Genomic DNA, 57,326 nt, shown 5'->3' with positions numbered 1-57,326 from the left:
TGCTCATGCGCTAAGGCCAACACGACTGCTGGCCTTAGCGTTTTATCTATATTAGTTATAGATTATATGCCTTTTCACCGTGGCTCGTCACATCCAAGCCTTCGCGCTCTTCTTCTTCCGGTACACGCAGGCCAATCAACAAATCAACCAGCTTAAAGGCAATAATTGAAACCACAGCCGACCATAGCAAAGTTGTGCCTACGCCGATAGCTTGAATTTTTACCTGTGCAAGAATCGAATAATCTGCGGCCACTTTATTGCCCACATAATCCCAGATGCCTGTGCCGCCCAAATCTGGTGAAGCAAAAATACCGGTTAAGATTGCCCCCAGAATACCGCCCACGCCATGCACACCAAACACATCCAGCGCATCATCCGCGCCTAGTAGGCGCTTCAGACCATGCACGCCCCACAGGCAAATCATCCCAGCCAGTAAACCAATCACCAAAGCGCCGCCTACACCCACAAAGCCGCAAGCAGGCGTAATGGCCACCAAGCCTGCTACCGCACCCGATGCCGCGCCTAGCAATGAAGGCTTACCTTTAAGCATCCACTCGGCTAGCAGCCAAGACATGGTTGCTGCTGCAGTAGCCAGCCAGGTATTAATAAAGGCCAACGCCGCCACACCATTTGCTTCTAGTGCAGATCCAGCATTAAAACCAAACCAGCCAAACCACAATAAGGATGCGCCAATCATGGTCATAGGCAAGCTATGTGGCGTCATTGCTTCACGGCCAAAGCCAATCCGCTTGCCCACCATAAATGCACCCACCAAGCCCGCTACCGCCGCATTGATATGCACCACCGTACCGCCTGCAAAATCAAGTGCACCTTTTTGGAATAAGAAACCGGCAGTGGCGGTAGCGGCATCAGCAGCAGCCTGTGTGAGGTAAGCATCCGGGCCTGTCCAGTACCAAACCATATGCGCCATTGGCAGGTAGGAGAAAGTAAACCAAAGCACGCAGAAAGCCATCACCGCAGCAAACTTAACTCGCTCGGCAAATGCCCCCACAATCAAGCCGCAGGTAATCGCCGCAAATGCACCTTGAAAGACGACATAAATCAGCTCAGAGATACCCACGCCTTTGGTAAAGGTTGCAGCAATCGAATCCGGAGTCACACCTTGAAGCATCACTTTACTAAAAGAGCCAAAGAAAGCATTGCCTTCAGTAAACGCCAGCGAATAACCGTACACCACCCACAGCACTGAAATCATCGCAAACACAGAAAACACCTGCATCAGCACCGATAACATATTTTTAGAGCGAACCAAGCCGCCGTAAAACAATGCAAGGCCGGGGATAGACATTAAAATCACCAAGGCGGTAGAGATAAACATCCACGCGTTATCACCCTTATTAATGGTATCCACGATGGCGACGGGGGCAGATGCAGCCACTTCAACCGCCAACCCCTGTGCCGCTAATCCGCCGAGGGCGAGTGCTGCAAACAATTTGTTCATCGTCTCTCTCCTGCGATTTTTTAATTAGATGGCATCTTGGCCAGTTTCACCGGTACGGATCCGCACCACATGTTGCAGATCAAATACAAAAATTTTACCATCGCCAATTTTGCCGGTATTGGCCGCTTTTTCGATGACTTCCAGTGTTTGTTCCAACTGATCATCCCCAATGGCGACTTCAACTTTTACCTTAGGCAGAAAATCCACCACATATTCAGCACCACGGTAAAGCTCGGTATGCCCTTTTTGGCGACCAAAGCCTTTCACTTCAGTCACGGTTAAGCCCTGAACGCCAATTTCCGACAAGGCTTCGCGAACTTCATCGAGCTTGAACGGCTTAATAATCGCAGACACGAATTTCATGGGGTGCTCCTTTTAAAAGGTGGGGTACGATCAAAGATCAGCACAAAACATGCCAAGCAAGAAAAAGCTCTGTTTTCATGGGCTTAAAAATCAATAGGCCAAGTGATGCACCAACAATAGACGTTCCATGGTGCACTGCAACTTAAATTTGCACCAGAGTGGTGCAATCTACAAATGGCAAGCTTCTGCTAAACTTAAATGCCAAACCAACACCGTTGCGGTACCGGCACAAAAAGCACAACATTAAGAGCTGTTGCTTTAGCCCTGAAACGCGATAAAAACAAACCACCCCACAAACAGTGCCGCAACAATACATAGGATATTCAAGATGCTTAAAGATAAATTTTTTGATGAAATCGCCAGCAAAATCACCGAAGCGATTGCAGCCAGCCCAGCTAAAGATATGGAAAAAAACGCCCGCGCCATGATGGCATCGGCTTTTACCAAAATGGATTTAGTCACCCGCGAAGAATTCGAAATCCAGCAAGAAGTGCTCGCGCGCACCCGTGAAAAACTACATGAGCTGGAAGCCCGGATCAACGAGCTAGAAACCAAACTACACGCCAACAACCCCCAAGACGCACTATGATTTTTGGCCGAAAAACGCCAGAAGCATTACAAATCAATACAGAGCGCTTAAAGCTTGTGCTGGCCGAGCCTGCACAGGCCGTGGTTTGGGCAAAATTCCAGCAAGAAAACCGCCACCACCTTGCTCCTTGGGACCCACAAAGGGAGGAAGACTTTTTCACTCCTTTTGCATGGCAGCTCAGGCTAGAAAATGCTCGGCTACAATATCAGCAAGGCACAGCCATTCACTGGGCTTTGCTCGATCAGCACAGTGCTGAAATGCTGGGGCAATGTAGTTTCAGTAATATCGTGCAAGGGCCATTTATGGCTTGTCATCTTGGGTATTCTTTAGCAGCAGCGGCAGAAGGCCGGGGGCTGATGAAAGAAGCACTTGATGCAGCGATTCATCATCTGTTCAGCACCCGGGATTTACACCGGATTATGGCAAACCATCTGCCGCAGAATCTACGCAGTGCCAGACTCTTACAAAGCCTGGGGTTTGAAAAAGAAGGTTATGCTCGTTCTTACTTAAAAATTGCAGGGCAATGGCAAGATCATGTTTTAAATTCGCTGATTAATCCGACACATTAAGGAGAAAAGCGGCTTGCACCTGCGAAGCAACCAGAGTGACCTTACACACTGTACCAAGCCATATTGCAGCCTGTACCATTCGCCACTTTTAAAAATGAAAGTTTATCGAAAGGAAGCATAATAATGAATAAATATGCAGCGGAGTTTATAGGCACTTTCTGGCTGGTACTTGGTGGCTGCGGCAGCGCCGTATTAGCAGCCGCCTTCCCCGCCCTAGGGATTGGCTTTGTAGGTGTTTCTTTAGCTTTTGGTCTTACCGTACTGACAATGGCCTACGCGATAGGCCATATTTCTGGCTGCCATCTTAACCCCGCCGTTTCTATCGGCCTTTGGGCAGCCAAGCGCTTCCCGGCCAATCAGCTTATCCCTTATATCGTTGCCCAAGTTTTAGGCGGGATTGTGGCCGCAACCGTGCTGTATTTTATTGTGACCGGTAAAGCAGACTTTACGACCTTAGGTGGCTTTGCTTCAAATGGCTACGGTGACTACTCACCGGGTAAGTTTTCTATGGCCTCAGCACTGATTACCGAAGTGGTGATGACCATGATGTTTCTGATCATCATTTTGGGTGCAACAGACAAACGCGCCCCACAAGGCTTTGCACCGATCGCCATTGGCTTGGGCCTCACACTGATTCACCTGATCAGTATTCCTGTGACCAACACCTCGGTGAATCCTGCACGTAGTACCGCAGTTGCGCTATTTGCGGGTGACTTTGCTATCGGCCAACTCTGGCTATTTTGGCTGGCCCCAATTGCCGGAGCCATCTTAGGCGCCGTGATTTACCGCTTTATTGGTAGTGAAGATCAGCCTGCTTAATTAAAGCGGGTCGTGCAGCCTGTCGGACTTAAGCGATGTCCGCGAGGAAAAATCAGGCAGGCGGCTAGAGGCGCGACTTAATCCTGAGCGCGCTATGTTGAGTTACTTTTGAACAAGGATGCAGCAATGAATGCCATACCTCATGGATACCATACCGCAACGCCTTACTTAATAGTCAACGATGCAGTGAGCGCAATTAAGTTTTATAAAAGCGCCTTTAATGCCACAGAAGTGATGCGCTTAGCCGACCCAAGCGGCAAAATCGCTCACGCCGAAGTTAAAATTGGCGATTCATCCATTATGCTGGCCGACGAGCATCCTGAGATGGGCTATGTAAGCCCAGCCGCTTTAGGGAATTCGCCAGTGAGCATCATGCTGTATGTCGCAAATGTTGATGCTGCTTTTGAGCAGGCGATTAAGCACGGTGCTGTTGAGCTACGTGCAGTCAGCGATCAGTTTTATGGCGACCGGATCGGCACATTAAAAGATCCGTTTGGCCATATCTGGAGCCTTGCTACGCATATTGAGGACGTTTCCCCGGAAGAAATCGACAAGCGCTTTGCAGCGTTTTTCACTCAGTAAAACGAACCCCATAAGCGCAAAAAAGCCGATCTAGATGATAGATCGGCTTTTTTACTTTTTAGAGGTTGCGGAGCCGGCCCAGACAAACTCCGGCGTTTTGTCTGCGTCTTACACTCGCCAATCCTTCCGCCACAATGAATGATTCAAACGTAAAAAAGCCGATCTACGTATAGATCGGCTTTTTTACTTATTGGGGTTGCGGAGCCGGCCCAGACAAGTTCCGGCGTTTTGTCTGCGTCTTACACCCGCCAATCCTTCCGCCACAATGAATGATTCAGACGCAAAAAAGCCGATCTACGTATAGATCGGCTTTTTTACTTATTGGGGTTGCGGAGCCGGCCGATAAGCCGGGTTTTGTAGCCTTGAGTTACCCCAAGGTGACAGTCATTCCTCTAGGCCCAGCATTGCTACTGGGCTCGTGCAACCTACCCGTAGACTCGGCGGGCCACCTCAACGTCTACTGCTTGGTCTTGCTCCGGATGGGGTTTACCCTGCCGTCCGTGTTACCACGTCCGCGGTGCGCTCTTACCGACAAACCTTGCGGCCTGCATCCCTGACGGGAACACCTTTTCACCCTTACCTGATCCCAATCCGGCCTTGTATCAATAAAGGCTTTTAACTTGGGCCATCGGCGGTTCAGCTCTCTGTTGCACTTTCCGTCGCCTTGCAACGCCCGGTCGTTAACCGGCATCCTGCCCTATGGAGCCCGGACTTTCCTCCCCCATACCCTAAAAGTATGGCAGCGACTGTCTAGCCTGCTCCGCAGCGGCGGATTATCACACCTCTGGGGCTGCTTGTGCAAATGGCAAACCGCTTATTTGTGATAAATCACCGGCCATTTGCTGTGCTTTAGCAATTCCCCGTTGGCTGGCTGGGAAATAAGCGAACACAAAGCGACGAGTGGTTTCGCCATCTTCGCGATTAATCAGGCTAAGCCACACGCTATCCTTGCCAAAAACATTAGGCTCTTGCGTGAGCTCTACCCGCTCAAAACCACTCATGGGCTCGCTTTTTCTCCATACCGGAACAAGCCCCAACAACATGGTGCGGCGCTCCAGAATAGTGCCGTCGGTATATTGCTCGCCCGGCAGCGCCCAGAACATCAAGCCCAAGACAACCATGGAATACCAGAACACGCCAAAGAAATGATTTTCAAAGTGCACCGAATCGATCAAGGGCTGGCCCCACCAAGCGGCGGCAATCATCGCCACACCAAACATCCACCAGCCGGGTTTTGACACGGCACGGCTAACTAAAATCGTTTTCAAACCAGTTTCCAATGGATTTCTTCCCCAGCGCGTAAAGGCACAACATTGTGCTCACCCAAAGGATAGCTATGCGGCACCTGCCAGCTTTCTTTGACCAAGGTAACGGTACCAGTGTTTTCTGGCAGACCATAAAAAGCCGGGCCGTTTTTAGAGGCAAAGGCTTCAAGTAAATCAAGCGCACCGACCGATTCAAATGCTTCGGCATATAAAGCCAAGGCCGCATGGGCGGAGTAAATACCCGCGCAACCACAGGCCGCTTCCTTGGTGTGCTTGGCATGAGGTGCACTATCCGTGCCTAGGAAGAACTTTTTGCTACCGGATGTCACCGCCGCCAGAAGCGCACGGCGATGTTCTTCACGTTTTAACACCGGCAGGCAGTAATGATGCGGACGAATTCCGCCAGCAAATAAAGCATTACGATTCATCAATAAATGCTGTGGTGTAACCGTTGCCGCAATATTCTTCCCCGCCTTTAAGACATATTCAGCGGCCTGTCTGGTGGTGATATGTTCAAACACAATTTTTAATGTAGGCAGTCTTTGTTGCAGCACCATCAACACGCTATCAATAAACGCCGCTTCCCGATCAAACACATCCACCTGCGGATCGGTCACTTCACCGTGCACCAAGAATGGCAGGCCTAGCTCGGCCATTTTTTCTAAAGCAGGCATGACTTTATCGAAGTTGGTCACGCCCGAATCTGAGTTGGTCGTGGCCCCAGCAGGATAGAGCTTCACCGCTTTTACAAAGCCACTTTGCTTAGCCTTCACCACTTCTTCAGCAGTTAAATGATCGGTTAAATACAGCACCATCAGAGGATCAAACTGCACACCAGCAGGCAGCGCTTCCAGAATCCGCTGGCGATAGGCAAATGCCGCATCCACCGTCGTGACGGGTGGTTTTAAATTAGGCATCACAATCGCACGGGCGAATTCTTTAGCGGTATGCGGCAAGACAGCGGCCATTAAATCGCCATCGCGTAAATGCAGATGCCAGTCGTCGGGACGGATGATTGTGATTGATTTGCTCATATTTTGATTCTCAGTATTTGTGAAGAAATAAACGTTTTATTATTTTGCCTAACTCTTAGGATTTGGCTCGAAATAACGCCCCCAATTAACCCAACTTGTAGGGCATACTCGAAGCGTCGCTGGGCGACGGTTTTTGTCGCAAAGCGATAGCGCAGTACGCCACAGGTCACAACCTGCTTTGGAATCCGCCCAGTTCATGGCGTACTGCGCTTATCGCTGAGCGACTAACAACTGTCGCACACAGAGCTTCGAGTGCGCCCTACTTTTGCATTCAGGGTAGTTAATAAGACTGAGATCATTAGCGTTTGCGAATCAAAAACAAAAATTTATCGTCTTGCGGCCAGGTCTCGATGAGCTCGTGCCCTGTTTGGCGGCAAAAGGCGGTGAAATCGGTCGGTGTAGCGGGGTCGGTACAAATCACATGCAGCACTTCACCACTTTGCATCGTGGCAAGCGCCTTTTTAGTGCGCAGGATAGGCAATGGGCAATTGAGGCCGCTTAAATCGGCGGCTTGCTGGTGCTCTGGGCGGCTGGACATGGATGTCTCCGAGCGAAAAAGATCTATTGTAGCAAGCTCGTCAAGCCCTGCCGTTATTGCATGACTAAGAACAAAGCAACTTCAACATTTAATAATCATACTTAAATGAAAAAATCACCATCTGAGCTCAATTTAAAGCGCGCTTAAGTTTCACTTCATAGTGCTGTGGTGAAATGGCATCACTTATTCATCTTCCTCAAGGAAAACACTATGAAAATCGCCACTTTACTAGCCATTGCCACGCTTGCTGCTTCTTCTTTCAGTATGGCTGATAACTACTACTGCGCCACTCATCCTAAATCCGAATGGATCGCTGGCAGCGTGGCTCACACCAAAATTGTAGCGATGGGCTACAAGGTGAAAGAGTTTAAAGAATCTGGCAATTGTTACAAAATTGAAGGCTGGAATAAGGAAGGCCAAAAAGTAGACGTTTATTTCGATCCAAAAACCTTAGACTTAGTAAAATCTAAATTAGACGATTAATTCTCTGGCTCAAGCCAGCAAAAGGCCATCAAGGATAAATATGCGCTTACTACTGGTTGAAGACGATGCCCTCTTGGGGGACGGCATTGCCGAGGGCTTAAGCGATGCAGGCTTTGTGGTCGATTGGCTAAAAGACGGCGAATCGGCCAGGCTGGCCTTGATGACCGAGCATAGCTTTGATGGTGTAGTACTTGATATTGGCCTGCCGCGTATGGATGGCTTGCAGATTTTGGCGTGGATACGCCGTGAGCGCGGCCATTTACCGGTACTGCTGCTCACCGCCCGAGACAGCATTGAAGATCGCATCAAGGGGCTGGATGCGGGGGCGGATGATTATCTAATCAAGCCCTTTGCCTTAGGCGAGCTTTGCGCAAGAGTGCGGGCTTTAGTACGCCGTGGCTTGGGCAAGCATGATGGCGAGCTATGCTGGCAAGATCTGGTGCTTGATCCGGCCCGTCAATCGGTGCAACAAGCAGGCCAGATACTCAATCTCACGGCGATGGAATACCGACTATTGCATCTTTTAATGGCGAATCATCCACATTATTTATCGCGCCCTCAATTTGAAGAAAAGCTTTACGGTTGGCAGCAGGATATTGAAAGCAACACCCTCGATGTGCATCTCTCGCATTTACGCAAAAAGCTGAATAAAGTGGTAATACGCAATGCTCGGAATCTGGGCTGGCGATTAGAAGCATGAAGAACTGGCTGAAAAGCGCCTCGCTTGCCACGCGGCTTACCCTACTGGTACTGCTGCTTACCTCGCTCACCTGGGCCGCATTCAGCGCAGTCTTGCTCTATGAAACCCACGATGAAGTCAGTGAGCTGCTGGATAAACAGCTTTATGTTTATACCGAGCTGCTTTGGCAAAGCCTAGACGACAGCGACGATTTAAAAATCTTAATCAGTGGCAAACCCGATCACTTACCCCGCGTGGTTTTTAGCCTCTACAGCAGTGAAGGCAAGCTTTTGCTCTCCAGCAGTGAGCATGTTTTGCCCTTTCAAACCGAATATGAGAAAAAAACCCGCACCATCACGCTGGATGATCACCGCTGGGAAATCGCCGTTCGCCAAAATGATGAGAGGCAACTTATCGTGGGCGAGCCACACCAAAAGCGCGAGCAGTTGATTGATGAAATCATTGAATATTTAGGGATCACCGCCATGATTGCCTTGGCCATTCTATTGCCGCTGCTGCTCTTGGCTATTCGACAAGGATTACTGCCACTGCGTGCCGTCGATGCCGAGCTGGCCCGCCGTGCGCCCGATAATCTGGAAGCGCTCACCCTCGCCGTGCCGCGTGAAATTGCGCCGCTGCGCAACCGCCTCAATACGCTGTTTGCTCAGGTGAGCGCCACCTTAGAAAAAGAGCGTCGCTTTACCGCCGATGCGGCCCACGAGCTACGCACGCCACTGGCCGGATTACGCGTGCAAATCGAGCTAGCCCAAGGCAGCCCGCGCCCCGAAGCGCGTGAAAAAGCGCTAAAACAAGCCCTGTTAGGCGTGGATCGCAGCACCCATCTGGTCGGGCAATTGCTTGAACTCGCCCGCTTAGATTTTGCCGCCATTCAAACAGATCAAAAAGTAGATATCGTGCAGCTAGCCGAGTACGCATTACAAGATGCAGGGCTAGCCCCCGAATGCTTACACACAGAAAATACCAGCACTTGGTATGGGCACGCGGGATTACTGGCGCTGCTACTGCGCAATTTGCTCGATAATGCCAAGCGCTACACCGAAGAAAACGCAGCCATCACGATCAGGATCAATCAAAACTCCATATGCATTAGCGATAATGGCCCCGGCGTTCCTCCCGAGGTATTGGCCCGCTTAGGTGAGCGCTTTTATCGGCCTCCCGGCCAAAGCCAAACCGGTGCAGGGCTAGGATTATCGATTGTGCATCGCATTGCCGAGCTGCACCGTGCCCGCGTTACCCTTGCCAGTGATCATGGCTTTCAAGTCACAATCCGTCAGGAAAGTATTGGTCCGTCCAAATCAGGATAGGACTAGGTTTATCCATCGTGTAGAGCGTTGCCGAATGACATCAAGCATCTGTCACGCTCAGCAGCGATCATGGCTTTCAAGTCGCAGTCTGTCAGGAAAATATTGGCCCGTCCAAATCAGAATAGGACTAGGTTTATCCATCGTGTAGAGCGTTGCCGAATGACATCAAGCATCTGTCACGCTCAGCAGCGATCAAGCCTCTATTTATCAGGAAAAATAAATGCCGCATCAGCACGAACACCCGCACGATCAGCCCGGCGGGCATAACGAGCACCACGATCACACCTTTGATCATGCCCATCATCACCATAATCACGGCAAGCCTAGCTCGCAAAAAAGACTATTGCTGGCACTGATAATCACCGGTGGCTTTGGCATTGTTGAGCTGATTGGCGGCGTGATGACCGGCTCGCTGGCGCTGATTTCAGATGCGGGCCATATGTTTACCGATGCCGCCGCGCTGCTGCTGGCCCTGATTGCCAATCTCATCGGCCAGCGCCCTGCCAACTCTGCCAATTCCTACGGCTATGCGCGGGCCGAAGTCATCGGCGCACTCATCAATAGCCTGGCGATGATTGCCTTAGTGGTATGGATTGTGGTGGAAGCCGTTAGCCGCTTGCTCGATCCTCATCCCGTAAACGGCATGGGTGTGATGATTATTGCCGTGATTGGCCTGCTGGTTAATATCATTTCGGCTTGGCAGCTATCGCACGATCACGACAATCTAAATAGCCGTGCTGCGATGATTCATGTACTGGGCGATTTGCTGGGATCCGTGGCCGCGATTACCGCAGGCGCGGTGATTTACTTTACCGGCTGGCAAGCGATTGATCCGATTTTATCGGTTGTGGTTTCTATGCTGATTTTGCGCTCAACGTGGAACCTGCTGCGCCAAGCCACGCATGTGCTTATGGAAGGCGTGCCGCAACATTTAAATTTGGAAGAAATTGGTGCGGCTTTGGCTTCTGAAAAAGGCGTAGTAGAAGTCAATGATTTGCATATCTGGAATATATCAGGCGGCAAAGTGGCACTATCGGCGCATATTGTGATCGAAAAACCGGAAACCTGGCCCTTGCAGCTGCAACACATCAATCATATGCTGGGCGAGCGTTACTCTATCCAACATATTACCTTGCAGGCCACATGGTTTAGTATTCGTCCCACGCGTAGTATTCCTATTCACAAAATCCGGCATTAATTTGAATTATTTTTAAGGATAAATATGCAACGCTTTTTGCTCTTGGCCCTGCTTGCCATCCCTCTCTTGGCCAACGCCGCTGAATACAATACAAGTCGCCCAGCAGGAGTAGAGAGCGATGGCACGACGATCTCCCGCCTGCTCAAAGACACACCGCCTCCCAGACCAGAAGAAAAAGCGTTTAGCAAACCTGATCCTAAAAAACTCCAGAAATGGCAAGAATTTACTGCCAATTACGATTCCAGAATGAATCAATTTCAAGTAGCGCTGGATAGCATCGAAGTGGGCGAAGACGGAATCATTCGCTACGCAGCCGCTGTAACCAGTAAGGGCAGCCAAGTTAAAAATGTCAGCTTTGAGGGAATTGATTGCAAAACAAAACAATTTCGCAGCTACGCTTATTTAAACGGCGATCAATGGCAAGACCTCAGCCGCGATTGGGAGCTTATTGTTAAAGACAAACGTAATGGCTATCAAGCCAAGCTTGCCAAAGAGTTTTGCTGGGGCGGTGCGCCAACCACGGTAGAAAAAATCGTCGATTCGATGAGCTCGAGCGGGCCACTCAAGATTGTTCGGTAGTACAGATACTTTTCGTAGGGCGGGTGAAACCCGCCAAACTTTGGCATGAAATACTAAAAAATGGCGGGTTTCACCCGCCCTACGACAATTCAATACTTGTAACCGTACAGATTTAGGCCAGAGAGGCAAAGAGCAATCTTTGCCCTCCCCACAAACTACACGCCCATCAACACCATATTATCGCGATGAATCAGCTCTGATTCATCGATATAGCCCAAGGCCGCTTCGATCTGCCCTGTGGGTAAACGCATAATCCGGCGGGTTTCAGCAGCGCTGTAGTTCGCCAGACCGCGAGCAATTTCTACGCCACTCACATCCACGCAGCTCACCACATCACCGCGCAAGAAATCGCCAAGCGCTTCTTTTACACCAATAGGCAGCAGGCTGGAGCCTTGTAAACGTAGCGCCCGTACCGCGCCAGCATCCAAAACAACCGACCCTTTCAGTTGCAAATGATCAGCAATCCATTGCTTTTTAGCGGCGAGTGGCGTTGATTGTGCCGTTAGCTGAGTGCCAATTCGCTCGCCCCGGGCTAGGCGCGCTAATACTTCGGGTTCACGGCCACTGGCAATCACGGTCGATGCGCCGCTTCTGGCTGCGCGTTTGGCGGCAATAATCTTGGTATACATACCGCCCGTGCCCACGCTAGAGCCTGCGCCACCGGCCATATCCTCTAGGCTGGCGTCCCCTGCTTCGGCTTCTTCCACCAACTTAGCATCAGGGTTAGAGCGAGGATCGGCCGTATAAAGACCGGTTTGATCGGTTAGGATAATCAGCGCATCACCTTCGATCAGGTTAGTCACCAAAGCACCCAAGGTATCGTTATCGCCAAATTTAATTTCGGCAGTCACCACAGTATCGTTTTCATTAATGATGGGAATGACCCCGAGATTGAGCAGCGTCATCAAGGTGGAGCGGGCATTTAAATAACGGGTGCGATCGGCCAAGTCTTCATGCGTAAGCAGAATTTGCGCGGTTTTTAAGCCATAAGCGCGAAAAGCACTCTCATAAGCCTGACATAGCCCCATCTGCCCAACGGCAGCGGCGGCCTGTTTTTCATGCACCGAAGTCGGTTTTTGCGACCAGCCTAAGCGCGCCACGCCCTCGGCAATTGCGCCAGATGAGACCAGCACCACCTGTTTGCCCATTTTTGAGACTTCGGCAATTTCCTGCGCCCAGCGCAAAAGAGCGGCGTGATCTAAACCACGGCCTTCATTAGTAACCAAGCTAGAGCCAACTTTCACCACAATACGGTGCGCGGCGTGAATAATGCTCTGCGACATAGCCATTTCCTTATGCGAGGATTGGCATTATACCGATATGACCGGATGTCAGATTAAGCAGTATCAAACGACTAAACCGCTAACCCTTATTCAATGAGCTTGCCGCGATGCGTTTTAGTAAACCTCTACTCTTTATCGCCTGTCTCTTGCCACTGGCCTGGATCTTATTTGCAACAGGGCAAGCCATTAACCCGATTGAGTTTTTAACTCGGCAAACCGGCACATGGACGCTGAATTTTCTGCTGATTACCCTAGCCGTTACACCGCTACGCCGGCTTAGTAGTTATGGAAAGCTACTGCTTTACCGCCGCATGCTGGGGCTGTATGTGTTTTTTTACGCCTTTATCCACGCGCTAACGTTCTTTGTATTCGATCACGGCCTAGACCCCGCAGCCATCTGGCACGACGTGATCAAGCGCCCTTTTGTAACCATTGGATTTTTGGCTTTTGTCTTGTTGATTCCGCTGGCAGCCACGTCGAATCAAGCGGCAATCCGCAAGCTAAAACGCCAGTGGCAACGCCTGCATAAGCTGGTTTATCTAATCGCCAGCTTGGGTGTGCTGCATTATCTGTGGCTGGTAAAACGAGATTTAACAACCCCGCTTATCTATGCGGCCATCTTGGGCGTTTTATTCTTAATGCGCACGCCGATGGCAAGGCGATTGGATGGGAAGTTGAAATTTCTGTAAGCAGAGCATTAAAACCCTAAGTTCTGTAGACACAGAGCACACAGAGATGAAAAGCAGCACACCGAGAAAATCAGAAAATAATGTAGGGTGGGCAAGTTTTTATGTCCACACCCACGTAAGCTCATCGCCGCGAGAGCACGACGCCTCCCGTGCGCGCCCTAATGAGTTTTTCTCTGTGCGCTCTGTGTTCTTCCCGCTCTCTGTGTTTACAGACCTTTTTACCCTGGAGGAATCAAGAATCGGGAGATGTCGATTCCCCATTTATCTGGCGATTCATGGCCCGTGATACGGTCTGCTCCGCCCAGCCCCATGGGTTTTGATAAATCGATTTCTACAGGCGGAATATAAGTATTAGCCTTGGTGCTAAAAATAGCTTTTACCCTTGGCATTAATAAATTGCCCTCATTTTGCTCCAGCACTACGGCTAAACGACCTGATTCTAATTTCACCAGAGAGCCCACCGGATAAATACCCACGGTGCGCATAAAAGCTTGAACCAGTGCTGGATTAAAGTGGAATTTGCTCCATTCCCATAATTTTTTTAATCCTTCTGATGCAGGCATGCCTTTGTGATAGCAGCGATCCGAAGTAATAGCATCATATACATCCACCACCGAAGCCATTTGCGTTAATTGGGTAATATGTTCACCGGGTAATTTATGCGGATAGCCACTGCCATCCATACGCTCGTGATGGTGCAGGGTAATTTCCAGAGGAATATCGCCAATTGAATCAACCTTCGATAATATTTTAAAACCTTCCAAAGGATGCGAGCGCATCACTTCAAACTCTGCCTCTGTTAATCGCCCCGGTTTATTCAGGATTTCATTCGGCACCATGGTTTTGCCCGTATCGTGCAATAAGCCGCCAATACCTGCCTGACGAATTAATTCCGCAGGGAAATTCATACTTTTAGTAAAAGTCACCATCAACGTGCAAACGCTCACTGAATGCAAAAAAGTATATTCGTCTTTATCTTTAATTCCGGATAAGCCCATTAATGCGCTGCCATTGCGCAAAATAGAATCAGTAATCGCCTCAACCACTTCTTCAACATCTTCCATATGAATTGCTTTACCCATGCGGGCATCTTGCATCACCGTGCGCACCAAATTATGAGCCTGCTTATGAATGCGCTTGGCACGGCTCATTTCTTCTGTGCTTGATACCTGAATAACCGGTGCTGGCGCAGCAGCCACTCTCACCATCTCTTCCTCGATAGACGCATTCACTTCGTCTATCGTAGGCGCATGTGCGTAATCAAGGCCACGATCGGTATCGATATACACTTCATGCGCGCCAGAAGCGATGATCTTTTGTAGATCTTCATCCGTTTTAACCACAAACTGCTTACGCAAAAAGGGATGATCCATCCAGTCCACATTCAGATCATGGATGTACATACCAATCTTCAGTACTGCAATGGGGATTTTCTTGATCATGGCCGGTTACAATATAAGTTGTTCCTTCATCTTAGAACTAAGCTTAGCTGGCCGCACATGTACAAATTAACTTTCATCAACATACAAGATTCCACCCGTCTGGAATGCGATGCGAAAGCAGGCGGCATGCTCATTTCTGCCGTCAGATCATTGGTAAGCGATGGAAAATTACAACTCGCATGGCGCTGCGGTCAGGGAACCTGTGGTGCATGTAAAGTACGAATAGAGCACGCAGGCAGCGGCAAAATGGTGATGCTGGGCGGTAAAGAAAAAAACGTCATGATCCGCCATGCAGGGCTAGCTGCCGATTCCCCTCTAACAGTTCCCGACACACCCGAGCTCGTTCGGCTGGCTTGCCATATTCAAATCAACAGCGATTTAACAGTATATGTTGGATGAGAGGTACTTCTTATAAGCCAAAAAGATCTGTAGACACAGAGAACGGGAAGAGCACGGAGAACACAGAGAAAAACTAAATAAAATGGTCACAGCTCTTTGTGCTTGGCCCTCTTTCAACCACCTCAAACCGCCCCCATCCTGCGGCTAATCGTTTGAGTCGCTTCTAATAATTTTTGCACCAGCTCACTCTCTGCCTCAGGTTGCATTGCGGATGAGGCGGAGCCGACTACGGTAGCTACCCCGATAATTTGCTTGCGGGCATTAAATACCGGGGCGGAGATGGCATCAACGCCGCTGATTAGCAGGCCTTGAATGCTATGCCACCCCTGGCTGCGTATCTTGGCTAACAGGGAATTGATTTGCTGAGCTTCTGCCTCAGAAATAGCCGCTTCTTGCAGTAAAAGTTTGAGCTCCTGTTCAGACAAATACGCGCTAAATACTAAGCCGGTGGCCGATTTAAACGGGGGCAATACTGATCCCACTTGGGTAATTAGGCTGATTGATCTGAGCGCCTGCTCAACTTGCACAACGGTTGCGCCCTTATTGCCCCATACCGCAAAAAACACCGTTTCATTCAGTTGATCACGCAAATTTAAAAGATAAGGCGTGGCGACTTTCAATACGTCCATCTTACCCAGTGCAACCAGGCCTACACGTAAGGCCTCATGGCCAAGGGCGTAATGATTGCTGGCTGAATCTTGCTCAGCAAAACCCGTGGCAATCAGCGCCTGTAAATAGCGGTGAACTTTGCTGGCGGGCATACCGGCGTATTCAGCCAAATGGGTTAGAGATGTCGCGGGAGCCAGATCGGCCAGTGCTTTTAAAATATGCGCAGCCACTTCTGCCGAGCCCACACTTTGCCGTCTATCGTTTTCTGCCATACGTTTTTACCACTGTAATACGGGGATAGGCGTTTATAGCTTGACGAGTATTTAAAATCAAATTATGTTTTGCGTAAACCAATTACGCATAACGTAAAAAGGCAACGTCATGTCACACGCTACTTTGTCTTACCTGTCAGGGTTTGGAAATGAATTTGCCAGTGAGGCATTGGCAGGCGCTTTACCGGAAGGTCAGAATTCACCACAAAAAGCCCCTTATGGCTTATACCCGGAGCAGTTTTCTACCAGCGCCTTTACCGTGCCTCGCGCCGAAGCCCGCCGTACCTGGATGTATCGCATTTTGCCTTCTGCCGCACACGGCAAATTTGAGCGCTTAGAAAAACAGCGCCCTAGCAGCCAGCTAGGTGCGATTAACCCTAACCGCCTGCGCTGGGACCCACTACCGATTCCTGATGCAGCAACTGATTTTATTGACGGCCTAATCACGATGGCCGCTAATAGCGACGCACCAGAAGGCATCACTATTCACCTTTACCGTGCTAACTGTTCAATGCAGCGGGTGTTTTTTAATGCCGACGGTGAAATGCTGCTGGTGCCGGAGCTTGGCCGTTTACGCTTAGTCACTGAGCTTGGCGTATTAGAAATAGAACCCGAAGAAATTGCCGTGATTCCACGCGGGATGAAGTTCCGTGTGGAGCTGCTGGATGCCGCCGCTCGCGGCTATATTTGCGAAAACCACGGCTCGCCTTTCCGTATTCCCGATCTGGGGCCCATAGGCAGCAACGGCCTTGCCAATCCGCGTGATTTTCTAGCGCCAGTGGCTGCCTATGAAGATGTGGATCAGAGCACACAGATAGTACAAAAGTTTTTAGGTGAATTCTGGGCCACCACGCTGAGCCATTCGCCCTTTAATGTGGTGGCTTGGCACGGCAATAGCGTGCCGTATAAATATGATCTGCGCCGCTTTAACACCATAGGCACCGTGAGTTACGACCATCCCGATCCTTCAATCTTTACCGTACTGACCTCGCCATCTGCCGTGACTGGGCAGGCCAATTGCGACTTTGTGATTTTCCCACCGCGTTGGATGGTTGCTGAAAACACCTTCCGCCCACCTTGGTTTCATCGTAATCTAATGAATGAATTTATGGGTTTGGTACGCGGTGAGTACGATGCCAAGGCAGGTGGTTTTGTGCCCGGCGGCTGTTCATTACATAACGTAATGAGCGCTCACGGACCAGATGCCAGAACTTTTATCAATGCCAGCAGCGCGACATTAAAACCGCAAAAAATCGAGCGCACTATGGCATTTATGTTTGAAGCCCTCGCCGCCATCCGCCCTACGCAATACGCACTGGAATGCGCACAGTTTCAAGCTAATTACGACGACTGCTGGGCAGACATGCCCAAAACATTTAATAAAAACCAGATTTAAGTCAGAACCCTAAAATCTGTAGACACAGAGAACACGAAGTTAAAAAGCAGAACACAGAGAAAACCTTGAGGATTGGCGCGAAATAACATACCGAAGTGATACCCCGTCATCCCCGAGAGTTTTATCGGGAATCCAGTAATGCCACTGGATTCCCATCGATCCGGAATGGCGAAAGAGGGGAAGTTAACCCGAGCCATGTCCTAAATAGATTTAGTTTTTCTCTGTGTGCTCTGTGTTCTACCTGATCTCTGTGTCTACAGAACTTTATATATTTTTAAAACCCAACGGAGCCCCTCATGACTTTCACTACATATCGCCTCAGCTGGGTTACTTCTGCCAATGATCACCGTGATTTCCCGCTGCAAAACCTGCCTTTCGGGGTTTTCAGCCCGGAAGGCTTGCCGCCGCGCGGTGGGGTGGCGATTGGTGATTTTATTTTTGATTTGCAAACCGCAGTCGAAAACAGCTTATTTACTGGCGAAGCGCTGAGCGCTGCGCAAGCGGCCAGTGGCAAATCGCTGAATGCTTTTTTTTCCCTGCCAAGTAGCGCAAGACTGGCGCTGCGTGAGCGCCTATTAGAGCTGCTCGACGCCGATTACGCCCAGATTAAAAGCCTGCAAGCACAAGGCGAATCGCTACTGCGCCCAGCCAGCGTTTGCAAAATGCATTTACCAGCTAAAGTTGGCGATTACACCGATTTTTATACCGGCATTCATCACGCGGTAAATGTTGGCAAATTATTCCGCCCAGATAATCCACTCCTGCCTAATTACAAATATGTGCCGATTGGCTATCACGGCCGCTCCTCGACGATTTACCCAAGTGGCTTTGCCGTGCGCCGCCCGATGGGCCAAACACTCAAACCCGGCCAGGAAGTGCCAGCGCTCACTCCATCGGCCCGTTTAGATTACGAGCTGGAGTTAGGCATCTGGGTAGCGGGCAGCAATCCGCAAGGCGAGGCCATCAGCATTGCCAACGCCCACGAGCATATTGCAGGATTTTGCTTACTTAACGATTGGTCGGCACGCGATTTCCAAGCTTGGGAATACCAGCCGCTTGGGCCGTTTCTGGCGAAAAACTTTGCCACCACCGTGTCGCCCTGGGTAGTGACAGCCGAAGCGCTTGCGCCTTATCGTACTGCTCAGCCAGCTCGCCCTGAGGGAGACCCGCAGCCGCTGCCTTATCTTTATGATGCAGCCGACCAAGCCAATGGCGCTTTTGATATCGAGCTGGAAGTGCTGCTACACACCGCAGCGCAAAAAACCCAAGGCCTGCCACCGCATCGTCTGGGCCTATCCAACACGCTCAATATGTACTGGACCGTGGCGCAGCTGATTACCCATCACACCGTGAATGGCTGCAGCTTACGCTCTGGCGATTTGCTCGGCACCGGCACCTTGTCCGGGCCAAGCGCCGACTCGTTCGGCAGCCTGCTGGAACTGAGCAGCGGCGGCAAAGAATCGATCAAGCTGGATTCTGGTGAAGAGCGCAGTTTTCTAGCCGACGGCGACGAAGTCATTATGCTGGCCCGTTGCAAAAAAAACGGCCATCCAAGCATCGGCTTCGGCGAATGTCGTGGCGTGATTTTAGCTGCGAAGTGACTGGCAAAAAGGTCTGTAGACACAGAGAACGGTGAGAACACAAAGCACACAGAGAAAACCTTAAATGAACGTCTGAAGGAGATAGGGTGACCTTTGTTAGAGGCAATCTCTTAGGTTTCTCTGTGCTCTGCTTTTTCTCTCTGTGCTCTCTGTGTCTACAGATTTTTGATCAAATAAATAAGGTTTAAGCATGAAACTCTACGGCTACTACCGCTCCACCTCGTCCTACCGTGTGCGCATTGTGCTGGCGCTCAAAGGGCTGGCTTATGAAGCGGTGCCGGTCAACCTGCTCAAGAACGAGCAAAAAGATGCGGCTTATCTCAGCGTCAACCCACAAGCGCGTGTCCCCGCTTTGCTGGATCAGGCTCAGGAAGCGATTATCCAGTCGCCAGCGATTATCGAATATCTGGAAGAGCGCTATCCAGAAACGCCGCTACTGCCCAAAGATCTGTTTGAGCGGGCAAAGATTCGCGGCATGGCGGCACTGATCGCTTGCGATGTGCATCCGCTGCATAACATCAGCGTACTCAACTATTTGCGCCAAAACTATCAATGCAAAGAAGACGATATTACGGCGTGGATTAATGAATGGATTAGCCATGGGCTGGCAGCTGTTGAGCAGCTTATTGGTGAGAGTGGCTATTGCTTTGGCAAAGTCAGCATGGCAGACGCCTACCTGATTCCCCAACTCTACGCCGCCCGCCGCTTTAATGTACCACTTGATGCTTACCCAAAAATCCTAAGGGTAGAAGCCCTAGCCAACGCGCATCCAGCCTTTATAGCGGCCCACCCAAAAAATCAGGCAGATAGCCCGGATTAGATCAAAAACTAGAAAACCCAAGTCTTAAACCACGGAGGGAAGGAGAACACGGAGGATCACGGAGAAAGGCAAATTCAAATAGACCCGCAATGTAGTTGTTTTTCTCCGTGTAACTCTGTGTTCTCTGTGCCCTCCGTGTTTCAATATTTGGGTTTTATGTAAGTTAACATAAAGGAATCGACATGCAAGAAGCGCTTTGGACTCCCTCACCTGAGCAGGTTACTGCTACGCAGATGGATGCGTTTCGCCGCCATATTAATCAGGCGCATAGCCTTGAGCTGGCCGATTATGCACAGCTACACGCCTGGAGCGTGGCGCATCGGGTGGCGTTTTGGCTGGCGATTGTCGATTTCTTTGCGATCAAATTTAGCCAGCCCGCCAGCGAAGTGCTGACCGAGGGCTCGGAAATGCCGAGCGCAAATTGGTACAGCCAAACCAAGCTTAACTTTGCCGAACATCTGCTGCGTCGCCGCGATGTGCATCCGGCGCTGATTTCTATTGCGGAAGATGGCTCGCGCGAAGTGCTTAGCTATCAGGACCTCGCCGCCCATGTGGCTGGCCTGCAAAAAAGCCTGAGTGCAGCAGGCGTAGGCTATGGCGACCGGGTGGCCGCGATGATGCCCAATACCTGGCAAACCATTGTCGGTGCATTGGCCACCGCCAGCCTGGGTGCAATATGGTCTTCTTGCTCGCCCGATTTTGGCACGCAAGGCGTCACCGATCGGTTCGGCCAGATAGAGCCCAGAGTCTTGATTGCCTGTGCAGGCTATCGCTATGCTGGTAAAACAATACTGCTATCAGAGAAGATAAAAGAAATCGTAAGTCGGCTTCCTTCGGTGGAGCAGTTGATTATTGTTCCCTACGCCAATGCCGCAGCGGAAGCAGCCAGCTTTCAGGTAGGCAATGCCAAGGTCACGCTTTGGCAGGATTTCTATCAGGCCGGTGGCGAGCCAGAATTCATTCCCACCGACTTTGCTCACCCGCTCTACATCATGTATTCCAGCGGCACCACCGGCGTTCCCAAGTGCATCGTGCACGGCGCGGGCGGCACGCTGCTACAACATGTCAAAGAGCTGGGCCTGCATACCGATCTCACCCCAGCTGACATGCTTTGCTACTACACCACCTGCGGTTGGATGATGTGGAACTGGATGGTGTCTGGTCTCGCCTTGGGTGCAAGCATTGTGCTTTACGACGGCTCGCCATTTCACCCCAAGGCCGACCGGCTGATTGATTTGATCGATGCCGAGGGCATCAGCGTCTTTGGCACCAGCGCCAAATATTTGGCCGCGCTAGAAAAAGCCGATTCCAAGCCAATCAACACGCACCGCTTAGATAAGCTTAAAGCGATTCTTTCTACCGGATCGCCGCTCTCGCACGAAAGCTTTGAATACGTTTACCGCGATATTAAACAAAACCTCTGCCTGTCTTCTATCTCTGGCGGCACCGATATTATTTCCTGCTTTGCGCTTGGCAACCCAACCCTGCCCGTTTGGAGTGGCGAACTGCAATGTAAGGGCCTTGGCATGGCGGTGGAAGTTTGGAACGACGCGGGCCTGCCTGTGGTCGGCGAAAAAGGCGAGCTGGTTTGCACCCGCCACTTTACCGCCATGCCCATCCACTTCTGGAATGATCCAGAGGGCGAGAAGCTAAAATCGGCTTACTTTAGCCAATACCCTGGTATATGGGCGCAGGGCGATTACGCTGAAGAAACCATCCACGGCGGAATTATTATTCATGGCCGCTCTGACGCGGTGCTCAATCCCGGCGGCGTGCGCATCGGCACGGCAGAGATTTATCGCCAAGTAGAAAAGCTGCCCGAGATTCTTGAATCCATCGCCATCGGCCAAGATTGGGATAACGACGTGCGCGTGGTGCTATTTGTGCGTTTACGTGAAGGAGCGGAGCTTTCTGATGATTTGCAAAACAGCATTCGCCAAGTGATCCGCAGCAACACCACACCGCGCCATGTGCCCGCCAAAATCATTCAGGTCAGGGATATTCCCCGCACCATCAGCGGCAAAATCGTCGAACTGGCCGTGCGCAATGTAGTACACGGCAGGCCGGTAAAAAACACCGATGCACTGGCGAATCCAGAGGCTTTGGAAGAATTCAGAAACCGGGCAGAGCTGACTAGTTAAAATAAGCCACTCCGAACACGGCGGCGCAATGTGCGCCGCCTTTTTTATTTTGAGCACCATTTTATGGATAGCCACACTCAAACGCTTTTTAAAATTACTTACAATGTAAAAAAATAAAAGCAATTATCCTTATCAACGCTGACCAAGCATACGGGGTAAAAATTAAGCAGACCGCTAAGCTATTTTCTTCACGATTACCTCAAGCATAACTAAACTGACTTAAGCCCAAGCATCTGGGTATTTAAGGCGGAATAGACAATGCCTCTTAAAAATATGACCGTCAAACAACAGCTAAGCATTTTGCTGGGCAGCATACTGCTTTGTATTCTGGTATTAGCCAGCCACTCCTACCAATCACTGATTACCGTCATGATTAACGGACATCTTTATAAGCAAATCACTGAAACCAATAACTTAACGGCGGACATTCTGCCACCCCCCCAATATATTATTGAATCATTTTTGATTATCAACCAATTGAACAGCTCCCCGGATCAGGCACAAGCACCGCTACTTAAACGCCTACAAGAAACTAAACAAGCGTTCTATCAAGGGCAAGAGAGCTGGAAAACCAAAACACTCCCCACTCTGCTGTTACAAGGGCTCACGCAAACGGTATTTAAAACCGCCCATGCCTTTTACCAAGAAACCGACAAAAACTTTCTCCCTGCACTGCAAGCAGGCAATCAGGATGAAATCGCTAAGGCAAAGAAAAAACTGGATGAGCTCTATCAAGCTCACCGCCTTGCGATTGATGAATTGGTTCCGCTGGTCAGCGCCCAGCAAAAACAACTTGAATCCGAAGCGAGTGCCATCGTAGATCAGGCACTCGCTTGGCTGATTGGCGTTACCATCACTTTGCTTTGCACCATGACACCTCTCGTCATTTGGATCATTCGCTCTATCTACCGCAACCTTGGCGGAGAGCCCGCTTATGCCGCCGAAATAGTTCAGAATATTGCAAATGGCAATATGCTCGTCTCCATCCAGCTCTCGCCCAACGATCAATCCAGTGTGCTATTTCATGTGCAGCAAATGAATAACAATCTGTCACAAGTTTTAAGCCAAGTGAGCAGTGTGGCCAGCACGCTGGCCTCCACCTCAGTGGAGCTATCCGCATCAGCCCACTCCATGAGTAGAAATGCCATAGAGCAAGCCAGCAGCGTTGAAGAAACCAGCGCCTCAGTAGAAGAAATCACCGCCATCGTTGCACAAAGTGCAGACAACTCCAGGATATGCGATGGAATCGCCAGCAAATCATCCATAGATACAATAGAAGGTGCAAAAGCCGTCAAACTGACCGCTACGGCCATGTGCCAAATTGCTAAGAAAATCAGCATCATCGACGATATTGCCTACCAAACTAATCTATTAGCGCTGAATGCTGCAATTGAGGCAGCTAGGGCTGGCGAATACGGCAAGGGCTTTGCGGTAGTCGCATCCGAGGTACGTAAGCTGGCTGAACGCAGCCAAGTGGCAGCACAAGAAATTAGTGAAATTGCGGACAATAGCGTGCTTTTATCTGAAAGAGCGGGCTGCTTACTTGATCAAATGTTGCCTGCTATCGCCCATACGGCCAATCTGGTACAAGAAATCAGCGTGGCCACATACGAGCAAACGATGGGGCTAGATCAAATCAATCAGGCAATCAGCCAGTTAGCTAAGTCAACTCAACTCAATGCAGAAGCATCAGAAGAGCTCTCTTTTGCCTCTGAAGAGATGAGCATGAAGGCAAATCAGCTCGAAGAAATGATTAGCTTTTTTCAGCTTGATCACAAAAAAACCAGCACCACACTTAAACGTATCTTTGTAAATAAAGACACTCATTCAAACTTTCTTGATCCAGCCTCTTTGGCCTTAAACAGCTATGAGCGCGCGGTAAAGTAAGACACGGCAATCAATAAAATACGAATTACGCAGCCATCCAAGCCGCTTGCTTGCAACCATTGATTAATCTCCCCTCGCCCCCATCTATGGCTTCACGGATCTGCCGCCCAAACTTGATCAAGGAACATCATGTCCATTTCTATGTACACCGCCAGCATTCCCGTTTTTAAGCAATTACTCACCGCTCTTGCTGATGTATTAGCGAAAGCCGAAGCCCATGCTGAAGCTCGTAAAATAGACCCGGCAGTCCTGCTGCAAACTCGCTTATATCCAGATATGTTTCCATTGGTGCGCCAAGTGCAGATCGCTTGTGATTTTGCCAAAAGCGTTCCGGCACGCTTAGCGGGTGTTGATGTACCGGCTTATGAAGACAATGAGCAAACATTTGCTGAGCTGCAAGCCCGCATCGCAAAGACACTAAACCTGATCCGCGAGCTAAGTGCGGAGCAAATTGATGGCAGCGCAGCACTGGAAATCGTGTTGCGCCCCGGTACCCCCAAAGAGAAAAAACTCGATGGCCAAACCTACCTGCTCTCTTACGGCCTGCCGCAGTTTTTCTTCCATGTCACCACCACCTATGCGCTGCTGCGCCACAACGGTGTAGATATTGGTAAACGCGATTTTATGGGCGCTTACTAACTAAAAAATGCCCAGCTTGCTGCAAGTAAGCTGGGCTTCACACCCACTCCAGACGCCCTGCCTTAATACCACCCGCCTTCTGCATAAATACCATATTGCCGATCATCTTTTAGTCATACTTCTCGGCTAATATGCCGCTGATTGATAAAAGCAAATATGTTTTGCTAAATAAGGCACTGGTTTGTTTAGCAAAAAAATTAGCTAGTTTTCAATCATTGCAATAATGCCACGATCAATAAAAAAGCCAATCTGGCAGGAACTTTTATTCTGAAGAACACACTAATGCTGTGTTCAGATAAAAATGAAAGATTACTTACTTTAAGCACATGAAAAACAATATATTCAAGTAGCAGATCAAAAATATAACTTAATTACTATAGCGACAACTCGATTGTTTTAAGGCTTTTTGTAAGAATAAATTTAAACACAGTCAATATTTAATTATCATAATTTAATTTATGAAATTAATTAAACTCAGACAAATAGTGATTCGCTGTAAAATTTTTATAATGGAGAATAAATATGCCTCCTTTAGTTGCAATAAAACATCATGATGGAATTATTAGCGTACCCCAAGGCACGTTAAATGACTGGCCTATGGCGCAATTCGCCAGCACAAAAGACCGGGGCATTGTTGTTAAGGCTTTAGGCTTGGAATTAACCAGCGCATTTCTAGCGGTATTTGATGCGAGCACCCACCAGATTATTGGCGAAGAGGCATTATTACGGGCCAGTATTCGCCGCAAAGCACTGTCTGCTGCCGATGTTTTTAAAAGCGCACAGGGAGGGGGCTGCTTAGTTGAATTTGACCGGCTTTGCCGCAGCCTGCATTTAATGAATCATTTAGCCGGTTCTAATAAGCGGCGCACGCTATTTTTAAATGTCTATCCAGAATTACTGATGTCATCCGGCACACAACATATCGAAGCCTTTGAACGCATCTTGCAAGATCAGGGCTTAAGCCCTGCCGATATTGTGCTGGAAATCTTTGAATCGACTATTCCTGCGGGGCAAACGGCCCACTTAGCTCAGGCGATTAAAAACTACCGTGCCAGAGGCTACCGCATTGCGGTGGATGACTATGGCTTTTTAAATAGCAATTTAAGCCGCCTGCTTACACTCAGCCCAGAAATCGTGAAACTTGATCGTGTCGTAATGAGCACTATTAGCAAGGAGCCAGCAGCCCAAGCACAACAACTACTGTGCCAGTTTGTAGAGCGCTTACACGATATAGGTAGCAAAGTGGTGATTGAAGGTATCAATAGCACCGAACAATTAACCCTCGCACAAGAGAGCGGAGCCGATATGCTACAAGGTTATTTTTTAAGTGAGCCCCGCTATCTAAACAAAGATTCTTTTGTTCACGTCCTCCCGTAAGCAAAAATATGGAATATAAAAACAATTATTAATTCTTTTAAAATATATAAAACCCAAGATTAAACTGAGCCTTATCCACTACAGGGGCTCACATATGAAACTCATCACCAGCTTAATTTTTAGCCTTGCTACCGGCAGCGTTTTCGCGGCCTCGGTTGAAATCCTGAATGTCTCTTACGACCCTACGCGTGAGCTTTATCAGGATTACAACAAGGCCTTTGCCAGCTACTGGAAGAAAAAAACCGGTGATGATGTCACCGTACGGCAATCGCACGGTGGCTCGGGCAAGCAAGCCCGCTCAGTGCTGGATGGCTTGCAAGCAGATGTGGTGACGCTGGCCTTAGCTTACGACATTGACGAGCTGGCCACCCCTGTCAAATTGCTCGATCCTGCCTGGCAAAAAAAGCTACCTGACAACGCCTCGCCTTATACCTCGACCATTGTGTTCTTAGTTAAAAAAGGTAATCCCAAGGCAATTAAAGATTGGGGCGATCTGATCAAAGCCGATGTAAAAGTCATCACCCCTAACCCTAAAACCAGTGGCGGCGCACGCTGGAACTATCTAGCTGCTTGGGGCTGGGCCAAGAAAACCCATGGCTCGGACGATAAAGCCCGCGACTATGTACAAAAACTCTTCAAAAACGTCCCCGTACTCGATACCGGCGCGCGTGGAGCCACCACCACCTTCACCCAGCGCGGCATTGGCGATGTCTTACTGGCTTGGGAAAACGAAGCTGAATTAGTGGTGAAAGAAATTGGTAAAGATAAGTTTGAAATCATCGCCCCAAGCTACTCGATCAAAGCCGAGCCGCCAGTGGCCGTAGTCGATAAAGTGGTCGATAAAAAAGGCACGCGCAAAGTAGCCGAGGAATATCTGAAATATCTGTATTCCAAAGAAGGCCAGGAAATCATCGCGCAAAACTACTACCGCCCGATCGATGCTGCAACGGCAGCCAAATACGCGCATCAATTCCCAAAAGTAACGCAGTTTGATATCGACGACGTATTCGGCGGCTGGGCCAAAGCGCAAAAAACCCACTTTAGCGACGGCGGCACGTTTGATCAGATTTACCAGCCGAGTAAGTAAGTGCAAGCACGCTAAGGTGGTGCATCTTTTGTAGGGCGGGTGAAACCCGCCGCTTACGTAGCTTTTGAGGCATAAATCTGGCGGATTTCACCCGCCCTACAATGATTCAAAACTTGCAAGAGTCACTTTTTAACAAATACCTAGCACGCATCCGCCCCATTAAAAGAGCCCACCATGTCAGCCACGATCCATCATGCCAGCGGCACTTTGCATGTGCCCGAAGATACCCTTGCAGATTGGCCTAGTGCCCAGTTTGCCTATACCAAAGAGCGCGGCATCGTGGTGAAGGCGCTGGGACTGGAGCTCACCAGCGTATTTCAAGCCATTTTTGCGGTAGATGCGCAAACCATCATCGGCGAAGAAGGCCTGCTACGCGCCAGCATTCGCCGTAAAGCCATTTCACCCGAAGAAGTATTTAAAAGCGCCTCCCGTGGCGAATGCCTAGTAGCCTTCGATCGCCTGTGCCGCAGCCTGCATTTAATGAACCACCTTGCGGGGCCACAAAAAGGCCAAACGCTATTTCTCAATGTGCACCCAGAGCTGCTGATTACCGTTGAAAAACAACACGGCGAAACGTTCGAGCGCATTTTGCAAGATCAAGGCTTAAAGCCAGGCAATGTGGTGCTAGAAATCATTGAAGCGGCCATTCCCGATGCACAAGAAGCGGATCTGATCCGCGCGGTGCGTAATTACCGACAACGCGGCTATCGGATTGCGCTTGATGATTACGGCCACGCCAATCTTAGCCGCCTGCTTTCTTTAGCCCCGGAAATTGTAAAACTAGATAAAGCGCTCATCCACGCGGCAGAGGGCAATAGTAAGGCGCAGCGATTACTGAGCCAGCTGGTAGAAATGCTACACGGCATCGAAAGCCAAGTCGTGATCGAAGGTATAGAAAGCGCCAAGCAACTGGCAATCGCTAAAGAAAGTGGTGCAGATTTCTTACAAGGATACTTCCTTGCGGAGCCAAAATACTTAAACAAACACCTTTAGTTATTTAAATAACACTCAAGAGTCTTTGTTAAACACACGCAAGCTGCGTGAAAATAACAGCCATCGCTCTTCGCTAGGAAATCATCATGCGTCTTAAATGCCTGCTCGCTGCCATCGCCCTCAGCACCACCCTGCCCGCTTTTGCCGACAGCACCTTGCTGAATGTATCTTACGATGTCATGCGTGATTTCTATAAAGATTACAACCCAGCCTTCGCCAAATACTGGAAAACCAAATCAGGCGAAGACATCACCCTGCAAATGTCGCACGGCGGCTCTAGCAAGCAGGCGCGCTCGGTAATCGACGGCCTGCAAGCCGATGTAGTCACCATGAATCAACACAATGATATCGACGCCATCGCAGATAAAGCCAAACTATTGCCTGCAGACTGGGCCAAGCGCCTGCCTAATGACGCAGCGCCTTTTACCAGCTTGCAAGTCTTGATCGTTCGTAAGGGCAACCCAAAGGGGATTAAAGACTGGAATGATTTAACAAAACCCGGCGTTGGCGTGATCGTGCCCAACCCAAAAACCTCGGGCAATGGCCGCTACACCTATTTGGCGGCATGGGGCTATGCCGCAAAACTGCCGGGTGGCAACGATGCAAAAGCGCGTGAGTTTGTCGCCAGCGTATTTAAAAATATCCCCGTGCTAGATGCTGGTGGGCGCGCCGCCACCACCACTTTTATGCAGCGCCAGATTGGTGATGTGTTGGTGACCTTTGAAAACGAAGCCGAAATGATCGCCAAAGAATTTGGCCGTGGCAATTTTGAAGTGATTTACCCCAGCGTATCCATCGAAGCCGAGCCACCTGTCGCCATCGTCGATAAAGTGGTCGACAAAAAAGGCACGCGCAAACAGGCCGAGGAATATCTGAAATACCTGTGGAGCCCAGCAGGCCAAGAAATCGCCGCGCAAAACTACCTGCGCCCAAGAGACAAAACCATCGCCGCCAAATACGCCAAGCAATTCCCGGCGATTAAATTATTCGCCATCGAAGAATTCGGCGGCTGGCAAAAAGCCCAAAAAACCCACTTTGAAGACGGCGCAATTTACGACCAGATCTCAGCAAGCATTGCTAAGCGCTGATAGCAAGCAGCCAAAAATAAGATCTGTAGACGCAGATCTATCAAGTACATGCCAGTGGAAGTTGTCGCTCTCACAAAAACCCAAACCTTTAACCACGGAGGAAAGGAGAACACGGAGGGCCACGGAGAAAAACACAAAAGGTTTTCTCCGTGAAACTCCGTGTTCTCTGTGCTCTCCGTGGTTCGAGATTTAGGTTTTAACTGCTGCTCTACTAACAACACCCCATCGGATTCACCATGCGCTTCAAACAGCCAAGCGTGTTGCCCGGTTTTAATTTAAGCCTTGGCTACACGCTGTTTTATTTATCGATCATCGTTCTGCTGCCGCTCTCGGCGCTGCTCATCAAAACCAGTGCGCTCAGTTGGGTGCATTTTTGGCAGATTATTAGCGAGCCGCGCGTGGTGGCTTCTTATAAGCTGACTTTTGGCGCTTCCCTGCTGGCGGCGCTGATCAACCTCTTTACCGGCCTGCTGGTAGCGTGGGTGCTAGTGCGTTATCAGTTTTATGGCAAACGCTTTATTGATGCCATGGTCGATCTGCCTTTTGCCCTACCCACCGCTGTGGCGGGGATTGCGCTGGCGACCATTTACGCGCCTAACGGCTGGATCGGCCAATATCTGGAGCCACTGGGTTTCAAGATTGCCTTCACCCCCATCGGCATCGTGATTGCGCTGACCTTTGTCACCCTGCCTTTTGTGGTGCGCACCGTACAGCCGGTCCTGCAAGATTTGGAACACGAGCTGGAAGAAGCCGCCTGCAGCTTGGGTGCGACGCGTTGGCAGATCTTTTACAAAGTCATCTTCCCCACCATCCTGCCCGCGCTGTTAACCGGCTTTGCGCTGGCATTTGCCCGGGCGATTGGTGAGTATGGATCTGTGATTTTTATCGCGGGCAATATGCCTTTTGTTTCAGAAATCACCCCGCTGATGATTATTTCCAAGCTAGAGCAATACGATTATCTGGGCGCTACCGCCATTGCCGTAGTGATGCTGGTGGTGTCCTTTGCCCTGCTACTGCTGATTAATGGCCTGCAGTGGTGGACGGCGAAGCGCTTAGGGAGAGTTAAATAATGGCTTCAACAATTCAACGCTCTATCGTCACCACCGAAAGCCGCGCCGTGCGCTATCTGCTGATCAGCCTTGCCCTGCTATTTATCGGTGTTTTTCTGGTGATTCCGCTGGCATCCGTTTTTATCGAAGCGTTTCGTCAAGGCTGGCGGCTTTATCTGGCGGCCCTTGTTGAGCCTGATGCGCTACAAGCCATCAAGCTCACCCTCATCGTTGCGGCCATTTCGCTGCCTGCCAATCTGATTTTTGGCATTGCTGCGGCATGGTCGATTGCCAAGTTTGATTTCAAAGGCAAAAGCTTTTTAACCACCCTGATTGATCTACCGTTTTCGGTCTCTCCCGTCGTCGCAGGCTTGATTTATGTGCTGATGTTTGGCGCACAAGGCTGGTGGGGGCCGTGGCTGATAGAGCACAACTACACCATTATTTTTGCCGTACCAGGCATTGTGCTGGCCACCATTTTTGTCACCTTCCCCTTTGTGGCCCGCGAGCTGATTCCGCTAATGGAAGCCCAAGGCTCGGACGAAGAACAAGCCGCCATCGTGCTGGGCGCATCCAGCTGGCAAATGTTCTGGCGCATCACCCTACCCAAGATCAAATGGGCTTTGCTGTATGGCGTGATTTTAGCTAACGCCCGCGCCATGGGCGAGTTTGGCGCGGTATCGGTGGTATCCGGCCATATTCGCGGCATGACCAATACCGTGCCGCTGCATGTAGAGATTCTTTACAACGAATACAACTTCGTCGGCGCATTCGCCTGCGCCTCGATCCTGGCGCTGCTAGCCCTGTTAACCCTCGCAGCAAAAAGCTATGTGGAATGGCGAGGAGAGCAACAAGCCGCAGCAGATCGACGACATGCGGTTGAGGAGTAGATCGGGGGTAGTCGTTGTTAAAAGCTTAATCACCACGCTTTCGTCGTCCTCTTAAAGCACAAAACCCAATGATCTGTAGGGTGTGCAAGTCGTTTTTCTTGCGCACCGCCCTCGGTGCGCAACGACTACGTCGTTGTACACCCTACCATTTCGCAGACCTCGCAAGAGATCAGCAAGGAATCAACGATGAGTATCGAAGTCAAAAACATCGCCAAGCGTTTCGGGGCTTTTACCGCGCTGGATAATCTGAATTTAGAAGTGAACTCGGGCGAGCTGTTGGCGCTGCTTGGGCCATCTGGCTGTGGCAAAACCACGCTGCTGCGAGTAATTGCAGGCCTTGAAACGCCAGATCAAGGACAGATTTTATTTCATGGTGAGGATGCCACCGATACCCATGTCAGAGAGCGACAAGTCGGCTTTGTTTTCCAGCACTACGCGCTATTCCGGCATATGACGGTATTTGAAAATGTCGCCTTTGGCCTGCGCGTTCGCCCAAAGAAAACCCGCCCTTCAGAAGCGGGGATTAAAGAAAAAGTCCATGCCCTGCTCAATATGGTGCAACTGGATTGGCTGGCAGATCGCTTCCCGGCCCAGCTCTCCGGCGGGCAAAGGCAGCGGATTGCCTTGGCAAGAGCGTTGGCGGTTGAGCCTAAAGTCTTGCTGCTGGACGAGCCTTTTGGTGCGCTCGATACCAAGGTTAGAAAAGAGCTACGCCGCTGGTTGCGCCGCCTGCACGATGAAATGCATATCACCAGCGTCTTTGTCACTCACGATCAAGAAGAAGCGCTAGAAGTAGCCGATCGCGTGGTGGTGATGAATAAAGGCCAGATCGAGCAGATTGGCACACCAGAGCAAGTCTATGACATGCCTGCCACACCGTTTGTGTATCAGTTTTTGGGTGATGTAAATCTTTTCCACAGCCGTGTGCACGAAGGCTGGGCAGAGGTCGGCGGAACTCGCTTTGCTGCGCCCGATGCAAATAGCTCGGCAGCCACCGTTTATGTGCGCCCGCACGAAATTGACCTATCCCGGCTGGCAAATGAAAAAGCCATCGAAGGCAAGATTACCCATGTGCGGCTTTTGGGTGCGACGGTTAGACTGGAAGTAGAAGCGGCTAATAGCGATATCGTAGAAATAGAGCTTACCCGCGAGCGCCAGCAAGAAGGACAATGGAAAACAGGTGAAACGGTATTTCTTACACCAAGAGAAGCCAGAGTCTACACAGAAGCCAAGTAATTCAAGAGGGCAATGGAAAGGTAAGCCACTAATGAGTTTGACAAAGTAATGACTCCTTGCCCCAAGCTTCAGGCAGAGCTAGGGTAAAGAGTCATCATGCCGTGTTCAGATCATGCTACTCGAGCCCGTTTGGAATACAGAATGCCAATGGATTGCTGTGCGCGCCCATGCAGAAGCCGCACAGCTTATTTTGCTCTCTCCCATGCTAGCTGACTCTGCGCTGGCAAAGCTCCCCTGTTTATGGGAAAGCACCGATGGCAAGCTACCAGAAGACTTACCCGAACCACACCCTTACGTAGTGTTACTGAATAATAATGAGCTGGCGCTGCCTCACCCCCAAACCGCGCGCAGATTGCTGACTGCTCCCAGCGAAGACCCCGGCCTGATTGCTGGAATCACCACCCTGCCCAGTCAACTCCCTCCTAAAGTATGGCTAAGCGGTACTTGGCTCTTAGCCCCACAAAAACCCGATAGCCGCCCCAACCCCAGCAAGCCGGTATTACTTGAATTATTAGGGCTGATCACCAGCGATGCAGAGACACCAGCCATCGAAAGCGTCATCGCCAAAGCCCCCCAGCTGGTCTTTAGTTTATTACGGCTAGTGAACTCGGTAGCAGTAGGTGGTGGCGCACATGCTGAAAGCTTGCGGCAAGCCATTGCCATTTTAGGCCGACGCCAACTACAGCGCTGGTTGCAGCTTTTACTCTATGCCGAGCAATTTGGCGCAGATAGTGGCACGCCACCGCTGCTTCTGCTGGCAGCACTACGCGCCAAACGTTTAGAAGCTTGGGCCGGTAGTGATGCGCTGCCCGCCATAAAAGCGGATGCTGCTTTTATGGCGGGCATGCTGTCTTTGCTTGATCGGCTTTTTGGCCAGCCGCTGGCCGAAATCCTTGGCCCTCTGCCGCTTAGCCCGGAGCTTAGCGCGGGGCTGCTCACAGGGGAAGGGCCGCTAGGCAATGCCATCCGTGCCCTAGCCGCAATAGAAGCAGGCGACAATCCGCTACTTGCCAGCCTGTTGCCCGACACCTGCTCTGCCACTTGGATACAAACAGAGGTAAACGCCTGCCACTGGGTCAGAAAATTACTGGCATCAGGTGGCGCATGAATAACGAGCTAAACAGCGACTCCGGCATTTATGCGGCGCTTGAAGCGTCGCTAATTACCATGGATTTAGAAGGCTATATCACCGGCTGGAATCGTGGTGCCGAATTGTTGTTTGGTTATGCCGCAGATGAATTGCTAGGTAAACATATCCTGCTTTTATATGCCGATGCCGAAGGGCAAGGCGAAGAAGACTTTTTTAATGAAGTCATCAGCCATGGCCATGCCGAAATGGATGTGAAACGGCGGCGCAAAGACGGCAGTGATTTCTGGGCTCATCTGCATCTCACCCTCGTGCGCAATAAAGCCGGCCAGCCCACAAGACTCATTGCTTATGTGCGGGATATCAGCAGCCAGCTTGCCAATGAAGAGCGCAGCCGGCTTTATACCCATATTTTTGAACACGCCCGTGAAGCCATTGTGATTACAGATCATAAACGGCTGATTGTGAGCGTAAATCATGCTTATTTAAAAATAACCGGGCGCAGTGCAGAAGAAGTGCAGGGCACCGTACCTAGCTTTTTCAGCAAGAAATACAATTCCAGAACAATAAAAGACACCCTTAAAGCCATGGGCCATTGGGAAGGCGAATTATGGGACAGCCGCTCAGATGGCGAGGCGTTTCCGGCATGGCTAAGTATTAGCGCAGTACAAACAAACAGCGGCAGCCCCAGCCACTATTTTGCAATGTTCTCTGATCTCACTGAAAAACGACTAGCCGAAGAAAAAATTCATAAGCTAGCCTATTACGACACGCTCACTAATTTACCCAACCGGGCGATGTTGTTTTCATTACTGGCACAATCTTTAGCAGAAGCCAAACGCAAAAAAAAACATGGCTCTTTGCTTTGCTTTAATATCAATGGCTTCAAGAATATTAATGATTCTTTTGGCCATGCCGCGGCAGACACCTTGCTTGCAGAATTAGCCCAGCGTATCCGGCTGGCATTACGCGAAGAAGATGTGGTTTCACGCTTTAGTGGCGATGAATTTTATATTGCACTATTTGAGATCGAGCAAAGAGAAGATGCAATCTTAGTAACCCGTCGCATATTGCAATCAACCGCAGCGCCTTTTTACTTAAAGAATCAAGAAATCGTGTTATTAAGCCATATTGGTATCAGTATTTATCCAGACGATGGCTATGATGCAGAAACGCTTATTAATAATGCCACCGTTGCCATGCACCGGGCAAAGAAAGGCAATCAAAATTACCTTTTTTATTCCAGCGAAATGAATCGCCGCTCCTTAGACCGGATCAAACTCGAAGCCGAGCTGCATCACGCCTTAGATCTCAATCAATTCGAATTATTCTTTCAACCACAAATTGATCTTCCCAGCAAAAAAGTAATGGGAGCCGAAGCATTGATACGCTGGCGTCACCCACAAAAAGGCATGATCCCCCCCTCAAACTTCATTCCCTTTGCCGAAGAAACTGGGCTGATTGTAGCGATTGGCAGCTGGGTGCTGAATGAAGCAATTAGCCAAATAGCCGAATGGAAAAAAGCAGGACTAAAATTAAACAGGCTGGCGATTAATTTATCTGCCTTGCAATTTAAGCCTCAGCTTCCTGATGAGCTGGGTGCTATTTTAAGCTATCACAAAATCCCTGCTGAATTAGTCGAGCTGGAGCTCACCGAAAGCTTGCTTATGGGAAACGGACAATCCACCCTGCTTAACCAATTACATAATAGTGGCTTTAGCTTGGCACTCGATGACTTTGGTACGGGTTATTCTAATCTGGCTTATTTACAGCATTACCCAATTGATTATTTAAAAATTGATCAATCTTTTGTGCAAGCCCTACCTGATAATCAGCACTCTGCAGCGATTGTCCGATCCATTATTGATATCGCTACTAATCTAGGCTTAAAGCTTATTGCCGAAGGCGTAGAAACCAAAGCCCAAGCCGATTATCTGGCGCAATTAGGCTGTCACTTAATTCAAGGCTATTACTGCTACAAACCCATGAGCGCAGAAAACTTTACCCAGCTGCTGATTGAGCAACAGGGTAAAGAAAACCAAGATTAGGCTCTGGCTTTTATTCATTACCCTAAATGTAATTTAAGTAGGGCGTACTCGAAGCGAAGAGCAGTACGCCATGAACAGGGTAGACTCCAAAACTGGTTTTTTGTGCCCAGCGGCGTACTGCGCTTCGCTGGGCGACAAAACCGTCGCTCAGCGAAGCTTCGAGTACGCCCTACCTATAAAAGCTTGAATTAATTAGGGAGAGTTATTTTGAGCAATTCGGCTTATGTCTCAAAGCTTCTGCGCCACTATCCGCAGCAAGGCGTATTTCACTTGCCCTGCTCGGCCTTCTTTGACGATTTCCCAGCCTTCCCTATCCGGCCAGTTAGCTGTCTCGGCATAGATCACGGCCCCTGCATTTAAGATGCGTGGTAGTTTTGGTAATACTTGCGCTAAAAAATCTGAAGCAAAAGGCGGGTCTAAAAACACCACGTCAAAGAGATCGCTTGTCGTGTCTAAAAAGCGCAGTGCATCACCCCAAATCACTTCGATGTTGGCGGCTCCCAGCAACGTTTGATTTTCTTTTAAGCTCGTTGCCACGTTTTTAGCGCGCTCTACCATCACTACACGCTTGGCATTCCTTGATGCTGCCTCAAAACCCAGCGCGCCGCTACCAGAGAAAAGATCGAGGCAAGTGAGATTGGTGCACTCTTGGCCTAGCCAATTAAAGAGTGTTTCACGCACCCGGTCAGGCGTTGGACGCAAGCCTTCTGCGTCAGGAAACTTCAATAAACGGCGTTTATAGTCACCGCCAATAATACGAACCTGGTTTTTGAACTGTGCGGCCATGTTAAAATCCTAGCAATCTGTAATTAAATAGCTCGGCAGCCTGTTAAAAAAGCCTAATAAGGTTTTTTTAACGCAGACTTATCGACAAGCTGCCTGCATTTTCCGCCATCTTTCGGAATACCCGCAAACTCATGTTCAGTTTTTTTCGCAAAAAAAAGCCGGTTGCACCGGTCATCCCAGAAACACCACTGGTGGTAGAGCCTGTCCAAATCGACACGGCACCGATTAATCCAGCCGCTGCGCCTGTTGTTGACGTAGCTGAAATTGCCATTGAAGCGGCAAGCACTGAGCCGCTGATTGTTGAAGAAGTAGCGCTGACCGAGGCCGTTGCTCCTGCTCCTGCTCCTGCTCCTGCTCCTGCTCCTGCTCCTGCTCCTGCTCCTGCTCCTGCTCCTGCTGCCATTATTGAAGTCGCGCAGCCTCAAGCCAAGCAATCTTGGGCAGATCGGTTAAAAGCGGGCCTCTCTAAAACACGAGATCGCTTAGGCAAAAGCTTGGCAGGGCTGTTTGGCGGCGGGCAGATTGATGAAGATCTGTACGAAGAGCTGGAATCCGTGCTGCTTACCGCCGATATGGGCGTCGATGCAACACAGCATTTGCTCACCGATGTACGAAATCGTGTAAGCCTTGCTGGGCTTAAAAATGGCTCGGAGCTGAAAGGCGCATTACAAAGCTCCCTCACCGATTTAATCAGCCCCTTGCAAAAACCGCTGGATGTTAGCACGCATAAACCCTTTATTTTGATGGTGGCGGGTGTAAATGGTGCGGGTAAAACCACCAGCATCGGCAAGCTGGCTAAATATTTCCAAGGCCAAGGGCTGAGCGTACTCCTCGCCGCTGGGGACACTTTCCGTGCTGCCGCGCGTGAGCAACTGGTGGTGTGGGGCGAGCGTAATGGCGTGCAAGTGATTGCCCAAGACGGTGGCGATTCTGCTGCCGTTGCTTTTGATGCGGTCAACGCCGCCAAGGCACGTGGCATTGATGTGGTGATTGTCGACACCGCTGGCCGCCTACCTACGCAGCTGCATTTGATGGAAGAAATCAAAAAAGTAAAACGCGTAGTGCAAAAAGCCGATCCAACAGGCCCGCACGAAATCATGCTGGTGCTGGATGCCAATAACGGCCAAAACGCGCTCAGCCAAGTGAAATCATTCGACGATGCGCTCGGCCTAACCGGTCTAATTTTAACCAAGCTCGACGGCACGGCCAAGGGCGGGATTATCGCGGCAATTGCCAAACAACGCCCCATCCCACTGCGCTTTGTGGGCGTGGGCGAAAGCATCGACGATTTGCGCCCCTTTATTGCCAAAGATTATGTGGATGCGCTGTTTGATTAAAAAACCATAGATCTGCTAAAAAACCCAAGATCTTGGGACACAGAGGGCACGGAGATATAAAAGCGAGAACACCGAGGAAAAAAATGATTTTATAGGGTGTGGAACGGCATCTTGTTCCGCACCGCCTCGCTGTCTAAGCAAGTTCATAGGGAGTGCAACGACGCAGCGCAGAAAACGGTGCGCAAGAAAAACGACTTGCACACCCTATAAATAATAACTAGCCCACCAACCCAGCCAAGGAAGTTAATGGATCACTCCCTTGTTTTACGCCCTGCCACAGCCGCTGATGCGCAAAACTTGGCGGCGCTGGCGATTCAAGTTTGGCTGCATACCTATGCGACTGAGGGCATTCGGCAAGATATTTCGACTTATGTGCTGAGTGAATTTACACCCGCCAAATTCACCGACTTAATCAACGATCCTCAGTATCAACTGCTGATCGCCGAAATCAACCATCATCTGGTGGCTTTCGCGCAAATTGATTTTGCGTCCAAAGAGCAACCCGCGCTTGGCTCTGTTGAGCTAAAAATGCTGTATGTGCAGGAAATGTTTACCGGCCAAGGGCTAGGCCATAAGCTGCTGGCTTATTGTGAAGAAATCATCGCCTCTCGTGCTTACTGGCTAAGTAGCAATAGTAACAATCACCGCGCAATTGCTTTTTATGCCAGTCAAGGTTTTGTTCAGCATGGTGTAACATACTTCGAATTCGGCGGTAATCATTACGAAAACAAAGTATTAGTGAAAGCGTAAAAACCTATAGCTTGGCGTATTCGTGGAAAACAAAAACAGGGCTCCTATGATCCAGTTCCAGCAAGTCAGTAAGCGCTATCTTGGCGGCTTTGATGCCGTTAAGAATTTAAGCTTTGAGATTCCAAGTGGCGAGCTGGTTTTTTTGGCAGGCCATTCTGGCGCGGGCAAGTCAACGCTGCTCAAGCTGATCGCGGGCATAGAAAAGCCCAGCGGTGGCGCGGTGATTGTTAACGGGCAAAATATGGCGAAAATGAATCGCAGCTCGCTACCCTATATTCGCCGCCATCTGGGGCTGATTTTTCAGGATCATAAAATTCTGTTTGATCGCAGCGTTCTGGATAACGTCAGCCTGCCACTGGATATCGTTGGCTTTGATCATCGAGAAGGCCGCCGCCGTGTTCTGGCCGCACTTGATAAAGTAGGCTTGGCTGGCAAAGAAAAGCTCAACCCGATCTCGCTATCAGGTGGTGAGCAGCAACGGCTATGTATCGCCCGCGCCGTAGTGCATCGGCCCGCTATTTTGCTGGCAGACGAGCCAACCGCTAATTTAGATCGCGATTACGCCCACGATATTCTTGAGCTGTTTAAATCCTTTCATCAAGTTGGCGTCACCATCGTTATTTCTGCTCACGATGAAACCCTGATGGCAGATTACGGCCGCCGTATTCTGCGCCTGAAAAATGGTCAATTTACTGCTTGAGGCGCTATGAAACACTGGTTCAGACTTCATCTACTCTCCTTAGCACGCACCTTGGGTGCTTTGGTTCGTCATCCTTTCTCCAGCGCGCTTAATCTATTGGTGATTGGCATTACCGCCGCACTGCCCTTGGCGCTGTGGCTGATTATTAGCAGCCTGAGCAGTGTGGCGAGCCAGATTCATGTAGAGCCGCAAATTTCTATCTTTATGCGCGATACCGCCACGGCAGAAGATCTTGCCATGCTTAAAACGCAATTAAAGAAAGACCCTCGCATCGCCAGCAGCCGCTTTATCAGTAAAGACGATGCACTCAAAGAAATGCAGATTTCATCTGGCGCAACCAATCTGTTAGCAGGGTTGAGCGAAAATCCGCTACCCGATGCCTTTGTATTAAGCAGCAAAGACGGCCAAGCCAGCACCTTAGAAGCCTTGCAAAAAGATCTGATCAGCCGCCCTGGAGTCGAGGAAGTACAGCTCGATTCTGCTTGGGCACATCGCTTAGAAAGATTGCTCGCGCTGGGCCAGACTTTATTTGAAGTGATTGCCGTGCTACTGGCCGCAGCACTGGCGCTGATTACCGGCAACGCGATCCGTATGCAAATTTTAACGCGCAAAGAAGAAATCGAAGTGGCAAGGCTGATCGGCGCAACCGATGCCTTTATCCGCCGCCCTTTTGTCTACTTTGCCATGGTGCAAGGCTTGCTGGGCGGCTTAGTTGCCTGCGCTATTGTTGGTGGCATGCTATCGCACCTCAACCCTGCGGTAAGCGATTTGGCAACGGCTTATGGACAAAAATTTACCCTGCTATCGCCTGATCTCATCACCATTGCCATCGTTTGTGGCCTGTGTACTCTCCTGACGTTTATCGGCGCATGGCTGGCGGTATGGCGGCATTTAAGGCAATTTACATAGCCTTGGCAAAATGATTTAAAAATAGCTCAAGCCGCATTTTTATTAGCATTAGTACCGATTAATTCACGCTATTGAGCAGATAGGAAAAATTGCCGTGCCTTGCCCCCCCATAGTGTGATTGAATCAAAAGTCTGAATATTTGCTTTTTCTTAGCACTCTCTCAAGTCAAGTGCTAGAATCAGCAAGCGTTTTTTGCTAGGAGAGATTTAAACATGGCGTCTGCACTTACACTTCCCGTTCTGTCCGGTGGCGACAGCATCGAGAGCTATATCCAGCGTGTAAATACCGTCCCCATGCTCTCGCAAGAAGAGGAAATCAGCCTTGCCGAGCGCTACCACCAAGACAACGACTTGGAGGCCGCCAAGCAACTGGTTATGTCCCATCTGCGAGTCGTGGTATCGATTGCACGCGGTTACTCTGGCTACGGCCTGCCTCAGGCAGACTTAATCCAAGAGGGCAATATCGGCCTGATGAAAGCGGTAAAACGCTTTGAGCCCGGCCGTGGCGTACGCCTATTTTCCTTCGCTGTGCATTGGATCAAAGCCGAAATCCACGAATACGTACTGCGCAACTGGCGCTTGGTGCGTGTTGCCACAACCAAAGCCCAGCGTAAATTATTTTTTAATCTGCGCTCCATGAAGCCCGGCTTTGCCGCACTCACCACCTCTGAAGCGCAAAAAATCGCCGACGATTTAGGTGTAAAGCGCGAAGAAGTGCTGGAAATGGAAACGCGGATGAGCGGCCAAGATATCTCCTTGATCGCCGATGACAACGATGATGAAGGCTACGCACCGATTGATTGGCTGGCCGATCACGACAGCGCACCGGACGCCACCTTGGCACGCCGTGCTACAGATAAGCTGCATACCGAAGGCCTGCAAATGGCACTCGCAAGCTTAGACGAGCGCAGCCGCCGAATCGTGGAAACACGCTGGCTAGCCGATGAAGGCACATCCCTTACGCTGCACGATTTAGCCGCAGAATTTAATGTCTCGGCCGAACGTATCCGCCAAATCGAGGCCAAAGCCCTCAGCAAAATGAAGCAGGCTTTACTGCCAGCATAAAAAAACGGAGCCAGCGGCTCCGTTTTTTTGTACCTTAATTATTGAAATGAAACATAAAACCCAGATCTTGAACCACGGAGGACACGGAGTTACACGGAGAAAAACCAGAAAAGGAGGTTTTACTGCATTTCAGTTTTTCTCCGTGGCTCTCCGTGTTCTCCTTTTCCTCCGTGGTTCAAGATTTGGGTTTAAATTTTTACCCTTTCAAAACAACTTCTTCAAATCCATTCCCTTATACATTCCCGCTACTTGATCGCCGTAGCCATTAAACATTAAGGTTTTGCGTTTAAAGAATTCGCCAATGCGCCGCTCGGTAACTTGGCTCCAGCGGGGGTGGTCTACTTCTGGGTTTACATTGGAATAAAAGCCGTATTCATTTGGCCCTGCTTTATTCCATGAAGTTTGCGGTTGTTTTTCGGTAAGGCGGATTTTTACAATCGATTTAGCGCTTTTAAAGCCATATTTCCACGGCACAACCAAACGAATCGGTGCGCCATTTTGATTAGGTAATACTTTGCCATAAAGGCCCACCACCATAATCGCCAAAGGATGCATGGCTTCATCCATGCGTAATCCTTCGGTGTAGGGCCAATCCAATACCGAGCGGCCAACGCCGGGCATCTGTGCTTTGTCGGCTAGCGAAATAAATTCAACGTATTTGGCTTTAGAAGTGGGATTAACCCGTTTAATTAATTCAGAAAGTGGGAAACCCACCCAAGGAATAACCATCGACCAGCCTTCTACACAGCGCAGGCGATAAATTCGCTCTTCCAAAGGCGCAATCTTTAGCAATTCTTCTATTGAGAAAGTACGCGGCTTTTCGCATTCTCCCTCAATCACAATATTCCAAGGCCGAGTTTTTAAAGTATGCGCGGCTTTAGCCGGATCATCTTTTCCCGTACCAAATTCGTAGTAATTATTATATTGAGTGATTTGCTCAAAAGTATTTTTATCGTCTTTAGCAGAAAGAGGGCTACTGCGGTAAACCAACTCGCCCGCAGCCTGTGCAGGTAAAGCAGCGGCCAGCCCCAAGGCAGCAGCACCAGTCATGATTTGACGCCGATTGAGCCAAATACTTTCAGGGGTAATTTCGGAAGGTAATATTTCTGTCGATGAACGGATCAGCATGATGTTCTCCAGTGGCAATAGGAATTAGTCGAATAGAACAGCAAGTGCTGACAGCGACTTTCACATTTTATTTGCAATAAGACCGATTACCAGCAAGAAAAGTTGCTTCTGCCAAGCACTTTACTCCGAATGCATGCGAATCCATCCACACAGAGAAAACGAACATCAATACATGTGCAAAAACAAGGCACTAGCGGCAGCCATCAACAAAACAATCGACGCAATCTTCATTGTACGGTCTATTTCTAAGCGCACAGCAGGGCTAATTCGCCGCCAAAGCGCCCAGATCAGCAAGCCTAGCAAACAGATATTCAGTAATTTTTCTGTCATAAGGCGTAATCAGTATCCAATGAGGGGAAAAAGCGCATTATTCGCTCATTAAGTTAAAGTTTTACTTTAACTTAATTGGTTTAATGCTTGCTTATACAAGATAAAACAAGTGAAAAATGTACGTTACCTATTTTGCAGCTAAGTGATTGTATCAAAAGAATAATTAAAAAACGGGCGCTTGTGCGCTCTTTTTTTTTACTCTATAGTGGGAAGTAGTGGGTGAAAGTGGGTAAAAGTGTCGTTTTAACCCTTATAAAGAGTAAATCATCATGTTTGGCGGTGTGGCATCTTTAAATCTCGACAGCAAAGGACGATTGGCAATTCCTGCCAGGCATCGTGACGTGCTGGGGATTCACTGTGCTAACCAATTAGTCATCACGGCTGAGCCATCGGGTTGCTTACTTCTTTATCCTTCGCCTGATTGGTTGCCGGTGCGCGATCAACTTAACCGTCTTTCTGGCGCTCAGATGCCTATTCGCCGTTTTATCGTCGGCCATGCCGAAGAGATCGAACCCGATAGCGCTGGGCGCATTTTAATTCCGCCGCGTTTACGCCAGCTGGCAGGCCTCGATAAAGAAGTCGCCTTGGTGGGAATGGGCAATAAATTCGAACTATGGGATGAAGCCCGCTGGGCTGCCCAAGTTCAAGCCGTTATGGAGATCAGTCCAGACGATTTGGCAAAACAAATGCAGGACATCGTGCTTTGACCCTGATTCATACCATTCGCCTTGAAGAGGCCGTGCCGAGCATCAACGGCCACATTAACTTTTTACAAGGCATCGTGCTTTGACGCTTATTCACACCACCGTTTTGCTAGACGAGGCCGTGCACGCACTGGCGATCAAGCCAAATGGCATTTATGTCGATTGCACTTTTGGCCGTGGCGGCCACTCGCGCCTTATTCTTTCCAAGCTAGGTACTGACGGGCGTTTGATTGCTTTTGATAAAGACCCGATGGCGATTGCTGAGGCCGCCACCATTAACGATCCGCGCTTCACCATCGTGCACGAAGGCTTTGTTAATTTGCAGAAAGAGTTAAACCTGCGTGGTATCGAGTATGTAGATGGCGTACTGATGGATTTAGGTGTGTCATCTCCACAGCTGGATGACGCTAGCCGTGGCTTTAGTTTTCGCTTTGATGCCCCGCTCGATATGCGCATGGATACAACGCGTGGCATGACAGCGGCCGAATGGCTGAACTTAGCCGATGAGAAAGACATTGCAGAGGTGGTAAAAGACTATGGCGAAGAGCGGTTTGCTAAACAGGTTGCAGCAGCGATTGTTGCGAGTAGAGCGGGAGAACCGATTTGCACCACCGGCCAGCTTTCCGCGATTGTCGCAACAGCCGTCCGCAGCCGCGAACCGGGGCAGAATCCGGCGACACGTACCTTCCAGGCTATACGGATTTACATCAATCGCGAGCTTGAGGAGCTTGCGCTAACCCTGCCGCAGGCTTTGCAAATGCTGAATCAGGGCGGGCGCTTCTCGGTGATTGCGTTTCATTCCTTAGAAGATCGCATCGTAAAACGCTTTCTGCAAGATGCTGCGCAAGGCGACAAGCTGCCTTCCCGCTTGCCTGTGCGTGCGGCTGATATTGCCGAGCCACCGGTCAAAATTATTGGCAAGCCAATCCGCGCCAGTGAAAAAGAAGTCCATGAGAATCCGCGTGCCCGAAGTGCCATATTGCGCACGGCGGAGCGAACAGGAATCGCTCTGTGACTCGTTTAAACCTTTTTTTGCTCGTTATCTTAATTGCATGCGCGCTGGCTTTGATTACTAGCCAGCATAAGGCCCGCAAGTTTTATGGCGAACTGCAAAAAGAAGAAGTATTAAGCCGCAAACTCGATGTTGAGTGGGGGCAATTACAGCTAGAGCAAAGTACTTGGGCTATGCATTCGCGTATTGAAGCAGAAGCAACACAAAAATTAGGCATGCAAGTGCCGGGGCCAAACCGCACGCAAGTGATCTTGCCGCACGGTGAACGCGTAGCCAAACCGGTGACAGAATGAAATTAGCAAGGCCGCCCAGACAAGCAGGCGGGCAATCTAGGCATCAGCGTTTTGCAACACCCGCTCCCACACTAGAGCGCTGGCGGGTATGGGTGGTAGTCGGTTTCTTGCTATCCCTGTTTGCCGTGCTGCTTGGCCGTGGCCTGTATTTGCAAGCGTGGAACGAGGGCTTTTTGCAGGAGCAAGGCGACGCACGTTATATGCGCAACCTAAAGCAAGCCTCCAACCGCGGCATGATTACCGATCGCAATGGTGAGCCACTGGCTATCTCAACACCTGTGCAATCGATCTGGGCCAGTCCGCGCGGGATGACTCTGTTGCCAGCAGGCCAGGAGCGCCCAACAGATTGGGAGCCGAAATCAGATAAAGACCCTGTGCCGGTTTCACGCAGTGAAATCAAAAAACTAGCAGGCGCATTACAGCTAAGCGAAGACGAGATTACCAAGAAGTTAAGTATCTCTCGCAAGAACACCAAAGGCGATCTCATCCGCCCCGATTTTCTGTGGCTACGCCGGCATATGTCGCCGAACGATGCCAAAGCCGTGATGGCGCTCAATGTACCGGGTGTTTACACGCAAACCGAGTACCGCCGCTATTACCCGGCGGGCGATGTGATGGCTCATATCGTGGGCTTTACCGATATCGATGGCAAAGGGCAAGAAGGCTTTGAATTAACCCGTGAAGCGATGCTGGCGGGAAAACCCGGCAGCCGTACCGTGATTCGTGATCGACGCGGCTACATCGTTGAAGACGTTTCAACCATTGTTCCGGCCAAAGACGGCGAAACATTGCAATTATCGATCGACCGCAAGATTCAGTATCTGGTTTACAGGGAACTGAAAAAAGGCATCGAAGCCGCAGGTGCCATAGCAGGTGCTGCCGTTGTACTCGATGCAAAAACCGGTGAAGTACTGGCCTTGGCCAATTTGCCCTCATACAACCCAAACAGCCGTGAGCGCGTTGATTTAGCCAGAAAACGCAACCGGGTACTGACTGATATTTACGAGCCGGGCTCGACCATGAAGCCCTTTATTGTGGCGGCAGGTTTAGAGCAGGGGCTAATTAAGCCATCAAGCATTATCCAAACCTCGCCGGGGCGAATGACGATAGGCCCGGCCACTTTTAAAGATACAAGAGATTATGGTGCGCTAAACCCGGAAGGTGTGCTCAAGCACTCAAGCAATGTGGGGGCCGCCAAGATTGGCCTGATGATGGGGCGTGAAGAATTATGGGGATACTTTAATAACTACGGCTTTGGTGCATCAACACATAGTGGTTTTCCGGGAGAGGCATTTGGCCGGGTTCGGCCCTGGAAAACTTGGCGACCGATTGAGCAGGCCACCATGTCTTTTGGTCACGGTCTTTCGGTAAGCCTGATGCAAATGGCGCGGGGCTACACCGTATTTACCAATCATGGCGAAATGAAGCCAATCACTTTTACCAAGATGGTGGCTCCAAGCCCAGGTAAGCAAGTGGTCTCGGCCCAGACTGCAGATTTAGTAAAGAACATGCTAGAAAGCGTAACCCAGGCAGGTGGTACAGCAGCAAGGGCGCAAATTGTAGGCTTTCGGGTAGGCGGTAAAACAGGGACAGCACGCAAGATTGTGAACGGCCAGTATTCCAGAGAAAAGTACGAAGTATCGTTTATTGGTTTTGCCCCCGTATCCAACCCGCGTTTGATTGTGGCGGTCTTGATTGATGAGCCTTCCACAGTAGGGAATCGTTATTACGGCGGAACCGTTTCAGCCCCGGTGTTTCAGGAAATTATGTCGGGCAGTTTGCGTATGTTAGGCGTACCACCCGATGCACCGATTACCAATATTTTGTTGCCGGGGCTTGATGCGCCGGAGTTGAAAGAAGAAACGTAATTGATTGCGAGTGAAGGCTTTGCAGTGCGGGTAAGCCCCGCCAAAACAGACCGACCTTTGTAAACAACGACAAATTATCCACTCCACATTCCGTGACCCACATCCCGGAGCTGAAGGAAGAAATATGAAAGCTGTGAGCTGGAACCTCCCTACTCTCGACCTTCCTGCGATTGACGCCATCGCGGCGAACGCGCGCCTTGTGGTCGATAGCCGCAACATTCAGCCCGGCGATGTATTCCTCGCTTTTGAGGGCGAATATGCCGATGGCCGTAGCTATATCGCTGACGCCATCGCCGCTGGTGCTGCAGCTGTCTTGTGGGAAGCCGAAGAATTTGTATGGGATCCGGCATGGCAAACACCCAATCTGGCGATTCCGCAATTACGCGCTCAAGCGGGTATTGTGGCCGCACATTTATTAGCTAATCCATCCCGCTCGATGTTTGTGACCGGTATTACCGGCACCAATGGCAAAACATCAATTGCCAATTGGCTGGCACAGGCGTTTAACCTGCTTGGCCATAAAACCGGCGTACTGGGCACGCTGGGCAATGGCTTTATTGATAAATTAGAAAGCTCCACCCATACCACACTCGATCCTGTCACCCTGCAAGGCTGGTTGTCCCGTCTGCATGGTGAAGGGGCCAGCCATATCGCAATGGAAGTCTCCTCGCATGGTTTGGAGCAAGGGCGTGTGCACGGCACAGACTTTGATGTAGCCGTGTTTACCAATCTGACCCGCGATCATCTCGATTACCACGGTGATATGGCGAGCTACGGCGCTGCCAAAGCTAAATTATTTGCGTGGGAAGGCTTAAAAGTTGCTGTCATCAATACCGATGATGCTTTTGGGCGCGAATTAGCATCGCAGTGTAAAGCCCCGCGCGTACTGACTTATGGCTTGGAAAACGGCGGAATTCGCGCCACCAGCGTTGAGCTCACCCTTTCCGGCCTGGAAATGGAAGTCGCCACGCCCTATGGCCTGTGCAATATCAGCTCACCGATGCTGGGCCGCTTTAATGCCAGCAATCTGCTGGCCTGTCTGTCTGTATTACTAGCTGCCGATGTACCGCTCGCTAAAGCCGCCCATATTCTGGGGCAAATTCAGCCTGCGGCAGGCCGGATGCAAAAACTGGGGGGTGACGAGCGCCCTCTGGTCGTGGTGGATTACGCCCACACACCGGATGCCTTAGAAAAAGCGCTGGCTACCCTGCGCGAATCCATGCCAGAGAAAAGCCGCCTTTACTGCATCTTTGGCTGCGGTGGGGATAGAGACAAAGGCAAGCGTCCGCTTATGGGCGAAATCGCCTGCCGCCTAGCCGATGCGGTGATTATCACCAGCGACAACCCACGCAGCGAAACACCGCAAGCCATTATCCAGGACATCGTGCGCGGTGTTTCCGGCGTACCCGGCACAGGACACGCCAATTACAGCATTGATTCAGACCGCGCCTCAGCGATTGTGGATGCCATTGATGTGGCAAGCGCCAAAGACGTTGTACTGATCGCAGGCAAAGGCCATGAAACCTATCAGGAAATCGCAGGCATTCGTCATCCTTTCGATGATGTCGCCATTGCCAACCGTGCATTAGCAAGGAAGAAAAAATAATGTTGTCGCTGCAAGAAACCGCACAGGCCTTAAAAAGCCCTCTCACCGGCAATGGCGAAGCGCGCTTTACGCGTGTCACCACCGATAGCCGTGATATCCGTGCGGGTGATTTATTTATTGCTTTGCGTGGTGAGAAATTCGATGCCCACCAGTTTGCCGATGCGGCAATTGCAGCGGGTGCAGTGGCTGCCATCGTCGATACGCCTATTGCTGGCCCACATATTTTAGTGCCGGACACACTGGCTGCACTAGGGCAGCTCGCTGCATTCTGGCGAGAGCTGCTGGCAAAAACAGGGCAAATCGTCATTGGTGTAACCGGCAGCAATGGTAAAACCACGGTCAAAGAAATGATTTCAGCCGTGCTGGGCCATTACAGTGGCAGCGATACGGTGCACGCCACCTACGGCAATCTAAATAATCATATCGGCCTGCCACTTACCCTTTTGGCCGCCCGTGCAAGCCATCGCTATGTGGTTGCCGAAATGGGTATGAATCATTTTGATGAAATCAGCTACCTCACCCATATTGCCAAACCCAATATCGCCATCATCACCAATGCTGGCCGCTGCCATTTAGAAGCGCTCGGCAGCGTGGCTGGTGTAGCGCAAGCCAAGGGCGAGATTTTTGCGGGTTTAGTGGCGGGTGGCTACGCCATTATTAATGCCGACGATGACTACGCACCGCTCTGGCGCGAGCTGGCAAAAGATCACCCGCAAGTCAGTTTTAGCCTGAACAATGCCGATGTTTTTGCGCGCAATGTATGCGCCCATTTGCACGGCGCGCAATTTACCCTCTGCACTCCCGGTGATTCGGCTCAGGTCGATTTGCAACTACCGGGTTTGCACAATGTACTCAATGCCTTAGGCGCAGCCGCCGTAGGCCATGCTTTAAGTATTGGAGCCGAAGATATCGCCAGCGGGCTAGCCAGCTACCAAGGCACCAAAGGCCGCCTGCAAAGCAAGACTGCATTTAACGGTGCAAAAGTATTTGATGACACCTACAACGCCAATCCCGATTCAATGAAGGCCGCCATTGATGTTCTGGCAGGCTTTGGCCCAGAAACACTGCTGATACTCGGAGATATGGGCGAAATTGGCCCTGATGCACCAGAGCGCCACCAAGAAATTGGCGCATATGCCCGCAGCAAAGGCATACGCAGGCTTTACACCCTAGGCGAGCAAATGCAGCGAGCCAGCACCGCATTTAGCGATGCTGCACAACATTTTGCTGACATCAGCGATTTGATTGCAGCGGTTCGCGCTGATTTAACGCCAACGACCACAGTGTTGGTCAAAGGCTCGCGTTTTATGCACATGGAACGAGTCGTGGACGGCTTGAATACAAACGACTTGGAGACGAAGTAAATGTTGTTGCTGTTAACCCAATGGCTTGGCGAATCAGTTCGCGCCTTTAATGTTTTTAACTACCTCACCCTGAGAGCCGTGCTGGCAACGATGACCGCGCTGGGCATCTCATGGACGATGGGCCCTTGGGTCATTAAAAAACTAACCGATCTAAAAGTGGGCCAGGTTGTTCGTACTGATGGCGTACAAACCCATCTGATTAAAGCAGGCACGCCAACGATGGGCGGCACGCTGATCCTGCTGGCAATTGGCTTAACCACCCTGCTGTGGGGCGATTTACGCAATAAATATGTCTGGCTGGCCCTCACAGTGACGATGGCAACGGGCGTGATTGGCTTTATCGATGATTACCGCAAAATTGCCCTGAAAGATCCTAAAGGCATGTCGGCCAAAGCCAAGTTGTTCTGGCAATCCTTGATCGCCATTGGTGCAGGGGTATTTCTGGTGCATGCCGGCGGCAGCCTGCCTGCAAACACCGGCTTTGTCGTGCCGTTTTTCAAGCAGATTCTTTACCCATTTGGTGCAGTGGGCTTCTGCGTGCTGACTTATTTTGTAATTGTAGGTACGAGTAATGCCGTCAACTTAACCGATGGTCTGGATGGCTTGGCTATTATGCCAACCGTGCTGATTTCCTTTGCTTTCTGCGTTTTTGCCTATGTAGCCGGCAATGTGGTGTTTTCCAAATACCTTGGTGTGCCCCATGTGCCCGGCGCAGGCGAGCTGGTGATTTTCTGCGCGGCAATGGCCGGTGCAGGGCTTGGGTTTTTATGGTTTAACGCCTACCCCGCTGAAGTCTTTATGGGCGATGTAGGCGCACTCGCCCTTGGCGCAGGCCTTGGCATTGTGGCGGTGATTGTGCGCCAAGAAATCGTTTTGCTGATTATGGGCGGTGTATTTGTGATGGAAGCGCTGTCGGTGATGATTCAAGTCGCCAGCTTTAAGCTACGCGGCAAACGGGTATTTAGAATGGCCCCGATCCACCATCATTACGAATTAAAAGGCTGGAAAGAAACCCAAGTCGTGGTGCGCTTCTGGATTATCACCATGCTGTTGGTATTGGCCGGTTTAGCCACGCTGAAGCTGCGTTAACTATTGAAAGACAAACCTAGGTCTTGAACCACGGAGGAAAAGGAGAACACGGAGGGCCACGGAGAAAGGCAAGAGAATCACGCGCGCATTGGCTCGTTCTAAAGGTTTTCTCCGTGTTCTCTGCGTTCTCCGTGGTTCAAGATTTGGGTTTTAGCTTAGCTTGTAGACATTAAAGAGAAAAAAATGAATTACCAAGGCAAACATTGCATCGTTGTGGGTTTAGGCGAATCGGGCTTTTCTGCTGCTAAGTGGCTGGCCGCCCAAGGCGCGCGCGTGACTGTGGCCGACAGCCGAAGCGCTCCGCCGAATGTAGAGCAACTCCATGCCGCTCATGCCGATATCGAATTGCGCTTAGGCGCGTTCAGCGATGCCACGTTTGTTGATGCCGATGCGCTGATTGTTAGCCCGGGTGTGCCAATTGCCACGCCAGCCATTACTGCGGCTGTCGCCCGTGGTGTGCCTGCCTTAGGTGATGTGGAGTTATTCGCCCAAGCGATTTCCGGCTCTGCCGCTAAAGTGATTGCGATTACCGGCTCCAACGGCAAATCAACCGTAACCAGTATGGTTGGCCAGATGTGCGAAGCCGCAGGTTTAAAAACCGTGATGGCGGGCAATATCGGCCTGCCGGTGCTGGATGCGCTAACTACCTCACCAGACGCTGATGTGTTTGTGCTTGAGCTTTCTAGCTTTCAGCTTGAAACCACTACTTCACTGAATGCCGATGCGGCAACGGTACTCAATATCAGCGAAGACCATTTAGACCGATATAAAAATCTGGCGCATTACGCCGCCACCAAGGCTGCTATTTTTGCTGGCACAGGCGTCGTGGTTCTAAACCGCGAAGACACGCATTGCCTTGCTATGGCAAATGAGCTGGAGTCCCGCCAAATCGTCTGGTTTGGCGCAGATGAGCCGCGCACAGCAAATGAGTACGGCCTGAAAGGAAGTGAATTTACTTTAAGCTGCGGCAGCGAAGCGTTCTTTAATGCGGCCGATCTGCCTGTAGCTGGCTTACACAATGCAGTCAATGCACTTTCCGCCATCGCGCTTTGCCGTGCCATTGGCTTAGAAACCGCCCCGCTGCTCGCCGCACTGAAATCATTCACAGGCCTTGCGCACCGGGTTGAGTTTGTTGCCACGGTTCAAGGCGTTGATTACTTCGATGATTCCAAAGGCACCAATGTAGGCGCCACCGAAGCGGCGCTCAAAGGCATGACTCGCCCTGTGGTGTTGATTGCCGGAGGAGACGGCAAGGGGCAGGATTTTCGCCCGCTTAAAGCCGCTTGCGAGCGCATTTGCCGTGCAGTGATTCTGATTGGCCGCGACGCGCCGATTCTGGCCGAGGCGCTCAACGAAGCTCAATCGCAGTTTGTAGATTTCGATAACGAACATCTGCTGCCTATTTTGCAACTGCCCACTATGGAAATGGCCGTGCAATTTGCCAGTAACCTTACCGAAAGTGGCGATGTGGTTTTGCTTTCCCCGGCTTGCGCTAGCCTCGACATGTACCGCAACTATCACCACCGCGCCGAAGTATTTATCGCGGCGGTAAAAGGTCTGGGGGCCTGACGTGCGCCAGTTATTTTCGCAGGCCATCAAGCGGCTTCGCCCCAATATGGCGTCCTATGATCAGGCGCTGTTCTGGTGCATTACCCTGCTGCTGACGATTGGCTTGGTGATGGTGTATTCCTCATCGATTGCGATGGCCGAAGTGGATAAAGACACAGGCTTTCGCTCAAATTACTTCCTGATTCGCCACGTAATTTTCCTGGTGGTAGGGATTGCAGGCGCATTTACTGCTTTTTCAATTTCTACCAAAACATGGCAGCAGTATTCATCCACGCTATTTTTGATCGGCATGATTTTGCTCGTGATGGTGTTGATTCCCGGCGTGGGACGCGAAGTAAACGGTAGCCGCCGCTGGCTGTCGCTGGTGGTGATTAACTTGCAGCCTTCCGAGCTAATGAAGCTGTTTGTTGTGCTTTATGCCGCCGATTACACGGTGCGTAAAGCCATCAGCATGACAGGTTCATTTATGGAAAGCGTCAGCAAAGTGCTATTTCCGATGTTTATGGTGATGGCACTGGTGGGTGCGCTCTTGCTGCTGGAGCCAGACTTTGGCGCCTTTGCCGTGATTACCGCCATTGCGATGGGCACGCTGTTTTTAGGTGGCTTTAATTGGAAGCTGTTTGCCGGGCTGTTTATCTTTCTGGCTGTGGCTTTCGTTGGCTTAGTGGTCAGCTCACCCTACCGTATGCAGCGTGTGCTGGGCTTTTTAGACCCTTGGAAAGACCCTTACGGTAAAGGCTATCAGCTCAGCCACTCGCTTATTGCATTTGGCCGTGGTGAATGGAGTGGCGTAGGCCTTGGTGCCAGCGTGGAAAAACTATCCTATCTGCCCGAAGCCCATACCGACTTTCTGATGGCCATCATTGCAGAAGAATTTGGCTTTATCGGCGTTGCGACCGTGATTTTATTATTTGTATTTCTGATCTTTCGCGCCTTTATGATCGGCGTACAAGCCGCAAAACTAGAGCGCCACTGGCAGGCACTGACTGCGCAAGGCGTGGGTATCTGGATAGGTGTGCAATCGTTTATCAATATTGGCGTGAATATGGGCCTGATGCCCACTAAGGGTCTTACTCTGCCCCTGCTGTCTTTTGGTGGCTCGGGCATCGTGGCCAATTTAATTGCACTGGGTGTTTTGATGCGGATTGATTATGAAAACCGCCAAATGATCAGGGGGTATCGAGCATGAGCCAACGTACCCTGATGGTGATGGCAGGTGGCACAGGCGGGCATATTTTTCCTGCGCTGGCGGTGGCTAATGAATTAAAAGAGCGTGGCTGGAAAATCATCTGGCTGGGCGCTGCTGGACGGATGGAAACACGTATCGTGCCAGAGCATGGAATTGATTTAATCACGCTGCAAATTGATGGTGTGCGCGGCAAAGGCCTCTTAAAAAAACTCAGCCAGCCTTGGGTACAGCTCAAAGCACTCTGCGGCGCGTTCAAAGTGATTTTTGAGCATCGCCCGGATGTAGCGATTGGCTTTGGCGGCTTTACGGGGTTTCCAGGTGGCATCGCCATGCGCATGCTGTGGCTACCGTTGGTGATTCATGAGCAAAACTCGGTAGCAGGGCTCACTAATAAAGTGCTGTCCAAAATCGCCAACCGTGTGCTGTTTGCTTTCCCAAGTGCTTTTCCGGCCAAAGACGGCTGTATCGGCAATCCAGTCAGGGCAGAAATTCAGGATTTACCAATCCCTGCAACGCGTTTTGCTGGCCGTACTGGCCCGCTCAAGCTGTTAGTTGTTGGCGGCAGCTTGGGTGCTCAGGTCTTTAACGAAGAAGTACCTAAAGCACTGGCGCTGCTCGCAGCAGACCAACGCCCAGAGGTGATTCATCAGGCGGGTGAGAAACATATCGACGCTTTGCGCGCCAATTATGCCGCCGCGGGAGTCAGCGCAGAGTGCGTGGCCTTTATCGGTGATATGGCTCACGCCTACTCTGAGGCTGATCTGATACTGTGCCGCGCCGGAGCGCTTACGGTGGCCGAGCTGGCTTGTGTTGGCGTTGCCTCCGTGCTCGTGCCCTTCCCACATGCCGTAGATGATCACCAAACCGGCAATGCCCGCTATTTAAGCGAAAACGGAGCAGGCCTCTTATTACCACAAAAAGAATTTAATGCCGCTGCCTTTGCCCAATTACTGACCCAAACCAACCGTGAGCAATGTTTGGCGATCGCTACGCTAGCACGCGGCTTGGCAAAACCGGATGCCACGATGCAAGTGGTATCGGTAATTGAAGAATTAGCTTTGTAAGGTGTGCAAGAACCTTGCCGCCCAATTTGTAAATGTAAATGCTCAAAATTTAAAGAAAGAACCAATCAGAGTCGATGATGAAACACAAAGTTAAACGTATCCATTTTGTAGGCATAGGCGGCGTCGGCATGAGCGGCATCGCTGAAGTCTTGCTCAACCTTGGTTTTGAGATCAGTGGCTCAGACCTTGGCAGCAGCGCAACAACCCAGCGCCTGAGCGCTGCGGGTGCAGATGTGCACCTTGGCCACGCGGCAGACTATGTAGCCAATGCAGATGTAGTGGTGATTTCCAGTGCAGTAAAAGATGATAACCCTGAGGTAGTCGAAGCACGTAGCCGCAAGATTCCGGTAGTACCACGAGCACAAATGCTGGCCGAGCTGATGCGTTTAAAGCAAGGCATCGCCATTGCCGGCACACACGGCAAGACCACCACCACCAGCCTTACCGCTTCAATTTTAGAAGCCGCAGGGCTTGATCCTACTTTTGTGATTGGCGGCAAATTACACGCCGCAGGCAGCAATGCCCGCTTAGGCCATGGCGACTTTTTAGTGGCTGAAGCCGATGAAAGCGATGCGTCTTTCCTGCTACTCACCCCGGTGATTTCGGTGGTTACCAATATTGATCAAGACCATATGGATACCTATGGTCACGATTTTAATAATTTAAAGAAGGCGTTTATTACCTTCTTGCAGCATCTGCCCTTCTATGGCCGTGCCGTGTTGTGCATTGATGACCCCTATGTGCGCGAGATTTTGCCGCAGGTCACCAGCCCAATCACCAGCTATGGCGTCAGCGCGGATGCCATGCTGCGCGCTGAAAACATCGTGGCACTCGATGGCCGTATGCAATTTGACGCGGTATGGGAAAACGGCGAATCACGCCGCCTGCCGATCACGCTGAATATGCCCGGCATGCACAATGTGCTCAATGCCCTCGCAGCAATTGCAGTGGGGATTGAAATTGGCGCAGATGAAACCGCCATTCAATCCGCGCTTGCTGGCTTCCAAGGAGTTGGCCGACGCTTTCAGCGCTATGGCGAAATTGCGCTTGAAACTGGGGGTAGCTTTACGCTGGTAGACGATTACGGCCATCACCCTGTTGAAATGGCCGCCACTATTGCTGCTGCGCGTGGCGCATTTCCAGGCCGCCGCTTAGTGCTGGCTTTTCAGCCGCACCGCTATACCCGCACCCGCGATTGCTTTGAAGATTTTGTACAGGTTTTATCCACAGTGGATGGTTTATTGCTCGGCGAAGTGTATGCCGCCGGCGAAGCGCCAATTGTGGCAGCAGACAGCCGTAGCCTGGCCCGCGCCGTGCGCGTAGTGGGCAAGGTAGAGCCGCAATTTGTGACTGACATCAACGATATGCCAGCCACGATCATGGCTGCGGCCCAAAACGGCGATGTGATCATCACAATGGGCGCAGGCACGATAGGCGGCGTTCCGGGCAAGGTTGCTGCAATTTAAAAAACAAAACCCAAATCTTTAACCACGGAGGGCACAGAGAACACGGAGTTTCACGGAGAAAACCTAAGAAACAATGTGTAGGTTGGGTTAGCTGATTTATTCGCCGCTTTTTGGCGGATAAACCAGCGTAACCCAACATGCCCAGATGAAAAGATCAGGGGTCATATGTAGGGTGGGCACGTTTTTGTGCCCATGCGAAAAACAACAGCTGGGTTGAGTAAGCAAAATGAATAAATACGGAAAAGTAGCGGTCGTGATGGGTGGCACTTCGGCAGAGCGTGAAGTGTCATTAATGAGCGGCAAAGGTGTTCTGGAAGCCCTGCAAGCACGCGGCGTGGATGCGCATGCTTTTGATCCCTCGACCAAGCCACTTGAAGCATTAAAAACCGAAGGTTTTGATCGCGCTTTTCTGATCTTGCACGGCCCGTTTGGCGAAGATGGCACTTTGCAAGGCGCGCTTGAAGTGATGGGCATGCCTTACACGGGTTGTGGTGTATTGGCCTCGGCGCTCGGTATGGATAAGCTGCGTAGCAAACTGATTTGGCAAGCCTTGGGCCTGCCGATTCCGGCATTTGAAATTCTGACTGAAAGCAGCGATTTTGCTGCGATTGAACAAAAACTGGGCCTGCCATTATTTGTAAAACCAGCTTGTGAAGGCTCGAGTATTGGCGTGAGCAAAGTAAAAAATGTGGGTGAGCTAGCCGCCGCGTTTACAGAAGCTTACAAATACGACAAGATTGTGATTGCAGAGCAGTTCATTGGTGGGGGAGAATACACCGCTGCTGTACTTGGGGATCAAGTCCTCTCGTTTGTAAAGATTGAGCCTGCTACCGAATTCTACGATTACGAAGCCAAATATATCCGTGATGACACGGTTTACCGTTGTCCTGCGGGTTTGTCAGATGATCTCAATGAACAAATTGCTGGCTACGTCAAGCAAGCCTTCTGGGCGCTTGGCGGCCGTGGCTGGGCGCGTATTGATTTCTTAATGGATGAGGCAGGTAAGCCTTATTTATTAGAAGCCAATACCGCACCGGGTATGACCAGCCATAGTTTATTTCCTATGGCGGCGAGAGAAGCGGGATTAAGTTACGAGGATTTAGTTTTGCAAGTATTAAACAGCACGCTGGAATAAAAAATAGTGACGTTATTTAGCCATTTCAGCCCATTGATGCCAGCCATAGCAACGAGGTTCGCCCATGTGGGATAAGCCTCAGCTGTTAATGTGGTTTGCCAATTTGCTGACCGCATTAGCATTGTTGCTTTTGTTTTATGCCGTACTTTTTTTGACCGTGCATTCGCCTTTATTTCCAATTAAGCGAATTAAAGTCGATGGCGATTTAGTCCATGTCACACGCGAGCAATTGCAGTACGTCATTAAGCATGAGTTAACCGGAACATTTTTTACTCTGGATTTAGATAAAACACGGCAAGCCTTTGAAAAGCTGCCGTGGGTAAGGCAAGTTACGGTGCGCAGGCACTGGCCAGACCGGGTAGAAGTACGAATAGAAGAGCACAAAGCGGTAGCGCGCTGGGGCTCGGTGGCTTTACTCAATAGCTATGGTGAGCGTTTTGATGCC

At 50.4% G+C, this 57,326-nt stretch carries 55 protein-coding genes and 1 other RNA gene (1 of these 56 only partly in view); 44 read left to right on the top strand and 12 right to left on the bottom strand.

Annotated features, from left to right (window positions below; genetic code table 11):
* Positions 1-55: 55 nt before the first annotated feature.
* Positions 56-1,462, bottom strand: a complete 1,407-nt coding sequence (gene amt, locus ACFQNF_RS02065; RefSeq protein WP_380185758.1) for an ammonium transporter — start codon at positions 1,460-1,462, stop codon at positions 56-58.
* Positions 1,463-1,486: 24 nt separating this feature from the next.
* A complete protein-coding gene (gene glnK, locus ACFQNF_RS02060) occupies positions 1,487-1,825 on the bottom strand; it encodes a P-II family nitrogen regulator (RefSeq protein ID WP_046352567.1) in 339 nt (112 codons plus the stop codon).
* A 328-nt stretch (positions 1,826-2,153) separates the two neighbouring features.
* On the opposite strand from glnK, the gene ACFQNF_RS02055 reads away from it, so the two are divergent.
* The 4 genes from ACFQNF_RS02055 (at position 2,154) to ACFQNF_RS02040 (ending at position 4,384) form a co-directional block, all read left to right on the top strand.
* Complete coding sequence (locus ACFQNF_RS02055; RefSeq protein ID WP_046352566.1) at positions 2,154-2,414, top strand: accessory factor UbiK family protein; 261 nt, start codon at positions 2,154-2,156, stop codon at positions 2,412-2,414.
* Positions 2,411-2,983, top strand: a complete 573-nt coding sequence (rimJ, locus tag ACFQNF_RS02050; protein WP_380185756.1) for a ribosomal protein S5-alanine N-acetyltransferase — start codon at positions 2,411-2,413, stop codon at positions 2,981-2,983. Before ACFQNF_RS02055 ends, rimJ begins: the two co-directional genes overlap by 4 nt.
* 123 nt (positions 2,984-3,106) lie before the next feature.
* The gene (gene aqpZ, locus ACFQNF_RS02045; protein WP_380185755.1) at positions 3,107-3,802 is read left to right on the top strand and encodes an aquaporin Z; all 696 of its coding nucleotides are present in this window, start codon (positions 3,107-3,109) and stop codon (positions 3,800-3,802) included.
* Positions 3,803-3,928: 126 nt separating this feature from the next.
* Positions 3,929-4,384, top strand: coding sequence for a VOC family protein (locus tag ACFQNF_RS02040; RefSeq protein ID WP_380185753.1), 456 nt, complete (start codon positions 3,929-3,931; stop codon positions 4,382-4,384).
* Between the two features lie 327 nt (positions 4,385-4,711).
* Here ACFQNF_RS02040 and rnpB read toward each other — a convergent pair.
* The 4 genes from rnpB to ACFQNF_RS02020 form a co-directional block, all read right to left on the bottom strand.
* Positions 4,712-5,146: RNase P RNA component class A (gene rnpB, locus ACFQNF_RS02035), an RNA gene on the bottom strand.
* Positions 5,147-5,160: 14 nt separating this feature from the next.
* Positions 5,161-5,652, bottom strand: a complete 492-nt coding sequence (locus ACFQNF_RS02030; RefSeq protein ID WP_380185751.1) for a hypothetical protein — start codon at positions 5,650-5,652, stop codon at positions 5,161-5,163.
* Positions 5,649-6,683, bottom strand: coding sequence for a dihydroorotase (gene pyrC / locus ACFQNF_RS02025; protein WP_380185750.1), 1,035 nt, complete (start codon positions 6,681-6,683; stop codon positions 5,649-5,651). Before pyrC ends, ACFQNF_RS02030 begins: the two co-directional genes overlap by 4 nt.
* Before the next feature lie 298 nt (positions 6,684-6,981).
* Entirely contained in the window at positions 6,982-7,221 is a 240-nt protein-coding gene (locus ACFQNF_RS02020; RefSeq protein WP_046352560.1) for a sulfurtransferase TusA family protein, read from the bottom strand.
* A 210-nt stretch (positions 7,222-7,431) separates the two neighbouring features.
* Between ACFQNF_RS02020 and ACFQNF_RS02015 the strand changes: the two genes are divergently transcribed.
* The 5 genes from ACFQNF_RS02015 to ACFQNF_RS01995 all read left to right on the top strand — a co-directional run bounded on the left by ACFQNF_RS02015 (position 7,432) and on the right by ACFQNF_RS01995 (position 11,485).
* Positions 7,432-7,704: a PepSY domain-containing protein gene (locus tag ACFQNF_RS02015; RefSeq protein WP_380185749.1), complete on the top strand. Its 273-nt coding sequence runs from the start codon at positions 7,432-7,434 to the stop codon at positions 7,702-7,704.
* Positions 7,705-7,744: 40 nt separating this feature from the next.
* Positions 7,745-8,404: a response regulator gene (locus ACFQNF_RS02010; RefSeq protein WP_380185748.1), complete on the top strand. Its 660-nt coding sequence runs from the start codon at positions 7,745-7,747 to the stop codon at positions 8,402-8,404.
* Positions 8,401-9,708: an ATP-binding protein gene (locus ACFQNF_RS02005; RefSeq protein ID WP_380185746.1), complete on the top strand. Its 1,308-nt coding sequence runs from the start codon at positions 8,401-8,403 to the stop codon at positions 9,706-9,708. Before ACFQNF_RS02010 ends, ACFQNF_RS02005 begins: the two co-directional genes overlap by 4 nt.
* 220 nt (positions 9,709-9,928) lie before the next feature.
* Positions 9,929-10,906, top strand: a complete 978-nt coding sequence (locus ACFQNF_RS02000) for a cation diffusion facilitator family transporter (RefSeq protein ID WP_380185744.1) — start codon at positions 9,929-9,931, stop codon at positions 10,904-10,906.
* Between the two features lie 24 nt (positions 10,907-10,930).
* On the top strand, positions 10,931-11,485 hold the full coding sequence (locus ACFQNF_RS01995) for a CNP1-like family protein (protein ID WP_380185743.1): 555 nt from the start codon (positions 10,931-10,933) through the stop codon (positions 11,483-11,485).
* Between the two features lie 155 nt (positions 11,486-11,640).
* On the opposite strand, the gene proB is transcribed toward ACFQNF_RS01995, so the two are convergent.
* Entirely contained in the window at positions 11,641-12,768 is a 1,128-nt protein-coding gene (proB, locus tag ACFQNF_RS01990; RefSeq protein ID WP_380185741.1) for a glutamate 5-kinase, read from the bottom strand.
* Positions 12,769-12,875: 107 nt separating this feature from the next.
* Here proB and ACFQNF_RS01985 point away from each other — a divergent pair, with 107 nt between their 5' ends.
* A complete protein-coding gene (locus tag ACFQNF_RS01985) occupies positions 12,876-13,457 on the top strand; it encodes a protein-methionine-sulfoxide reductase heme-binding subunit MsrQ (protein ID WP_380185739.1) in 582 nt (193 codons plus the stop codon).
* 218 nt (positions 13,458-13,675) lie between these two features.
* Here ACFQNF_RS01985 and ACFQNF_RS01980 read toward each other — a convergent pair whose 3' ends face one another.
* Positions 13,676-14,899: an HD-GYP domain-containing protein gene (locus tag ACFQNF_RS01980; RefSeq protein ID WP_380185738.1), complete on the bottom strand. Its 1,224-nt coding sequence runs from the start codon at positions 14,897-14,899 to the stop codon at positions 13,676-13,678.
* Positions 14,900-14,956: 57 nt separating this feature from the next.
* Between ACFQNF_RS01980 and ACFQNF_RS01975 the strand changes: the two genes are divergently transcribed.
* Complete coding sequence (locus tag ACFQNF_RS01975; protein ID WP_380185736.1) at positions 14,957-15,298, top strand: 2Fe-2S iron-sulfur cluster-binding protein; 342 nt, start codon at positions 14,957-14,959, stop codon at positions 15,296-15,298.
* A 122-nt stretch (positions 15,299-15,420) separates the two neighbouring features.
* Here ACFQNF_RS01975 and ACFQNF_RS01970 read toward each other — a convergent pair whose 3' ends face one another.
* On the bottom strand, positions 15,421-16,179 hold the full coding sequence (locus tag ACFQNF_RS01970) for an IclR family transcriptional regulator (RefSeq protein ID WP_380185734.1): 759 nt from the start codon (positions 16,177-16,179) through the stop codon (positions 15,421-15,423).
* A gap of 109 nt (positions 16,180-16,288) precedes the next feature.
* Between ACFQNF_RS01970 and hmgA the strand changes: the two genes are divergently transcribed.
* From hmgA to ACFQNF_RS01895, 15 genes are all read left to right on the top strand, one after another.
* On the top strand, positions 16,289-17,575 hold the full coding sequence (gene hmgA, locus ACFQNF_RS01965; protein ID WP_380185732.1) for a homogentisate 1,2-dioxygenase: 1,287 nt from the start codon (positions 16,289-16,291) through the stop codon (positions 17,573-17,575).
* A 296-nt stretch (positions 17,576-17,871) separates the two neighbouring features.
* Positions 17,872-19,176, top strand: coding sequence for a fumarylacetoacetase (gene fahA, locus ACFQNF_RS01960; RefSeq protein WP_380185730.1), 1,305 nt, complete (start codon positions 17,872-17,874; stop codon positions 19,174-19,176).
* 190 nt (positions 19,177-19,366) lie between these two features.
* Positions 19,367-19,996: a maleylacetoacetate isomerase gene (gene maiA / locus ACFQNF_RS01955; RefSeq protein ID WP_380185728.1), complete on the top strand. Its 630-nt coding sequence runs from the start codon at positions 19,367-19,369 to the stop codon at positions 19,994-19,996.
* A 182-nt stretch (positions 19,997-20,178) separates the two neighbouring features.
* Positions 20,179-22,137 carry an acetoacetate--CoA ligase gene (locus tag ACFQNF_RS01950; RefSeq protein WP_380185726.1) on the top strand — a complete coding sequence of 653 codons (1,959 nt, stop codon included), beginning with the start codon at positions 20,179-20,181 and terminating at the stop codon, positions 22,135-22,137.
* Between the two features lie 258 nt (positions 22,138-22,395).
* Positions 22,396-24,024, top strand: coding sequence for a methyl-accepting chemotaxis protein (locus ACFQNF_RS01945; RefSeq protein WP_380185725.1), 1,629 nt, complete (start codon positions 22,396-22,398; stop codon positions 24,022-24,024).
* Positions 24,025-24,153: 129 nt separating this feature from the next.
* Positions 24,154-24,663 carry a DUF1993 domain-containing protein gene (locus ACFQNF_RS01940; RefSeq protein WP_380185724.1) on the top strand — a complete coding sequence of 170 codons (510 nt, stop codon included), beginning with the start codon at positions 24,154-24,156 and terminating at the stop codon, positions 24,661-24,663.
* Between the two features lie 522 nt (positions 24,664-25,185).
* Positions 25,186-26,040 (top strand): EAL domain-containing protein, encoded by an 855-nt coding sequence (locus ACFQNF_RS01935; RefSeq protein WP_380185722.1) that lies wholly within the window; start codon positions 25,186-25,188, stop codon positions 26,038-26,040.
* 94 nt (positions 26,041-26,134) lie between these two features.
* Positions 26,135-27,127: a sulfate ABC transporter substrate-binding protein gene (locus ACFQNF_RS01930; RefSeq protein ID WP_380185720.1), complete on the top strand. Its 993-nt coding sequence runs from the start codon at positions 26,135-26,137 to the stop codon at positions 27,125-27,127.
* A 174-nt stretch (positions 27,128-27,301) separates the two neighbouring features.
* Positions 27,302-28,120 (top strand): EAL domain-containing protein, encoded by an 819-nt coding sequence (locus tag ACFQNF_RS01925; protein WP_380185718.1) that lies wholly within the window; start codon positions 27,302-27,304, stop codon positions 28,118-28,120.
* An 86-nt stretch (positions 28,121-28,206) separates the two neighbouring features.
* On the top strand, positions 28,207-29,208 hold the full coding sequence (locus tag ACFQNF_RS01920; RefSeq protein ID WP_380185716.1) for a sulfate ABC transporter substrate-binding protein: 1,002 nt from the start codon (positions 28,207-28,209) through the stop codon (positions 29,206-29,208).
* Positions 29,209-29,444: 236 nt separating this feature from the next.
* Positions 29,445-30,278, top strand: coding sequence for a sulfate ABC transporter permease subunit CysT (gene cysT, locus ACFQNF_RS01915; RefSeq protein WP_380185715.1), 834 nt, complete (start codon positions 29,445-29,447; stop codon positions 30,276-30,278).
* A complete protein-coding gene (gene cysW / locus ACFQNF_RS01910) occupies positions 30,278-31,147 on the top strand; it encodes a sulfate ABC transporter permease subunit CysW (protein ID WP_380185714.1) in 870 nt (289 codons plus the stop codon). Before cysT ends, cysW begins: the two co-directional genes overlap by 1 nt.
* Positions 31,148-31,333: 186 nt before the next feature.
* The gene (locus ACFQNF_RS01905) at positions 31,334-32,383 is read left to right on the top strand and encodes a sulfate/molybdate ABC transporter ATP-binding protein (protein WP_380185712.1); all 1,050 of its coding nucleotides are present in this window, start codon (positions 31,334-31,336) and stop codon (positions 32,381-32,383) included.
* A 112-nt stretch (positions 32,384-32,495) separates the two neighbouring features.
* The gene (locus tag ACFQNF_RS01900) at positions 32,496-33,491 is read left to right on the top strand and encodes an HDOD domain-containing protein (RefSeq protein ID WP_380185710.1); all 996 of its coding nucleotides are present in this window, start codon (positions 32,496-32,498) and stop codon (positions 33,489-33,491) included.
* Positions 33,488-35,518, top strand: a complete 2,031-nt coding sequence (locus tag ACFQNF_RS01895; RefSeq protein WP_380185709.1) for a putative bifunctional diguanylate cyclase/phosphodiesterase — start codon at positions 33,488-33,490, stop codon at positions 35,516-35,518. Before ACFQNF_RS01900 ends, ACFQNF_RS01895 begins: the two co-directional genes overlap by 4 nt.
* 228 nt (positions 35,519-35,746) lie before the next feature.
* Here ACFQNF_RS01895 and rsmD read toward each other — a convergent pair whose 3' ends face one another.
* Positions 35,747-36,304, bottom strand: a complete 558-nt coding sequence (rsmD, locus tag ACFQNF_RS01890) for a 16S rRNA (guanine(966)-N(2))-methyltransferase RsmD (RefSeq protein WP_380185707.1) — start codon at positions 36,302-36,304, stop codon at positions 35,747-35,749.
* Positions 36,305-36,435: 131 nt separating this feature from the next.
* On the opposite strand from rsmD, the gene ftsY reads away from it, so the two are divergent.
* The 5 genes from ftsY to rpoH all read left to right on the top strand — a co-directional run bounded on the left by ftsY (position 36,436) and on the right by rpoH (position 41,064).
* Positions 36,436-37,641, top strand: coding sequence for a signal recognition particle-docking protein FtsY (gene ftsY / locus ACFQNF_RS01885; RefSeq protein WP_380185705.1), 1,206 nt, complete (start codon positions 36,436-36,438; stop codon positions 37,639-37,641).
* A 246-nt stretch (positions 37,642-37,887) separates the two neighbouring features.
* Entirely contained in the window at positions 37,888-38,391 is a 504-nt protein-coding gene (locus ACFQNF_RS01880; protein WP_380185703.1) for a GNAT family N-acetyltransferase, read from the top strand.
* Between the two features lie 46 nt (positions 38,392-38,437).
* Entirely contained in the window at positions 38,438-39,091 is a 654-nt protein-coding gene (gene ftsE / locus ACFQNF_RS01875) for a cell division ATP-binding protein FtsE (RefSeq protein ID WP_380185702.1), read from the top strand.
* Positions 39,092-39,097: 6 nt separating this feature from the next.
* Positions 39,098-40,000 carry a permease-like cell division protein FtsX gene (ftsX, locus tag ACFQNF_RS01870; protein WP_380185701.1) on the top strand — a complete coding sequence of 301 codons (903 nt, stop codon included), beginning with the start codon at positions 39,098-39,100 and terminating at the stop codon, positions 39,998-40,000.
* Positions 40,001-40,212: 212 nt separating this feature from the next.
* On the top strand, positions 40,213-41,064 hold the full coding sequence (gene rpoH / locus ACFQNF_RS01865; protein ID WP_046352537.1) for an RNA polymerase sigma factor RpoH: 852 nt from the start codon (positions 40,213-40,215) through the stop codon (positions 41,062-41,064).
* Positions 41,065-41,268: 204 nt separating this feature from the next.
* Here rpoH and msrP read toward each other — a convergent pair whose 3' ends face one another.
* Both msrP and ACFQNF_RS01855 read right to left on the bottom strand, forming a co-directional pair.
* Positions 41,269-42,192, bottom strand: a complete 924-nt coding sequence (gene msrP, locus ACFQNF_RS01860) for a protein-methionine-sulfoxide reductase catalytic subunit MsrP (RefSeq protein ID WP_380185700.1) — start codon at positions 42,190-42,192, stop codon at positions 41,269-41,271.
* A 165-nt stretch (positions 42,193-42,357) separates the two neighbouring features.
* On the bottom strand, positions 42,358-42,522 hold the full coding sequence (locus ACFQNF_RS01855; protein ID WP_380185699.1) for a protein MIGRI: 165 nt from the start codon (positions 42,520-42,522) through the stop codon (positions 42,358-42,360).
* A gap of 269 nt (positions 42,523-42,791) precedes the next feature.
* Between ACFQNF_RS01855 and mraZ the strand changes: the two genes are divergently transcribed.
* The 13 genes from mraZ to ACFQNF_RS01790 all read left to right on the top strand — a co-directional run.
* Positions 42,792-43,229, top strand: a complete 438-nt coding sequence (gene mraZ / locus ACFQNF_RS01850) for a division/cell wall cluster transcriptional repressor MraZ (protein WP_046352535.1) — start codon at positions 42,792-42,794, stop codon at positions 43,227-43,229.
* Between the two features lie 79 nt (positions 43,230-43,308).
* The gene (gene rsmH, locus ACFQNF_RS01845) at positions 43,309-44,241 is read left to right on the top strand and encodes a 16S rRNA (cytosine(1402)-N(4))-methyltransferase RsmH (protein ID WP_380185698.1); all 933 of its coding nucleotides are present in this window, start codon (positions 43,309-43,311) and stop codon (positions 44,239-44,241) included.
* Positions 44,238-44,531 carry a cell division protein FtsL gene (ftsL, locus tag ACFQNF_RS01840; RefSeq protein ID WP_046352533.1) on the top strand — a complete coding sequence of 98 codons (294 nt, stop codon included), beginning with the start codon at positions 44,238-44,240 and terminating at the stop codon, positions 44,529-44,531. The genes rsmH and ftsL overlap by 4 nt, the downstream gene beginning before the upstream one ends.
* The gene (locus ACFQNF_RS01835) at positions 44,528-46,399 is read left to right on the top strand and encodes a peptidoglycan D,D-transpeptidase FtsI family protein (RefSeq protein WP_380185697.1); all 1,872 of its coding nucleotides are present in this window, start codon (positions 44,528-44,530) and stop codon (positions 46,397-46,399) included. The genes ftsL and ACFQNF_RS01835 overlap by 4 nt, the downstream gene beginning before the upstream one ends.
* A 124-nt stretch (positions 46,400-46,523) precedes the next feature.
* Positions 46,524-48,005 carry a UDP-N-acetylmuramoyl-L-alanyl-D-glutamate--2,6-diaminopimelate ligase gene (locus ACFQNF_RS01830; RefSeq protein ID WP_380185696.1) on the top strand — a complete coding sequence of 494 codons (1,482 nt, stop codon included), beginning with the start codon at positions 46,524-46,526 and terminating at the stop codon, positions 48,003-48,005.
* On the top strand, positions 48,005-49,369 hold the full coding sequence (locus tag ACFQNF_RS01825) for a UDP-N-acetylmuramoyl-tripeptide--D-alanyl-D-alanine ligase (RefSeq protein ID WP_380185695.1): 1,365 nt from the start codon (positions 48,005-48,007) through the stop codon (positions 49,367-49,369). Before ACFQNF_RS01830 ends, ACFQNF_RS01825 begins: the two co-directional genes overlap by 1 nt.
* A complete protein-coding gene (mraY, locus tag ACFQNF_RS01820; RefSeq protein WP_046352529.1) occupies positions 49,370-50,458 on the top strand; it encodes a phospho-N-acetylmuramoyl-pentapeptide-transferase in 1,089 nt (362 codons plus the stop codon). It begins immediately after the preceding gene.
* A 183-nt stretch (positions 50,459-50,641) separates the two neighbouring features.
* Positions 50,642-52,027, top strand: coding sequence for a UDP-N-acetylmuramoyl-L-alanine--D-glutamate ligase (murD, locus tag ACFQNF_RS01815; protein WP_380185694.1), 1,386 nt, complete (start codon positions 50,642-50,644; stop codon positions 52,025-52,027).
* A gap of 1 nt (position 52,028) precedes the next feature.
* On the top strand, positions 52,029-53,216 hold the full coding sequence (ftsW, locus tag ACFQNF_RS01810; protein ID WP_380185693.1) for a putative lipid II flippase FtsW: 1,188 nt from the start codon (positions 52,029-52,031) through the stop codon (positions 53,214-53,216).
* Entirely contained in the window at positions 53,213-54,280 is a 1,068-nt protein-coding gene (gene murG / locus ACFQNF_RS01805; RefSeq protein WP_380185692.1) for an undecaprenyldiphospho-muramoylpentapeptide beta-N-acetylglucosaminyltransferase, read from the top strand. Before ftsW ends, murG begins: the two co-directional genes overlap by 4 nt.
* A 77-nt stretch (positions 54,281-54,357) precedes the next feature.
* On the top strand, positions 54,358-55,746 hold the full coding sequence (gene murC, locus ACFQNF_RS01800; protein ID WP_380185909.1) for a UDP-N-acetylmuramate--L-alanine ligase: 1,389 nt from the start codon (positions 54,358-54,360) through the stop codon (positions 55,744-55,746).
* A 226-nt stretch (positions 55,747-55,972) separates the two neighbouring features.
* Positions 55,973-56,881, top strand: a complete 909-nt coding sequence (locus tag ACFQNF_RS01795; RefSeq protein ID WP_380185691.1) for a D-alanine--D-alanine ligase — start codon at positions 55,973-55,975, stop codon at positions 56,879-56,881.
* Between the two features lie 64 nt (positions 56,882-56,945).
* A protein-coding gene (locus ACFQNF_RS01790; protein WP_046352525.1) for a cell division protein FtsQ/DivIB crosses the window boundary here: on the top strand, positions 56,946-57,326 show its 5' portion. It continues 387 nt past the right edge of the window; only the first 381 of its 768 coding nucleotides appear in the window; the start codon lies at positions 56,946-56,948; the stop codon falls past the right edge of the window.

The sequence above is a fragment of the Iodobacter arcticus genome, assembly GCF_042664895.1.
Classification (GTDB): domain Bacteria; phylum Pseudomonadota; class Gammaproteobacteria; order Burkholderiales; family Chitinibacteraceae; genus Iodobacter; species Iodobacter arcticus.
The sequence above is the reverse complement of the archived record's forward strand: the minus strand, read 5'-3'. Positions and strand labels throughout refer to the sequence as shown.

Excerpts from the sequence above, each read along its gene's own strand:
- amt (WP_380185758.1), bottom strand. The coding sequence starts at position 1,462 with ATGAACAAATTGTTTGCAGCACTCGCCCTCGGCGGATTAGCGGCACAG.
- glnK (WP_046352567.1), bottom strand. The coding sequence starts at position 1,825 with ATGAAATTCGTGTCTGCGATTATTAAGCCGTTCAAGCTCGATGAAGTT.
- ACFQNF_RS02055 (WP_046352566.1), top strand. The coding sequence starts at position 2,154 with ATGCTTAAAGATAAATTTTTTGATGAAATCGCCAGCAAAATCACCGAA.
- rimJ (WP_380185756.1), top strand. The coding sequence starts at position 2,411 with ATGATTTTTGGCCGAAAAACGCCAGAAGCATTACAAATCAATACAGAG.
- aqpZ (WP_380185755.1), top strand. The coding sequence starts at position 3,107 with ATGAATAAATATGCAGCGGAGTTTATAGGCACTTTCTGGCTGGTACTT.
- ACFQNF_RS02040 (WP_380185753.1), top strand. The coding sequence starts at position 3,929 with ATGAATGCCATACCTCATGGATACCATACCGCAACGCCTTACTTAATA.
- pyrC (WP_380185750.1), bottom strand. The coding sequence starts at position 6,683 with ATGAGCAAATCAATCACAATCATCCGTCCCGACGACTGGCATCTGCAT.
- ACFQNF_RS02020 (WP_046352560.1), bottom strand. The coding sequence starts at position 7,221 with ATGTCCAGCCGCCCAGAGCACCAGCAAGCCGCCGATTTAAGCGGCCTC.
- ACFQNF_RS02015 (WP_380185749.1), top strand. The coding sequence starts at position 7,432 with ATGAAAATCGCCACTTTACTAGCCATTGCCACGCTTGCTGCTTCTTCT.
- ACFQNF_RS02010 (WP_380185748.1), top strand. The coding sequence starts at position 7,745 with ATGCGCTTACTACTGGTTGAAGACGATGCCCTCTTGGGGGACGGCATT.
- ACFQNF_RS02005 (WP_380185746.1), top strand. The coding sequence starts at position 8,401 with ATGAAGAACTGGCTGAAAAGCGCCTCGCTTGCCACGCGGCTTACCCTA.
- ACFQNF_RS02000 (WP_380185744.1), top strand. The coding sequence starts at position 9,929 with ATGCCGCATCAGCACGAACACCCGCACGATCAGCCCGGCGGGCATAAC.
- ACFQNF_RS01995 (WP_380185743.1), top strand. The coding sequence starts at position 10,931 with ATGCAACGCTTTTTGCTCTTGGCCCTGCTTGCCATCCCTCTCTTGGCC.
- proB (WP_380185741.1), bottom strand. The coding sequence starts at position 12,768 with ATGTCGCAGAGCATTATTCACGCCGCGCACCGTATTGTGGTGAAAGTT.
- ACFQNF_RS01985 (WP_380185739.1), top strand. The coding sequence starts at position 12,876 with ATGCGTTTTAGTAAACCTCTACTCTTTATCGCCTGTCTCTTGCCACTG.
- ACFQNF_RS01980 (WP_380185738.1), bottom strand. The coding sequence starts at position 14,899 with ATGATCAAGAAAATCCCCATTGCAGTACTGAAGATTGGTATGTACATC.
- ACFQNF_RS01975 (WP_380185736.1), top strand. The coding sequence starts at position 14,957 with ATGTACAAATTAACTTTCATCAACATACAAGATTCCACCCGTCTGGAA.
- ACFQNF_RS01970 (WP_380185734.1), bottom strand. The coding sequence starts at position 16,179 with ATGGCAGAAAACGATAGACGGCAAAGTGTGGGCTCGGCAGAAGTGGCT.
- hmgA (WP_380185732.1), top strand. The coding sequence starts at position 16,289 with ATGTCACACGCTACTTTGTCTTACCTGTCAGGGTTTGGAAATGAATTT.
- fahA (WP_380185730.1), top strand. The coding sequence starts at position 17,872 with ATGACTTTCACTACATATCGCCTCAGCTGGGTTACTTCTGCCAATGAT.
- maiA (WP_380185728.1), top strand. The coding sequence starts at position 19,367 with ATGAAACTCTACGGCTACTACCGCTCCACCTCGTCCTACCGTGTGCGC.
- ACFQNF_RS01950 (WP_380185726.1), top strand. The coding sequence starts at position 20,179 with ATGCAAGAAGCGCTTTGGACTCCCTCACCTGAGCAGGTTACTGCTACG.
- ACFQNF_RS01945 (WP_380185725.1), top strand. The coding sequence starts at position 22,396 with ATGCCTCTTAAAAATATGACCGTCAAACAACAGCTAAGCATTTTGCTG.
- ACFQNF_RS01940 (WP_380185724.1), top strand. The coding sequence starts at position 24,154 with ATGTCCATTTCTATGTACACCGCCAGCATTCCCGTTTTTAAGCAATTA.
- ACFQNF_RS01935 (WP_380185722.1), top strand. The coding sequence starts at position 25,186 with ATGCCTCCTTTAGTTGCAATAAAACATCATGATGGAATTATTAGCGTA.
- ACFQNF_RS01930 (WP_380185720.1), top strand. The coding sequence starts at position 26,135 with ATGAAACTCATCACCAGCTTAATTTTTAGCCTTGCTACCGGCAGCGTT.
- ACFQNF_RS01925 (WP_380185718.1), top strand. The coding sequence starts at position 27,302 with ATGTCAGCCACGATCCATCATGCCAGCGGCACTTTGCATGTGCCCGAA.
- ACFQNF_RS01920 (WP_380185716.1), top strand. The coding sequence starts at position 28,207 with ATGCGTCTTAAATGCCTGCTCGCTGCCATCGCCCTCAGCACCACCCTG.
- cysT (WP_380185715.1), top strand. The coding sequence starts at position 29,445 with ATGCGCTTCAAACAGCCAAGCGTGTTGCCCGGTTTTAATTTAAGCCTT.
- cysW (WP_380185714.1), top strand. The coding sequence starts at position 30,278 with ATGGCTTCAACAATTCAACGCTCTATCGTCACCACCGAAAGCCGCGCC.
- ACFQNF_RS01905 (WP_380185712.1), top strand. The coding sequence starts at position 31,334 with ATGAGTATCGAAGTCAAAAACATCGCCAAGCGTTTCGGGGCTTTTACC.
- ACFQNF_RS01900 (WP_380185710.1), top strand. The coding sequence starts at position 32,496 with ATGCTACTCGAGCCCGTTTGGAATACAGAATGCCAATGGATTGCTGTG.
- ACFQNF_RS01895 (WP_380185709.1), top strand. The coding sequence starts at position 33,488 with ATGAATAACGAGCTAAACAGCGACTCCGGCATTTATGCGGCGCTTGAA.
- rsmD (WP_380185707.1), bottom strand. The coding sequence starts at position 36,304 with ATGGCCGCACAGTTCAAAAACCAGGTTCGTATTATTGGCGGTGACTAT.
- ftsY (WP_380185705.1), top strand. The coding sequence starts at position 36,436 with ATGTTCAGTTTTTTTCGCAAAAAAAAGCCGGTTGCACCGGTCATCCCA.
- ACFQNF_RS01880 (WP_380185703.1), top strand. The coding sequence starts at position 37,888 with ATGGATCACTCCCTTGTTTTACGCCCTGCCACAGCCGCTGATGCGCAA.
- ftsE (WP_380185702.1), top strand. The coding sequence starts at position 38,438 with ATGATCCAGTTCCAGCAAGTCAGTAAGCGCTATCTTGGCGGCTTTGAT.
- ftsX (WP_380185701.1), top strand. The coding sequence starts at position 39,098 with ATGAAACACTGGTTCAGACTTCATCTACTCTCCTTAGCACGCACCTTG.
- rpoH (WP_046352537.1), top strand. The coding sequence starts at position 40,213 with ATGGCGTCTGCACTTACACTTCCCGTTCTGTCCGGTGGCGACAGCATC.
- msrP (WP_380185700.1), bottom strand. The coding sequence starts at position 42,192 with ATGCTGATCCGTTCATCGACAGAAATATTACCTTCCGAAATTACCCCT.
- ACFQNF_RS01855 (WP_380185699.1), bottom strand. The coding sequence starts at position 42,522 with ATGACAGAAAAATTACTGAATATCTGTTTGCTAGGCTTGCTGATCTGG.
- mraZ (WP_046352535.1), top strand. The coding sequence starts at position 42,792 with ATGTTTGGCGGTGTGGCATCTTTAAATCTCGACAGCAAAGGACGATTG.
- ACFQNF_RS01835 (WP_380185697.1), top strand. The coding sequence starts at position 44,528 with ATGAAATTAGCAAGGCCGCCCAGACAAGCAGGCGGGCAATCTAGGCAT.
- ACFQNF_RS01830 (WP_380185696.1), top strand. The coding sequence starts at position 46,524 with ATGAAAGCTGTGAGCTGGAACCTCCCTACTCTCGACCTTCCTGCGATT.
- ACFQNF_RS01825 (WP_380185695.1), top strand. The coding sequence starts at position 48,005 with ATGTTGTCGCTGCAAGAAACCGCACAGGCCTTAAAAAGCCCTCTCACC.
- mraY (WP_046352529.1), top strand. The coding sequence starts at position 49,370 with ATGTTGTTGCTGTTAACCCAATGGCTTGGCGAATCAGTTCGCGCCTTT.
- murD (WP_380185694.1), top strand. The coding sequence starts at position 50,642 with ATGAATTACCAAGGCAAACATTGCATCGTTGTGGGTTTAGGCGAATCG.
- murG (WP_380185692.1), top strand. The coding sequence starts at position 53,213 with ATGAGCCAACGTACCCTGATGGTGATGGCAGGTGGCACAGGCGGGCAT.
- murC (WP_380185909.1), top strand. The coding sequence starts at position 54,358 with ATGAAACACAAAGTTAAACGTATCCATTTTGTAGGCATAGGCGGCGTC.
- ACFQNF_RS01795 (WP_380185691.1), top strand. The coding sequence starts at position 55,973 with ATGAATAAATACGGAAAAGTAGCGGTCGTGATGGGTGGCACTTCGGCA.